Below are 57,671 nucleotides of genomic sequence, written 5' to 3'. Positions count from 1 at the left end.
AGCGGCAGCACTCCGGCCTCGTCCCGCGCCGGCACGACGACGACCACGCGTGGCCAGGGATCCCGCTCCACGCCCGCGTGGTCACGACCCGGCTGCCCGGACGCGGCCGGTGAGGGCCGTCTGTCGTGCGCGGCCGGTGGCAGCCGGTTGTGCGCGACCGGTGGCAGCCGTTGGTCCGTGCGCCAGAAGAACCCCTGGCCCAGCAGCAGCCAACCCCAGACGACGGAGGAACCGAGCGCGAACCAGGCGAGGGTGCTCATTCGCGGCAGTCTGCCCCAGATCGTGGGGGCCGCAAGGCTCATCGGCTAGGGTGACCGGGTGAAGATCGCGCTCATGGACTCAGGAATCGGCCTCCTCGCGGCAGCGGCCGCGGTGCGGCGCCTCCGGCCGGACGCGGATCTGCTCCTCTCCAACGACCCCGACGGCATGCCCTGGGGCCCGCGCACCCCGGAGAACCTCACGGAGCGCGCCCTGGCCGTCGCGCTCGCCGCCGCCGAGCACCGCCCGCAGGCCCTGATCGTGGCGTGCAACACCGCCAGCGTGCACGCCCTGCCCGCCCTGCGCGCCGCCCTCGAACCGGACATCCCCGTCATCGGCACCGTGCCCGCGATCAAGCCGGCCGCCGCGGGCGGTGGCAAGGTCGCCATCTGGGCCACGCCCGCCACCACCGGCAGCCCGTACCAGCGCGGGCTGATCCGCGACTTCGCCGACGGCGCCGACGTCACCGAGGTGCCCTGCCCCGGCCTCGCGGACGCCGTCGAGCACGCCGACCCGGAGGCCGTGGACCGGGCCGTCGCCGCGGCGGCCGCGCTCACCCCCCGGGACGTCCGCGCCGTCGTCCTCGGCTGCACCCACTACGAGCTCGTCGAGGAGCGCATCCTCGCCGCACTCGAAGCGCGGAGGGCGGGACTGCCCCCGCTCGTCTTCCACGGCTCCGCGGACGCGGTCGCCGCACAGGCGCTGCGCCGCGTCGGTGCGGAGCCCGCGCCCGACGCGGAGCCCACCGGAAGTCTCTCCGTCCTCCTCAGCGGACGCCCGGGCCCGCTCCCGGCCACGGCCCTCGGCTACGCCGCAGGCCGGATCCTCGGGGCGGCGGCGCCCGCTCGCTGAGCGGCTTCGGACGATCCTCCGCCGACGGCGCCCGCTCACCGAGCGTGCGCGGACGCCCCCGTTTCGGCGTGCCGTTGCGACCGATCCCGGGTCTTCTGCTCACTGAGCGTGCGCGGACGACTTCGCTCCGGCGCGCTGTCGCGGCCGATCCTGGGTAGTCTTTTCCTTATGAGGGACCATGCCCGGAACACGCACGCCGACGAGCGGACACCCGCCGTCTGGACCGGCCGCGCCACCAACCGGTTCCAGTGGCTGGCGGCACTCGCGGGCGCCGCCTTCATGGCCCTCGGCATCACCCTCGCCGTCGAATCGGCCTGGACCTCCGGCGTCCCCGCCCTTCTGATGGCCGTCATCGGCTGTGTCGCCGCCGGACTGCTCGTCCTCTTCGGCACGCTCGCCTTCGTCCACGTGGCCGTCAAGGTCGACGACCTCGCCATGGAGGTCCGCTGCGGCCACATCGGCGTGCCGCGCCGCCGCATCCTCCTCTCCCACATCGTCGGAGCCGACTTCGCTCCGAGCGTCACCCCGCGCCACTGGGGCGGCTGGGGCTACCGCTGGCGCCCCGAGAAGGGCACGGCCGTGGTCGTCAGGCGCGGCGAGGGCCTCGTCCTGCGCCTCGGGGACGGGCGTACGTTCACGGTCACCGTCGACGACGCCGAGTCCGCGGTCCGCGTCATCCGCGACCACCTCCGCCGCCCGGCCCCGCCGGGCCCGCCCACACCGACCGGCGCCTGAGCGCGAGGATCCGGGGAGAGCGCGGGGCCGCTTCCGAGGCGGGACTTCCGGGCAGGTCACCGGGGCACGCGGCGCGCCCCACCGGCCTCCTGGCCGACAGGAACGACCCGTAGACTCCGCAAGGTGAGCGCCACCATCACCCCCGTCGACCCGTCCGGAACCGACACCGCCCCCACGCCGGCTTCCCGGCTGCGGCGGTTCGTGCGGCCCGGGGCGGCTCTGCTGTCCGGGTTCCTGCTCTACCTGAGCTTCCCGCCGCGCCCCCTGTGGTGGCTGGCGCTGCCCGCCTTCGCGCTGCTCGGCTGGACCCTGCGGGGCCGCCGGCTCCGGGCCGGCTTCGGCCTCGGATACCTCGCCGGGCTCGGCTTCCTGCTCCCGCTCCTCGTCTGGACCGGCGAGGAGGTCGGCCCCGGCCCCTGGCTCGCCCTCGCCGCACTCGAGGCGCTCTTCGTGGCCGCCGCCGGACTCGGTATCGCGGCCGTCTCCCGGCTCCCCTGGTGGCCGGTCCTCGCCGCCGCGGTGTGGATCATCGGGGAAGGGGCACGCGCGCGCGTGCCCTTCGGCGGCTTCCCCTGGGGAAAGATCGCCTTCGGACAGGCGGACGGTGTCTTCCTGCCGCTCGCCGCCGTCGGAGGTACGCCGGTGCTCGGCTTCGCCGTCGCCCTCTGCGGCTTCGGCCTGTACGAGACGTACTGCCAGGTCCGGACGTACCGCGCCACCGGTGCCGTCCCACGAGGCCCGCTCGCCGTCGCCGTGCTCTCCCTGCTCGTCCCGGTCACCGGCGCCCTCGCGGCCCTGCCCCTCGTCGACGACTCCGCCGAGGACGGCACCGCCACCGTCGCCGCCGTCCAGGGCAACGTGCCCCGTCTCGGCCTCGACTTCAACGCCCAGCGCCGGGCCGTGCTCGACAACCACGTCGCCCGCACCCGCGAGCTCGCGGCCGACGTCCGGGCCGGCCGCGCGCCGCAGCCCGACTTCGTCCTCTGGCCGGAGAACTCCTCGGACATCGACCCCTACGCGAACGCCGACGCGGCCGAGGTCATCGACGGCGCTGTCCGGGCGATCGGCGCGCCGACCGTGATCGGCGCGGTCGTCACCCCCCAGACCGGCAAGCTCCGCAACACCCTCATCGAGTGGGACCCGGAGCGCGGTCCGGTCGCCACGTACGACAAGCGGCACGTCCAGCCGTTCGGCGAGTACATCCCGATGCGGTCCGTCGTCCGCCTCTTCAACAGCAACGTCGACCGGGTGAGCCGGGACTTCGGTGCCGGTACGAAGGTCGGCGTCTTCGATCTGGCCGGTACCAAGGTGGGTCTGGCCACCTGCTACGAGGCGGCCTTCGACTGGGCCGTGCGCGACACCGTCACCGGCGGCGCCCAGCTCATCTCCGTCCCCAGCAACAACGCCACCTTCGGCCGCAGCGAGATGACCTACCAGCAGCTCGCGATGTCCCGGGTGCGTGCCGTCGAGCACAGCCGGTCGGTGGTCGTGCCCGTCACCAGCGGGGTCAGCGCGGTCATCCGCCCCGACGGCGAGATCGTCTCGCAGACGAAGATGTTCACCCCGGACGTCCTGGTCGAGAAGGTGCCGCTGCGCTCCTCGCTGACCCCGGCGACCCGGCTGGGCACCCTGCCCGAGGCCCTGCTCGTGGCGCTCGGAACGGCCGGTCTCGGCTGGGCGGCGTTCCGCTCCGTACGGGCCCGCCGCAGCCCGGCGGAGTGATCCGCCCCACCCCGTCCGCGCAGGTCCAGGCCCCTACGGGGCGGGGTCCGACCCCTTCCGCGGATGATCTAGGGTCGGATCCATGGCTACCCCTGACTTCATCCGGTCCCTGCGCGAGAAGGCCGGCCACCAGCTCCTCTTCCTCCCCGGAGTGAGCGCCGTCGTCTTCGACGACCAGGGCCGGGTGCTGCTCGGCCGCCGCGCCGACAACGGACGGTGGGCGGTCGTCGGAGGCATCGTCGAGCCCGGTGAGCAGCCCGCCGACTGCGTCGTACGCGAGGTGTACGAGGAGACCGCGGTGCGCTGCGAGGTCGAGCGGGTCCTCCTCGTCGAGACCCTCCGCAAGCCCGTCGTCTATCCGAACGGCGACGAGTGCCAGTTCATGGACGTGTCCTTCCGCTGTCGCGCGGTGGGCGGCGAGGCGCGGGTCAACGACGACGAGTCCACCGAGGTCCGCTGGTTCGACGTCGACGACCTGCCGGAGATGAAGCGCTTCTCGTACCTGCGGATCGAGAAGGCCCTTGCCGACGAACCCACATGGTTCCGCACCACAGCATCCAGCTGAACTGTGGGCCCGGCACACATCGGTGGGGGAGGGGCCCCTCCATAGGGTGCGGAGCATGAGCGCCCCCATCACCGCCCACGGTGTCACGTCGGGTACCGGTTCCGAACCGATCACCGCCCGCGGTGCCGCGTCGGGCACCGGTTCCACCGCCACCGCCGCCCAGCCCCGTGCCGTCGTCCTCGACCTCACCGGCCGCACCGCGCTCGTCACCGGCGCGGCCGGCGGCATCGGGCGCGCCTGCGCGCTGCGGCTCGCCGCCTCAGGGGCCCGGGTCAGAGCCGTCGACCGGGCCGCCGAAGGACTGGAGACCCTGGCCGAGGAGGCCGCCGCGCTCCCCGGAACCCTCGAACCCCGGCTGCTCGACCTCACCGACCTGGACGCCGCCGAGGCCGCCGCCGCGGGCGCCGACATCCTCGTCAACAACGCAGGGCTCCAGCTCGTCCGCCCCATCGAGGAGTTCCCGCCGGACGTCTTCCACACGGTCCTCACCGTGATGCTGGAAGCGCCCTTCCGGCTCATCCGGGGCGCCCTGCCGCACATGTACGCCCAAGGCTGGGGACGTATCGTCAACCTCTCCTCCGTCCACGGGCTGCGCGCCTCCGCCTTCAAGTCGGCGTACGTGGCCGCCAAGCACGGGCTCGAAGGCCTCTCCAAGACCGCTGCCCTCGAAGGCGCCCCGCACGGGGTCACCTCCAACTGCGTCAATCCCGGCTATGTCCGCACCCCGCTGGTCGAACGGCAGATCGCGGACCAGGCCGCGGCCCACGGCATCCCCCCGGAGCGGGTCCTCTCCGAGGTGCTCCTGAAGGACTCGGCGCTCAAGCGGCTCATCGAACCGGACGAGGTCGCCGAGGCCGTCCTCTATCTCTGCACCCCCCACGCCTCCTTCATCACCGGCACGTCCCTCACCCTCGACGGCGGCTGGACGGCACACTGAACGTTCCGCCGAAGACCGTCCACAGGGGTGGTGCGACCACACCTTCGGCAGGTATCCCTGTGTCCATGTCCCACGAACACGTCTCCTACCTGGAACTCCTCGCCCGAGGAGCCGGTACGGAGGCCTACGACCGGCCCGTGCTGCTCGCCCGTGCGAGCGGCGCGGGCCCCGAGGCGCTGGCCGAGCTCGAAGAGGCCAAACAGCTCGCCCTGCGGGTCAGGGCCGAGCTGGAGGGGCGGCGTCGCCGCGAGGCGGAACTGTCCGCGCTCTTCGCCACCGCCCACGACCTCGCGGGACTCCGCGACCTCGACGCGGTGCTGCGCGCGATCGTCCAGCGCGCCCGCTCCCTCCTCGGCACCGAGGTCGCCTATCTGAGCCTCAACGACCCCGCTGCCGGAGACACGTACATGCGGGTCACCGAGGGCTCGGTCTCCGCGCGCTTCCAGCAGCTCAGGCTGGGCATGGGGGAGGGACTCGGCGGCCTCGTCGCCCAGACCGCCCGCCCGTACGTCACCGACGACTACTTCGACGACGCGCGCTTCCAGCACACCAGGACCATCGACACGGCCGTACGGGACGAGGGCCTCGTCGCCATCCTCGGCGTCCCGCTCAGCCTCGGCAGCCAGGTCATCGGCGTCCTGTTCGCCGCCGACCGCAGAGCCAGGGTCTTCGAACGCGAACAGGTCGCGCTGCTCGGCTCCTTCGCCGCGCACGCCGCCGTGGCCATCGACACCGCCAACCTCCTCGCCGAGACCCGCTCCGCCCTCGCCGAGCTGGAACGCGCCAACGACATCATCCGCGAACACAGCGGCGTCATCGAACGGGCCTCCGAGGTCCACGACCGGCTCTCCGAACTGGTCCTGCACGGCGGCGGGGTCAAGGACGTGGCCCAAGCCGTCTCCGAAGTCCTGGGCGGAACCGTCGAGTTCAGCGAGCAGGGCGCGGGAGCCGCCCCCCGCGCCGGAGGCCACGCGGTCCGCGAGGGCGACGACTGGGTGGCCGCCGTCTCCGCCGGCGGCGAGACCCTGGGCGCGCTCGTGCTCCACGGGCAGCCCGACCTCGACCCGGTCGACCAGCGCACCCTGGAGCGCGCCGCCCTGGTCACCTCCCTGCTGCTGCTCGCCCGCCGCTCCGCCGGCGAGGCCGAACAGCGGGTACGGGGCGAACTCCTCGACGACCTCCTCGACGCCCCCGACCGGGACCGCCGCCTGCTCAAGGAGCGCGCCGCCCGGCTCCGTACCGACAGCGAAGCCCCGCATGTCGTGCTCGCCGCCCGGATCGAGCGGGCCGGCGGCACGACCGACCCCGACGCCGGGGGCCGCGAGGGCGCCGACCGCCAGCGCCTCTGGTCGGCGGCCACCCACCTGGCCGCGACCCGCCACGGCCTCGCCTCGGCCCGCGACGGCGGTACGGTCCTGCTGCTGCCGCTCGGCCCCCGCGAGAGCGCCACCGACCTCGCCCGGCAGACCGCGCGGAGCCTCGGCGGCACGCTGCGCGAGCCGGTCACCGTCGGCGCCTCCGCCCCCGTACGGGCACCGCTCGACCGACCGGACCAGGTCGCCGTCGCGTACGAGGAGGCCCGCCGCTGTCTCGACGCGCTCGTCCTGCTGCACCGCACGGGCCAGGGCGCGGCCGCGGAGGACCTCGGCTTCCTCGGACTCCTGCTCGCCGACGGCCGGGACATCGACGGCTTCGTCGACCGGACGATCGGCCAGGTCGTCGCCTACGACCGGCGCCGCGGCACCGACCTGGTCCGCACTCTGGACGCCTACTTCGCGAGCGGCATGAGCCCGGCCCGGACCAAGGACGAACTCCACGTCCATGTGAACACGGTGGCCCAGCGCCTGGAACGGGTCGGCCGGCTCCTCGGTCCCGACTGGCAGTCCCCGTCCCGCGCCCTGGAGATCCAGCTGGCGCTGCGCCTGCACGCGCTCGCGGACGCGGTCAACGGGAAGTAGGCGGGCACGCGAAAGCCCTGTGCCCCGCTCTCGGAAGAACGGGGCACAGGGCTTCGGCACGGGCCCGCGGATCAGACGTCGGCGCGTACGCGGGAGTCCGAGGGGGTCCGCTCCTCGATGTCCCCGAGATCGCGGTCACGGGTCTCCCGGGCGCAGGCGAGGGCGACGACGGTGAGCAGCGCGGCCGCGATCACATACAGGGCGATCGGGGTCGAGGTGCCGTAGTCGGCGAGCAGCGCGGTCGCGATGAGCGGGGCGGGCGCGCCGGCGGCCACGGAGGAGAACTGGGCACCGATGGAGGCGCCCGAGTAGCGCATCCGGGTCGCGAACATCTCGGAGAAGAAGGCGGCCTGCGGCGCGTACATCGCCCCGTGCAGGACCAGGCCGACGGTCACCGCGAGCAGCAGGCTGCCGAAGGAACCCCGGTCGATGAGGGAGAAGAACGGGAACATCCAGGCCCCGACACCGACCGCGCCGATCAGATAGACCGGCCGGCGTCCGAGCCGGTCGGAGAGCGCGCCCCAGAGGGGGATCACCGCGAAGTGGACGGCGGAGCCGATGAGGACCGCGTTCAGGGCGGTCTGCTTGGAGAGGCCGACCTCGGTGGTCGCGTACACCAGGATGAACGCGGTGATCACGTAGTACGAGATGTTCTCCGCCATGCGGGCACCCATGGCGATCAGCACGTCACGCCAGTGGTGCTTCACCACGGCGACCAGCGGCATCTTCTCCACCTGCCCGGCGACCGCCTTGCGCTCCTCGGCGGCGGCGAGGGCCGCCTTGAAGACGGGCGACTCGTCGACCGAGAGCCGGATCCAGAGCCCGACGACGACGAGGACACCGGAGAGCAGGAAGGGAATGCGCCAGCCCCAGGACACGAAGGCGGCGTCCGAGAGCAGCGCGGTGAGCGCGGAGAGCACACCGGTGGCGAGCAACTGCCCGGCCGGCGCCCCGGTCTGCGGCCACGAGGCCCAGAACCCGCGCCGCTTGGCGTCCCCGTGCTCGGACACGAGGAGCACGGCGCCGCCCCACTCACCACCGAGCGCGAAGCCCTGCACGAGCCGCAGCACGGTCAACAGGACCGGGGCGGCGGACCCGACGGTGGCGTGCGTCGGCAACAGCCCGATGGCGAACGTCGCCCCGCCCATCAGCAGCAGGCTGAGCACCAGCAGCTTCTTCCGCCCGAGCCGGTCCCCGTAGTGCCCGAACACCAGCGCCCCGAGCGGCCGCGCGGCGAACCCGACCGCGTACGTCAGGAAGGAGAGCAGCGTTCCCACCAGCGGATCGGACTCGGGAAAGAACAGCTTGTTGAACACGAGCGCCGCGGCGGACCCATACAGGAAAAAGTCGTACCACTCGATCGTCGTGCCGATGAGACTGGCGGCGACGATCTTCTTGAGGGAGTTGGGTGGCGTCGGGGAGGGAGTTGCGGCGGCCATGAGCACCACTTCCAGGCAGGTACGGGGACGTTGTCGTGTCGCCACACCGTAGGAAGACGCAGGTCAGAGGCGTATGTGGTGGGACACCATAGTTCGACGCCCTCGCATGCGACCGGCCGCCATGGCTGGCTGTGGTGACTCTGCCGAAGGCTTCCGAAGGAGGGCTTGTTGCGTCGTGGTCGGTCGCGGCTGCGAACCTGTGGCGATGCTGGTCCGGGGGTCGGGTGGCCGTTCGCGGGGCTGGTCGAGTCGACACCTGACCGAATGGCTCGCCGCCCCCGCCTGATCAGGCCGGCGTCGCCGAGCGTGCGGTGCCCGTCTCCCTCGTCTTCCCGGGTGTCGAAGGCGTCTCGGGCGCGCTCGATGGCGGGAAGACGCTCGGCGGCTCATGCCCGACCACGCCATGCACCTCGGCCCGTTCAGGGGGCGGTCGGCCGTGATGTGCCGGTACCTGGCGCGGTGGGGGACGGTTCAGCGGTGGCGGGTGTCGCGGTGCGGCGTGGTGGTGACGGCCAGGACGGAGAGCAGGATCAGGGCACAGGCCGGGGCGAGGACGGTCCAGGGGGCGAGTTCGGCGTAGGGCTGGTTCTCGGAGAGCAGGCGTCCCCACTCGGGGGTGGGCGGTTGTTCGCCGAGACCGAGGAAGCCGAGGGAGGCCAGGACGAGGACGGTGGTGGGCAGGCGGAGGAGGGCGTTGCGCAGGAGGGGGGCGCCGAGTGCGGGGAGCAGGTGTCGGCGGAGGAGGTGGAGCCGCCCGGCGCCGAGGGAGCGGGCGGCGGTGATGTGGCCGCTGGCTCGTTCCTGTTCGAGCAGGGCGGCGGTCTGCGCCGCGTACGGGGTCCAGCCGACCACGCAGACGGCGAGCGCGGCTCCCCACAGGGAGGGGCCGGTGGCGGCTGTCACGAGGAGACCGGCGAGGACGGCGGGCATGGTCGCGACGACGTCGGTCAGGCCCGCGCCGGCGCGGGGGGCCAGGCCGAGGAGGAGGCCGGTGAGGGCGCCGGCGGCGGTGACGGCGAGGGCGACGGCCGCGGTGCGCAGGGCGCCGTGGCCCAGGCGGGCGAGGAGGTCGCGGCCGAGGGGGTCGGTGCCGAGCGGGTGGGCGGGGGAGGGCGGGAGCAGGCGGGCGGCCGTGTCGACGTGCAGGGGATCGCGCAGCAGCCCGGCGACGACGAGGGCGACCAGGACAAGCAGGCAGGCGATGGCGGTGAGGCGCCGGGCGCGTCCGGCCGGCAGTTCGGGCCGGGGGAGCGCGGGCAGGGCGCCGTCACGCAGGGCGCGGCCGAGGAGCGTACGGCGCAGGGCCTGGACGAGGAGGCCGGCGGTGGTGCCGAGCAGGACGAGGGCGAGGGTCGCGGTCTGCAGGGACGGCAGGTCCTGGGCGATCGCGGCGTCCAGGGCGAGACGGCCGAGGCCGGGGATGTTGAAGATGCGCTCCACGGCGACGGCCCCGCCGACGAGGGCGACGACGGTGGGCAGGAGTTGGGGAAGGACGCCGGGCAGGGCGCGGCGCAGGGCGTGACGGGCGGTGTGCCGGGGCGGGAATCCGACGGCATGCCAGGTCTTGGCCCAGGGTTCGTGGAGGGCGGCGGGCAGTGCCTGGTCGAGGAGACCGCCGATCATGGCCCCGGACGGGACGCCGAGCGCGAGGGCGGGCAGCACCATGGACGACGGCCCCTCCCAGCCGCCCGAGGGGAACCACCCCAGCCACACCCCGCCGGCCAGGGAGAGGAGGGAGGCGAGGAGGAACTTGGGCAGCGCGGCCAGGACCGCCGCCCCGGTTCCCGTACGCTCCCGGCGCAGCCGTCGGTGTGCTCCGAGGTGGAGCGTTCGTGCGCAGACGGCGGCGGCGGCGAGGACGGTGACGAGCAGAGCGCCCAGCATGAGTGTGACGGAGACGCCGATTGCGGCCGTCACCTGCGGCAGGACGGGCTCTCCGGACACCCATGAGGTGCCGGCGTCGCCGTGCGGCAGCCCGCCCAGCCAGTCGGCGAGGTGCGCGGACGGCCCGTCGGCGAGGCCGAGTTCCTCGCGTACGGCGGCGATCTCGGCCGGGGTGGGATCCTGGTCGGCGGAGCGGGCGCGCAGGACGGTCAGCGCGGGGTCGGTCCGGGACAGCCAGGGCAGCAGGGCCACGGCGGTCAGGAGCGCGGCTCCCGCGCCGACGCGCCCGGCGCCCGCCACCCAGCGTGCCGGGCGGACGGGCGCGGTGCCGTGAGCGCTGCTCATTCCGTCTACTCGCGGTGGGTGTCGAGGGTGATGAGGGCGCGCTCACGCGGGTCGAGGGTCACGCCCTCGACGCCGGTGGCGATGCCCTGGACGACCTTCTCGTGGACGAGCGGCACGACCGCGTCGGTGCGCAGGATGTCGGCCTCGGCCCGCATGATCTTCTGCTGCCGCTTCGCCGTGGCGCTCTCCTCGGCGGCGGCGCGGATCGCCTGGTCGACCGAGGCGTCCTTCAGGGCGGCGATGTTGTAGACGCCGGTGCCGGCGAAGTCGCTGGCGAGGTAGGCGACGGCGTCGCCGGTGTCGAGGAGCGTGACCCGGGAGAAGACGAGCGCGTCGTACTTCCCCGCGAGGAGGTCGGCCTCCATCTGGGTGTACTCGCGGACGTCCTGCTTCACCGTGAACCCGGCCTTCTCCAGCTGCTGCTGGAGGACGGTCGCGGTCTCGGGCAGTTCGGCGCGGTTGGTGTAGGTGACCAGGCGCAGGGTCTTCCCGGCAGCCTTGGTCTTGACCTGGTCGGTCGTCGCGGCGGTGGCACGGCCTGTGACCGCGATTCGCTGGGCGGCGGCCCAGGGCACGGCGGGCCCGAAGAGGCCGCGCGCCGGGTCGGCGTAGCCGCTGAAGACGGAGTCGACGAGGGCGGAGCCGTCCACGGCCTGGCGGGCCGCCGCGCGCAGGGCGGGATCGGTGAACAGGCCGCCGCCGGTGTTGAGGACCAGGCCGTCGGTGCGTACCGACGGCACCTCGTGCCGGGTGCCCTGGTCGAGGAGCTTCGCCTGGGCGGTCGGGATCCACTCGGCGATGTCGACGGTGCCGGAGCGCAGCGCGTTGGCACGGGCCGTGCCGTCGGCGATCCACGTCACGTCGATGCCGGTGGACTTCGCCTTGCCGCCCCAGTAGCCGTCGTAGCGGTCGAGGACGGCCTTGGTCTTGCCGGTGAGGCGGGTGATCCTGAACGGGCCGGTGCCGGTGCCGACCGGGCTGGCGCCCCCGTCGGCCGCGTACGCCTTCGCCGAGAGGATCGCGAGGGCGGGGCTCGCGAGCCGGAGCGGCAGGACCGGGTCGGCGTTCTTCGTGGTGAGACGGACGGTGTCGGCGTCGACGGCCAGGGCGGCGAGCTCCACGTCGCTGAGGACGCGCGGCTTGGGCGTGGCCCGGTTCGCGTGCGCGAGGGCGGTGACGACGGACTGGGCGGTGACGGGGCTGCCGTCCTGGAAGGTGGCTTTGCGCAGCTCGAACGTCCAGGTGGTGGCGGTGTCCCGCTTCCAGGAGGTGGCGAGCGCGGGGGCGGCCGCACCCTGGGCGTCGAGGGCGGTGAGGCCCTCGGCGACCGCCAGCTTGCTGAGCACGGTGGCGTCGTTGCTGTACGGCGAGAGGGCCTTGACCGGCGGCACCGCGAGCGCCACGCGCAGCCGTCCCTCCGCCTCCGCCGCCCCATCCCCGCCGGTTCCGCCGGAGCCCTGGGCGAAGCAGCCGGCCAGGAAGGGGGTGAGGGCGAGTGCCGCGAGGAGACGGCGAGGTGCGGTGCGCATGGAGACGTCCTGTCAGAGGGGCATGGGAACGGCCCGGAGCACCGGTACGGGCGGTCCAGGAGGCAGCAGCCTATAAGGGTAGGCTTACCGAACTTCACCCGGGTGGGTGAATTCTCAACCAATGCTCGATCGCCCGGGGCTCCGCACCACGGAAAGCGCACCGCATGACCCCGCTCGCCCGGCTCCTCGTGGCCAGTCAGTTCGCCTTCAACGTCGGGTTCTTCGCCGTCCTGCCCTACCTCGCCGACCACCTGGGGGGCACGCTGGGCCTCGGCGGGGCGATGGTCGGATTCGTCCTGGGCCTGCGGACCTTCAGCCAGCAGGGCCTCTTCGTCGTCGGCGGCGCGCTGACCGACCGTTACGGGCCGCGGCCCGTCGTGCTCGTGGGCTGTGCGCTGCGGGTGGCCGGGTTCGTCTGGCTCGCGTTCGCCGCGAGCGTCTGGAGCGTGATCGCGGCGGTGGTCGCGGTCGGCTTCGCCGCCGCGCTCTTCTCGCCCGCCGTCGAGTCCGAGATCACTCGCGAGGCGCTGCGCGTCGAACGGGCCGGTGGCCACCGCCGTACGCGTACCCTCGCCCGCTTCTCCGCCGGCGGCCAGGCCGGAGCCCTTCTCGGCCCGGTCCTCGGCACACTCCTGCTGTACGGGGGCGGGGCGGACCACTTCCGCATCGCCTGTCTCGCTGGGGCGGGCGTCTTCCTCCTCGTCCTGGCGGCGCACGCCCGGCTCATGCCGCGCCGCACCGCTCCACCGGAGCCCCGCGAGGAGCGGCCGGGCACCTGGCGCACGCTCCTCGGCGACCGCCGCTTCCTCCTCCTGTCCCTCGCCTACTCCACCTACCTGCTCGCCTACAACCAGCTCTATCTGGCCCTCCCGGCGGAGCTCGACCGCGCCACCGGCTCCCAGGCTGCCCTCGGCTGGCTCTTCGCCCTCTCCTCCGCCCTGGTCGTCACCGGTTCCGGACCCGTCGAGAGGCTCGCCGCCCGAGCGGACCGGCCCGTCGCGATCCGCACCGGACTGCTGCTGATCGCCGCCGCCTTCGCGGCGACCGCCGTCCTGCGTGCCCAGGACGGGATCTGGGCCGCCCTCGCCTTCACCGTCCTGCTGACCCTCGGCCAGATGCTGGTGCTGCCCGCCACCCGGGCCCTCCTCCCCGACCTCGCGGGCGACCGCCGTCTCGGCCTCGCCACCGGCGCCCTGTCCTCCCTCTCGGGCCTCGTCGTCCTCGCCTTCGGCGCCCCTGTCGGCGCCCTCCTCGAACACGACGGCCCCGCCCCCTGGCTCCTGCTCTCGATGGTTCCGCTCCTCGGCGTCGCCCTCGTCCCGGCCCTGGATCGCGGCTCCGGTGCCACCGTCACGGTGGACGGCGGGAAGCAGGCGTCACCGCGACGTACGTGAGGGTGACCTCAGCCGAGCGGGTCGAGAAGGGGAGCGGGGACCCCGTCTCCTCGGTCAGCGGGGAGCGCCGCGCTGAACGGCGCCGGTCGGCAGGAGGCCCGGCCGCCTGGTGCGGCGGCGGCGAGGGGAGGCGTTACTGGGAGAACGCGAAGTACAGGGTTCGCCCGTAGTCGCCTTTCGCCGTGGTGGGGGCGCCGCTGGGGCCGAGGGCGGCCGGTGGGTCGAACTTGGTGCCGATGGCCGGGATGGCGTCGAGGAGGGAGAGATCGCCCTTCGGGAAGGGCGGCGCGGTGTGGCGGGGGTCGGGGCCGAACCGGGGGGTGAAGAGGCGGAGGTAGAGGTTCTCGTCCTCGGAGACCATGGTGATGCGTCCGGCGGTGGTGTGCAGGGATGCCCAGCGGACGTCGGCGTGGTAGCCCTTGAACTCCGGGTACACCCAGCCGTCGGCGCCGGTCGCGGTGTCGTTGTACTGCTTCGTCCAGACGTCCGTCGCGACGCCGCGCAGCCGGTTCTTCCACACCCTGTGCGGTCCGTGGCCGAGCCAAGTCACGCCGGTCACCTGCGATTCCGGGTGGTCGAAACCGACGCCGAAGAGGTCGTGTTCGCCGGTGAGGTGGTAGCGGTAGTCCAACTGCAGCCAGCCGCTGGGGCGCAGGCTCCACCGGACGTGGCGCAGGACGCCGGAGTACTCGGCCTTCACCGTGTAGCCGTTGCCGTCGGGCCCGTGCGTCAGGCGGGTGAGGACGGCCGTTCCGGTGGTGGGCAGCGGGCCACGGGACAGCGCGAAGTCCCTCCCTCGGTGGCTGACGCCGGCCAGCATGCCCGTCGTGGCGTCGATTGTGACGGTGGTGTGGCGGGATACGAGGATGAGCCTGTCGTCCGCGAGCCGGCCGCGTACGGCTGGTCCCAGGCCCGTCCGTACCAGCCGTCGGGCCTGGTCGGTGGCGGATGTGATGGTCCAGGTCCAGCTGTGGAGTTCGTGTCCGTCGGCGTCGGTGACGGTGAGCGCGACGGCGTCGGCGCGTCGCCAGCTGTACGGCAGGGGCAGGCGCAGTACTCCTTGCGCGCCGGGCCCGATGTCCGGCGCGGTGGCCGTGCCCTGGACGCGCACCGTGTGGCCGTCCCGCCGCTGCGAGGGGGTGGGGAAGTCCAGGAGCCGCCAAGTGAACCGGCAGGTACGTGTGTTGGTGAAGGCGTAGTGATTGGTGAGGTGGATCCGCCCGTCGAAGTCGTCCGGCAGGCCGGAGGTGAACCGGTCGGGCTCGGCGAGTTGTACGGGCGACCAGATGTCCTTGATCGTGTGGAAGCTGGCCTCCTTCTCACGGAAGGGGCCGAGGATGCCGTCGGGTGCGGCGTTGCCCGCCACGTCGACGGCGCCGCCGAGGTCGTCCCGCACGATGCCCTCGTCGATCAGTGACCACAGGAAGCCGCCGGCGGAGAGCCGTTCACGGCCCATCAGCTTCCAGTACTCGTCGAGCCCCGCGCCGGCGCCGCCGTCGTAGAGGCCGTGGAGGAACTCGGTGGGCATGAAGACGTCCCCCCGTTCCCGGAGGATGCGGCGCGTACTGTCGTACGTCTCGTAGTGGTCGGTGTTGATGCCGCCGAAGTTCGCCCAGGGGTGGAGAACGGTGCGCTGCTGGGGGTCGTGGCGGGCGTAGTCGCCGTCGAGGGCGGTGTTCCAGCCGCCTTCGTTGCCGTTGCACCAGAACAGGATCGACGGGTGGTTGACGTCACGGGCGACCATCGAGGCGACGAGGGGTCTGCCTGCCGCCTCGTCGTAGGACTTCTGCCAGCCGGCCAGTTCGTCGAGCACGTACAGCCCGAGTTCGTCGGCGAGGTCGAGGAAGTGCGGGTCCGGCGGGTAGTGGGCCATCCGGACCGCGTTCATGTTCATCTCCTTCATCAGGAGGATGTCCTTGCGGCTGATGCGCGCGCTGGTCGCCCGGCCGGATGTGGGCCAGATGGTGTGCCGGTTGGCCCCCTTGAGGATGACCTTGACGCCGTTGACGTACACACCGTCGCCGGGGCGCACCTCGACGGTGCGGAAGCCGAATCTCTCGTCGACGCGGTGGACGGTGCGGTCGTCGTCGGCGCGGAGCGCGACCTCGACGCGGTAGAGGTGCGGTGTCTCCGCCGTCCACTGCCGGGGGGAGTCGACAGCGGTCCTGAGGGTCACCGTCGTGTCGCCCGGAGCGACGGCCGCGGTGAACGGGGCGCCGACCGGGCGCCCCGAGAGGTCGGTGACCTGGGCGACGAGACGGTCGGCGGAACCGGTACCCGACAGGTGGGCGTCGATCCGCAGCGTGCCGTCGGCGCGGGCGTCGACGGCGATGCGTTCGATGTGCTGGAGCGGGAGCGCCTCAAGATGGACGGGGCGGTAGATGCCGCCGAAGTTCCAGTAGTCCCCGAGGCGTTCGGCCCTGTTGACGGAGTCGTCGGCGGACTCCTTGCTGACGGTCACCTCCAGGAGGTTGCCCTGTCCCGGACGCAGCTTTCCGGTCACCTCGTGACGGAACCGGTAGAAGCCGCCGCGGTGGACGGACCCGGCCGACTCGCCGTTGATCCACGCCTCGGTGTCGGTCATCGACCCCTCGAACACGAGGAAGACGCGCCTGTCACGCCAGTGGGCGGGCGGCGTGAAGGTGTGCCGGTAGCGGCCCTTCTCCTCCGGGCGCAGGTTCCATCCGTAGTTGTACGTACCGTATCCGTGGAACTCCCAGTTGGACGGAACCGGGATGCTGCCCCAACTGCCGCTGCGCCGCCCGCTGGTGCACAGGAAGTCCCAGTCGACCGGGTGGTCGGCGTCCTCTCCGGACAGATAAAGACGCTCGGTGCGCGTCGAGGCGTCCGTTCCGTCGGCCGTCCCGGCGGCCCGGGCCGTGCCCGTGGGAAGACCTCCGGGGAGGACCGCGCCGGCTGCGCCCAGGATCAGAACACCACGGCGTGACAGTTGCATGACATCTCCAGCCTTCAGAAAGCCATTGGGAGGGAACGGAGGGGCGGCGCGCGAAGTCGACGGGTCCGGGTCGGTACGAACGGTCGTCGAAGCGCTTGCGTATGGCTTCTCGAAACCGAGGGCGGCGTCGAGAAGCCCTCAGCCCTGGGCGGTCGTGTCAGCCGAGGCGCCACTGCTGGTTGCTGCCCCCGTTGCAGTCCCACAGTTCGACCAGTGCGCCGTTGGCGGTGGAGGCACCGGTCACATCCAGGCACAGGCCTGACCGGACACTGGTGACGGTGCCGTTGGAGTTGCGGTTCCATTGCTGGCTGGTGCCGCCGTTGCAGTCCCCTATCACGACTTTGGCGCCGGCCGAGGTGCCGGTCGCGTCGAGGCACTTCGCACCGCCGTAGACGGTGAGCTGCTTGGCCGACGTGCTGGTCCAGGTCTGGTTCGTGCCGCCGTTGCAGTCCCAGATCTGCGTCTGGGTGCCGTTGCTCTGCGAAAAGCCGGGTACGTCCAGGCACTTGCCGGAACCGGTGGCGCGGACCGGACCTGTGGTGGTCCCGCCGGTCCCGCCGTCGAGTCCGAAGAAGGTGATGGCCCGGGCCGCCATGCCACTGGCGGGCAGGGAGTGCCCGACACCCTGGAAGCTGTTCGCCTCGACCGGAGCCTGCGTGCCGGCGGAGCCGTAGCGGGTGCGGGTCCAGTGGGACTGCGGGGAGTCGGTGAAGAGCGGGGTCTGGCTCACCCCGAGCACATTGGTCCATTGCTTGATCGATTCACCGAAGTTCGCGTAGTACAGCGCGTCGTCCTCGGTGCCGTGCCACAGCTGCATCCGCGGCCGGGGGCCGGCGTACCCCGGGTAGGCGTTCCGGACGAGGTCGCCCCACTCCTGCGGGGTCTTGCTGATCTTGCCGGTGGCGCAGTCGCTGTTCCAGCCGGAGCCGTTGGTGGTGGCGAAGCAGCCGAACGGCACGCCCGAGAACGCCGCACCGGCCTTGAACACGTCGGGGTAGGCGCCGAGCAGGGCATTGGTCGTCATCGCGCCGGACGAGGCGCCGGTGACGTAGACCCGGCCGGCGTCGGCGTTCATGTTCTGCAGGGTGTACCGGACCATCTGGGCGATGCTCGTGGGGTCACTGCCCCCGTCATGCTTGAGCGCCTGGGGTGAGGAGACGTCGAAGCACTGCCCGCTGACGTTCGCGTCCGGGTAGACGACGACGAACCCGTACTGGTCGGCCAGGCGGGCGAACTCCGTGTTGGCGTAGAAGGCGGGCCCCGTGCCGGTGCAGTAGTGCACTGCCACCAGCACGGCCGGGCGTGCCGGAGCGCTGTCGGGCCGGTAGACGTACATCCGCAGGTTTCCGGGGTTGCTGCCGAAGTTGGTCACCTCGGTCAGTGACGCGGCCGACGCGGTGGTGGCCGAGGCGCCGGTCAGTACGAGCGCCGCGATCAGTGGCGAGATCGCCATCAGCAGGGCCACCAGTACATCCGTGACGCTTCTCTTCGTGGACTTCCGGGACATGACGGTGCCCTTTCTGGAATCCAGTGCCGCCGGGCCGGGGGGATGGCCGGGGTGGTGGTGAAGCGCTTCGACGCTTCCATTGCCCCGGGCGTGGTGTCAATGCCTGGCGCTCCAACTCGGGCTGTCCCGGCCGAACTTTATCGACGCGACGGCTGTGCAGACCCGGGCGCGCCGCGTCCATCGGTGGTCGGCGGTGCCGCTGTCCGCCCACTGCAGGACGGTCGCGTCGTCCGCCGTGGACATGCCCTGGACGCCGAGCACCTTGCCACTGTGGGCGTTGCGGAAGCGGAACGCGGTGCCATCGGTGAGCAGCGTCGGGAGGGAACTGAGCGAGGAGTCACCGTAGTTGCCGGACAGGACGACCGGGCCGTAGGTGATCGCGGAGACGCTTCTGTTGTCGTTGGCCGCCCGCATGACGATCCGCATGGGCAGGCGGACGGTGACCGTGTCGCCGGAGGTCCAGGAGCGGCTCAGGGTGGCGTAGGTGCCGGGGCTGGTGGCGATGTTCTGCGCGACACCGTTGACGCTGATGGTGGCCCCGCTGGTCCAGCTCGGGATGCGGATGCGCATGGCCCAGGTGCCGCTGACGTTGCGGGTGACCTGCACGGTCGTGGTGTCGCTGACGGGGTATGTGCTGGAGAGCGCTTGCGAACATCCCTGGACGCTGGGTGAACCGGTGACGTATGCGCAAAGCGTCCACCCGCCCCTGCGGCCTGGAGTGGCCCCAGGAAATCAGACACTTGGCGGCTGGAAATCTCCCCATCCAGGAGAAGTGATCCAGGGGTGGAATGGTCCCCGTACCTCGAATATCCGAGATACCGAACAGGCCGACTGGTCCGACACGGTCGACGCTGAACGCAAACGGCACCCCATATCGAGGTCAACTTGTGTGCCGGCTCGAAAATTTCGTTATCCGGGCGGGGTGCAATGCGTCGGAGCGTAACTCGTCGGAAACGTTGACGGAGCCTCGGCTCGAATCTATCTTCGGCACGAAGTGTCGCACGTTGTTCGTTATTTCGAACAATCAGGTCCTCGTTCCAGTGGCCGACCAAGCGGACCGGTCGGGCCCGGAGGACGCATGTTTCACCGACAGCGGTGAGACGAGCCCCGGAAACGCGGTACGGCTTCGTCCGGCGGCGCCGGAGACCGGGAACCTCATGCCACCGCGCCCCTGAAGGGGCCCGGTTCCGGGCCGGGGCGCTCGAACCACTTACCCAAGGATGTGAGAGGGCACCATGCGCAGACGCCAAAACCGCCGCGGACATCGGTTCCTGGCGCTCCCCGCCGTGCTCGCGGCTCTGGTCTCGCTGGCGGCGATGCTCGTCGCCGGACCGGCCCACGCGGCCACCAGCGGCGCCTTGCGGGGTGTCGGTTCCGGCCGGTGTCTCGATGTGCCGGGCGCCGGCCGGACCGACGGCACGAACCTGCAGATCTGGGACTGCCACGGCGGGAGCAACCAGCGGTGGACGCTGACAGACGACAATCGGCTGACCGTGTACGGCGGCAAGTGCCTGGACGTTCCGGGCCACGCCACCACGGCCGGGACCCGGCCGGTGATATGGAGCTGTAACGGCGGTACGAACCAGCGGTGGCGGGTCGGCGCCGACGGCACGATCGTCGCCGTGGAGTCCGGCTTGTGCTTGGACGTGTCGGGCGGTGGCGCGGCCAACGGCACCGCGGTGCAGCTGTGGAACTGCCACGGCGGCGCCAACCAGAAGTGGGCCGGCCTGTCCGAGCCGGGCGGCACGTGTGCTCTTCCGTCGACGTACCGGTGGACCTCGACCGGCCCGCTGGCCCGTCCGGCGAACGGGTGGAGCGCGCTGAAGGACTTCACGACCGTGCCCTACAACGGCCAGAACCTGGTCTACGCGACTACGTCCGACGGTTCGTCGTGGGGCACGATGGCGTTCCGTCCCTTCACCGACTGGTCGGACATGGCGACGGCCACCCAGAGCGGGATGAACCAGGGCCTGGCGGTGGCGCCCAAGCTGTTCTACTTCGCGCCCAAGAACATCTGGGTACTGGCCTCGAACGGGTGGGGCACCGCCTGGCCCTTCACCTACCGCACGTCCAGCGACCCCACCGATCCCAACGGCTGGTCCGCCCCGCAGCCGCTGTTCACCGGCAGCCTCCCCGAGTCCGGCCCCATCGATCCGACCCTGATCGGCGACGACCAGAACATGCACCTGTTCTTCGCAGACGACAACGGCAAGATCTACCGGTCGACCCTGCCGATCGGAAACTTCCCGGGCAACTTCGGTTCGTCGTACACGACGGTCATGAGCGACACCGCGAAGAACCTGTTCGAGGCGCCGGAGGTCTACAAGGTCCAGGGCCGGAACCAGTACCTCATGATCGTCGAGGCCCGGGGGGCGAACGAGGACCGCTACTTCCGCTCGTTCACCGCCTCCGGCCTGAACGGTCCGTGGACCCTCCAGGCCGGCAGTGAGAGCAGCCCCTTCGCGGGCAAGGCCAACAGCGGTGCCACCTGGACCGACGACATCAGCCACGGGGACCTGATCCGCGTCAACGCCGACCAGACCATGACCATCGACCCCTGCAACCTGCAGTTCCTCTACCAGGGCTACGACCCCGCCACACCCCAGGGCACCCCCTACCAGCAACTGCCGTACCGACCGGGCCTGCTCACCCTGCAGCGCTGAACCCCGCGGGCACCCGAGCACCAGCTCATGACCCCGCCGATCCGGCCCGTACGGCGGCCCACGCCGTGCGGGCCAGGAAGGAAAAACCCCATGGTTCCCCTGTACCGACGATTACCGCGCCTCCTCGCGGCCGCCACGCTGACGCTCGCCGCCTGCGTCACCGCCACCGCCTCCGTCGGCACGACCGCCGAGGCCGCGCCGGGCAGCCCGGCGCTCACCCCGCCGATGGGCTGGAACAGCTGGAACAGCTTCGGATGCGGGATCACCGAGGCGCAGGTCCGCCAGGCCGCCGACACGATGGTGTCCTCGGGCATGAAGGACGCGGGTTACCAGTACGTCGTCGTCGACGACTGCTGGTTCGACCCGCAGCGCGACGCGGCGGGCAACCTGCGGGCCAATCCGACCACGTTCCCCAGCGGCATGAAGGCGCTCGGGGACTACATCCACGGCAAGGGCCTGAAGTTCGGCATCTACCAGGCCCCCAACGAGAAAACGTGCGCCCAGGGCGTGGGCACCTACCCCGGCTCGACGGGCAGCAAGGGCCACGAGGCCCAGGACGCCGCCGCCTTCGCCTCCTGGGGCGTCGACTACCTCAAGTACGACTGGTGTTCCGGCAACGGTACCCTCAGCGAACAGATCGCACAGTTCACCATCATGCGTGACGCCCTGCGCGCCACCGGCCGCCCGATCGTCTACAGCATCAACCCCAACAGCTTCCACGCCCCCACCGGCGCCACCTACGACTGGGGCGAGGTCGCCGACCTGTGGCGGACGACCGAGGACCTGCTCGACATCTGGCAGAACAACAACACCAACAGCTACCCGATGGGCGTCGGCAACGTCCTGGACATCACCGCACCACTGGCCGCGCAGTCGGGCCCGGGCCACTGGAACGACCCCGACATGCTGGTCGTCGGCCGCCCCGGGCTGTCCCTGACCGAGTCCCGCACCCACTTCGCCCTGTGGGCGCTGCTGGGCGCTCCGCTCATGGCCGGCAACGACATCCGCACCATGTCCGCCGACGTGAGCGCCATCCTGCGCAACCCCCGCCTGGTGGCGGTGAACCAGGACCCGCTGGGCGCGGGCGGACGCCGGGTCCGCGACGACGGCGGCACCGAGGTGTTCGCCAAGCCCCTGGCCGACGGCTCCGTCGCCGTGGGCCTGCTCAACAGGGGAGGAAGCCCCACGACCATCACCGCCACGGCCGCGCAGGTCGGCCTCGCCGGGCAGTCGTTCGCCCTCACCGACCTGTGGACCGGCGGTACGGCGAGCACCTCCGGCCAGATCTCCGCGAGCGTGCCCGCGCACGGTGTCGCCGTGTTCAAGGTGACCGGAGGCAGCCCGCTGGCCGCCACCACCGCACGTCTGCGCGGTACCGGGTCCGGCCGCTGCCTGGACGTGGACCGCGCCGCCACGGCGCCCGGGGCGAAGGCGCTGATCTGGGACTGCCACACCGCCGCCAACCAGCTCTGGACCACGTGGGCCGGTGGCGAGATCCGCGTCTACGGCGACAAGTGCCTGGACGCCTCCAACCAGGGCACCACCAACGGCACACCGGTCGTCATCTGGCCCTGCAACGGCCAGAACAACCAGAAGTGGACCAGGCAGGCCGACGGGTCGGTGCGCAACGTCCACGCCGGTCTGTGCCTCGACGCGAACGCGGCCGGCACCGCCAACGGGACCCCCGTCGCCCTGTGGACCTGCAACGGCCAGAACAACCAGAAGTGGACCACGCTCCCGTAACGCGAGAAAGGAAATTGCATGAGTAAGTCCTGGATGCGGCCGTTGATCACGCTGGTCGCCGCCGCCCTCGGGGTGACCGGGGTGACGGCGGCAGCGGCGACCCCGGCCGGTGCGGCCTCCGCCGCCTCCGACACGCCCCTACGAGTCATGCCGTTGGGCGACTCGATCACCTGGGGTGTGGGAAGCAGCACGGGCAACGGCTACCGGGGCCCGCTGTGGGACAGGCTCGCGGCGGACGGCCATCCGCTGGACTTCGTGGGCACGGGGCGGGCCGGTTCGATGTCCGACCCCGACAACGAAGGCCACTCCGGATACCTGATCGAGCAGATCGCCGCGCTCGCCGACGCCTCGCTGACCCGCTACCGGCCCAATGTCGTGACGCTGCACATCGGCACCAACGACCTGAACCGGTCCCACCAGGTCTCCACCGCCACCGCCCGGCTGAAGTCCCTGGTCGGCCGGATCACCGTCGCCGCCCCCGACGCCACCGTCCTCGTCGCCTCCCTGGTCGTGTCCACCAGCGGATCCGAGGAGCAGTACCGTGCCGCCTACAACCGGGCCATTCCCGGCATCGTGAGCGAGGCACAGGCCGCGGGCAAGCGCGTCGCGTACGTGGACATGAGCGGCCTGACCACGGCCGACCTGGCCGACGCCCTGCACCCCAACGACGCGGGCTACCGGAAGATGGCCGACGCCTTCCACCGCGGCGTCCAGGCCGCGGACAGCGCCGGGTGGCTGAGGAACCCCGCCCCCGCCCCCGCACGCGTACAGTCCGGCATCACCGGCAAGTGCCTGGACGTCAGCGGCGCCGGCACCGCCGACGGGACCGCCGTCCAGACGTGGAGCTGCGGCGGCGGCGCCAACCAGTACTGGTCCGCCTACACCGACGGCACCCTGCGCTCCCTGGGCAAGTGCCTCGACGCCGCCGGCTGGGGTACCGCCAACGGCACCAAGGTGCAGCTCTGGGCCTGCCACGGCGGCGCCAACCAGGTCTGGCAGCCCTACAACGGCGGTTACCGCAACCCCGCCTCCGGCCGCTGCCTCGACGTCCCGGGCTCTTCCCCCGACGGCACACAGCTCCAGCTGTGGGACTGCCACAGCGGCGCCAACCAGAAGTGGACGACCCTGACCGCCGGATGACCGCCGGATGACCGCCGCTCCCGGGATCCGAACCCTGACTGGGCTCGGATTCCGGGAGGGCTCCGGCGTCGGCGAGGAACCGCGCTCAGGGCGGACCCCGCCCCGACCGCCGGGTTCAGGCCGGGTACGGCAGGTCGGCCTCCGAGGTGCCGGCCGGCCGGGTGTGCAACGTCGCGTTCGGGCTGCCGATCCGCAGCTGCCACGGGTGCGGGCTGTCGGTGGTCACGTGGAGGCGGTCGCCCTGGCGGCGCAGGTGGAAGCGGGCGGTCTCGCCGGGGCCGTCGGTGCTGGGGATCACGAGGGTGCGCTCGGCGCCGTCGGTGAAGGCGTGGACCCGTAGTTCGACGCCGTCCGCCCAGGCGGAGACCGGGCGCTGGTCGTCCGCGGCGAGCGGGATGACGGAGTCGGGGCGGGCGAGCAGCGGCAGAGTGTGGAAGCCGTGCTGCTCGCGCACCCATCGGGGGCCGGTGACCTGGACGCCGGTCAGGACGTTGGTCCACGTCCCCTCGGGCACGTAGTAGTCGACCGTGCCGTCGTCGGTGAAGACCGGGGCGACGAGGAGGTCGTCGCCGAGGAGGTACTGCCGGTCGAGCGTGGCGGCGGCCGGGTCGTCGGGGAACTCCAGCACCATGGCGCGCATCACCGGGACGCCGGTGGCGTGCGCCTGCTGCGCGGCGCGCTGGAGGTAGGGGGCGAGGCGGTGCTTGAGCAGGGTGAACGCGCGGGTGACGTCGACGGCCTCCTCGCCGTAGTCCCACGGGACGCGGTAGGACTTGCTGCCGTGCAGGCGGCTGTGCGAGGAGAGCAGCCCGAACTGCACCCAGCGCTTGAACACGGTGGGGGTCGGGGTGCCCTCGAATCCGCCGATGTCGTGGCTCCAGAAGCCGAAGCCGGACAGGCCGAGGGAGAGTCCGCCGCGCAGCGACTCGGCCATGGCGTTGAAGTGGGACTCGCAGTCGCCGCCCCAGTGGACGGGAAACTGCTGACCGCCGGCGGTCGCCGAGCGGGCGAAGAGCAGCGCCTCGCCCTCGCCGTGCACCTCGCGCAGCAGCTCGAAGACGGCCTCGTTGTAGAGGTGGGTGTAGTAGTTGTGCATCCGCTCGGGGTCGGAGCCGTCGTGCCAGACCACGTCGGTGGGGATGCGCTCGCCGAAGTCGGTCTTGAAGCAGTCGACGCCCGTGTCGAGGAGGGTGCGGAGCTTGTCGGTGTACCAGTCGCGGGCGGCGGGGTTGGTGAAGTCGACCAGGGCCATGCCGGGCTGCCACAGGTCCCACTGCCACACGCTGCCGTCCGGGCGCCGCACCAGGTGGCCCTCGCGCATGCCCTCCTCGAACAGCGCCGACTTCTGCGCGATGTAGGGGTTGATCCAGGCGGAGATCCGCAGCCCCTGCTCCTTGAGGCGGGTGAGCATGCCGGCCGGGTCGGGGAAGGTGTCGGGGTCCCAGTCGAAGTCGCACCACTGGTAGCCGCGCATCCAGAAGCAGTCGAAGTGGAACACGCTGAGCGGGATGCCGCGTTCGGCCATGCCGCCCACGAAGCGGTTGACGGTGGCCTCGTCGTAGTCGGTGGTGAAGGAGGTGGTCAGCCACAGGCCGAGTGCCCAGGCCGGCGGCAGCGCGGGGCGGCCGGAGAGGGCGGTGTAACGCTCCAGGACCTGTTTCGGGGTCGGGCCGTGGACGACGAAGAACTCCAGCGACTGGTCCTCGACACTGAACTGGACCTGGCCGACCGCCTCGGAGCCGACCTCGTAACTCACCTTGCCGGGATGGTTGACGAAGACCCCGTAGCCGCGGTTGGTCAGGTGGAAGGGGACGTTCTTGTACGCCTGCTCGCTGCTGGTGCCGCCGTCCGCCTGCCAGATGTCCACGGACTGCCCGTTCTTGACGAACGGGGTGAAACGCTCACCGAGCCCGTACACCAGCTCGCCCACGCCCAGGGCGAGTTGGCCCAGCATGTGGTGACGGTCGGCGGCGTCGGTGACGAAGCCGATGCCGCGCTCGCCCACGGAGGTCAGCACCCGGCCCCCGGCGCAGAACTCCAGGCGCCACGGCTCGGACGTGTCCACCCGCAATGTCAGGTCACCGGCGCTGAGCTCGACGACCGCGCCGTCCCGGTACACCTTGCCCACATCCGGTTGTGCGCCGGGCAGTGCGAACTCCGGCCCCCGGCGCACCGAGCCGGCGTGGTGGGTGGCACGCACCCCGATCACGCCCTCGGCCGGCGACCAGCACTCGACCGTCAGCAGCGCGCTGTTGAGCATGCCGCCGCGGCCGCGCACGTGCTTCACCGGCGCGTAGAGGGTTACCCGGTGCTCGTCGGCCCGGACGTCCGCGACCTCGGTGGCGTAGTGCGCGGTCACTCCGGGACGCATCAGCCAGTAGCCGTCGGTGAACTTCATCGGGTGGTTTCCTCCGTCCGCGCGCGGTGCGCGGTGATCAGGCCCCGGTACCAGGGGTAGTGGTCCTTGGGCGTTCGGGTAAGCGTCCACCCCGGCCGCGACGGCATCCGCGGCGGCGACGAGGTGGTCGGCCGGGCACGCGATCCGGTCCGGGTCGTGGACCAGGCCGTCGGGCGCGAGGGAGTCGTCGTGGGTCGAGCCGTTCTCGGTGCACCTCACGAGCTGAGAGACACCGATTGGTGAAGCGCTTCGACGCTGCCAGCACCTAAGATGTGATGTCAATGCCTGGCAAGAAACAGGCTTCCATTGCCGTAGCCCCCCTTGCCTTGTCAGAAGCTCCTCGCTGCCTTCCCTGTAGGTGGAGCGCTTCGATCCCCTGTCGGGACGTCTCCTGCCATGAGTCGACCCCCGGAGTCGGCTGCCGAGCAGCGACACCACCGCGACTGGTTCGGGCGCCGGCCCGTCGGCGCCACCCGCCGCCACGGCGCGGGCAGCTGGGGCCGAGGGGGGGAGCTCAGACGGCGAAGTCGACGCGCGCGAGTCGCACCGGGCCACGCAGTCCGAGGCGGACGTCGTGCACACCGGCCGCAACGACGACGGGAGCGCTCACCGTGGCGTAGTCATAGGGGCCGGCCGTAACCGGGGAAAGCGTGAGCACCGCCAGCACCGGACCGTCACCCAGCGAGAGTTCGACCGTGCCCTCGCCCGCGGCCTCCACCGTGATCTCCGCGGCCCCTTCTCCGAAGTCACAGTCACGGAACACCAGCTCGCCCCTCAGCCCGCTCACGGGGGTGACGGAGTCACCCGATGTCTTCGCCCGGTCCACGATCTCCGTGTCGCTCTGATCGTCGAAGTCCACCGCGTCCAGGCCGCCCACCATGACCGGCCGGGGGACGGACGGCTCGCCGTCCAGGCCGACGGTCCGGGCCAGGCGGATGTCCTCGCTGGATGTGCCGACGAGGATCTCGTAGAGGCCCGGTGCCACCCGGTGACGTCCCTGCGCGACGTCCCAGAACGCGAAGGCCGACATCGGCACCCGGAAGGCGATCTCCGTGACCTCCCCGGGCGCGAGCGTCACACGCCGGTGCGCGGCCAGTTCCCTGCGGGGGCGTGGCACGGACGGCTCCACGGCCCGGGTGTAGAGCTGGGCGACCTCGTCCGCGATGACATCGCCGGTGTTGGCGACCGTGAAGGACGCATGCAATGTCCCGTCCTCGACGCGAGTCGTGAGGCCTTCGTAGGAGAAGGACGCGTACGACAGGCCGTGGCCGAACGAGAAGAGGGGCGTGCCCTCGAAGTAGAGGTACGTCTGGCGGCCGCCGATCACGTCGTAGTCGAGGAGACCGGGCAGGTCGGAGTCGTCTGCGTACCAGGTCTGCGGGAGGCGGCCGGCGGGGGAGACGTCGCCCGCCAGGATCCGGGCCAGGGCGCTGCCGGCGGCCTGGCCGCCGTGGGCCGTCCACAGCAGCGCCGGCACCTCCGCGTGATCGACCGCGTACGGGTACGCCGAGACCAGCGCCAGCACCGTGTTCGGGTTGGCCGTGCGGGCCGCGCGCAGGAGGCGTTCCTGGTGGGCGGGGAGGGCCAGGGTCGTACGGTCCTCGGTCTCGCGTCCGTTGATGTGCGGATCGTTGCCCGCGACCACCACCACCGCGTCAGCCTGCGAGGCGACCCTGCTCACCGCGTCCTCGCCGCTCTCGACGACGACGACCTCGAAGATCTCCCCGTTCCCGTCGGCAACCTTCAGGCCGTCGGCGGCGACAGAGAGGGGGCGACCCGTACCGATGTGCCGAAGGAGGTGGCCGTTCTCGTGCGGTTCCAGGCGGAACGTCTCCTGGACGAACCAGCCTCCGGGCTGGTCGGCGGAGGCTCGGACATATCCGTCCTCGGCGACGGAGAGATACCGGCCGTCGGGGGCGCGCAGGGTCAGCACGCCCTCGCCCCAGTCGATGAGGGAGAGCTCGGTGCCGGTCGCCTCGGCGGTGAGCGGGGGCAGGTCCGTCCGGCCCGCGAGCAGGGCCGGGTCGAGGGCGCCTTCGGCACCGCGCACCTCGTCGTCGGCGTCCGCCTCCGGGACGTGCAGGAAGGCTCCGGCCGAGGTCTTCAGCAGGATCCGGTCCACGCCCTCCGCGAACCGCACGCGCTCCGATCCGAATCGCTCGGACAGACCCGCCAGCGGAGTGCAGCGGCGCAGGAGCGTGCCGCTGTACCAGTCGAGCTTGCACTCGTCGGCGAGCAGGCCGACCACCGCCAGCCGGGTGCCGGGCGCGAGCGGCAGCAGGCCACCGCTGTTCTTGAGCAGCACGACCGCCTGCTCGGCCGCCTCTTGCGCGAGGGCCCGGTGCTCCGGGGTGTCGAAGGCCGTGGTGAGCGCGTGCGGGTCGTACTCCGGGTCGAACTCGCCGAGCCGGAAACGGACCGAGAGGTGGCGGCGGACCGCCGCGTCGACGTCCGACTCGGTCAGCAGGCCCTGCTCCAGGGCGCCGCGGACCCGTGCGGTGATCTTCGAGCTGTCGGCGCCGTGGTCGGTGAAGCTGTCGACGCCGGCCAGCAGCGCGGCGGCCGTCGCCTGCTCGTGGGTGTCGAAGTAGTGCTCGGAGTCGACCAGGTTGGAGGGCGCGCCCGCGTCCGAGCAGACAAGGAGATCCTCGTCGGTCCAGGTGCGCAGATGCTCGCGCAGATAGGGCGAGACGTGGTTCGGGCGGCCGTTGACCAGGTTGTACGCCGGCATCACCCCGGCCACGGCGCCCGCCTCGACCGTCTCGCGGAAGGCGCGCAGGTCGTATTCGTGCAGGACGCGCGGGCGGACCGAGGAGGATGTGACGTCGCGGCCCGTCTCGTTGTTGTGGGCCAGCCAGTGCTTGAGGACGGGTGCGGTGCGCCAGTACGTCGGGTGATCGCCGCGCAGGCCGTGCGTGTAGGCGGTGGCGATGGCCGAGGTGAGCTTCGGGTCCTCCGAGTAGCCCTCCTCGTTGCGGCCCCACAGAGGGTGGCGGAGCAGGTTCACGGTCGGGGACCAGACGTTCAGGCCCACGCGGTCGTCGCGGACGCGCATCGCGCGGACCTCCTTGGACACCGCCTCGCCGACCCGTCGTACGAGATCCGTGTTCCAGGTCGCGCCCAGGCCCACCGCCTGCGGGAAGACGGTGGCCGGCCCCATCCAGGCCACGCCGTGCAGGGCCTCCTGGCCGGTGCGGAACGCGGCGACGCCGAGCCGCTCCACGGCGGGCGCGAACTGGTGCAGGAAGCCGATCTTCTCGTCGAGGGTGAGCCGCGACAGGAGGTCGTCTACGCGCTTCGCGAAAGACAGCTGCTGATCGCGGAAGGGCAGTGATGTGTGCGGTGTGTGTGCGGACACGTGGGTTCCCCTTGAGGTGGAGCGGCGAGTTCGCTTGAAGCGCTTCGATGCTCATCAGGTCCCAGGGTGAGTGTCAAGAGAGCGGCACCATCGCATCAAGCAGGGTGTACAGAGAGCGGACAAGAGTCGCCTCCTGCCTCTCGGAGGAATCTTGGAAGCGACCCTTGTGTGCCTCTGGGTGTTCACTTAACCTCACTGCAACATCGAAGCGCTTCGACTTCGCGTCGCGTCGCAGTGGTCGGATGTCCGCTTTCAGCTCAGCCAGTTCCAGTCACGACACCGCAGCCGACGGCCCACCGCCGGGTGTCCAGGTGCGCCACGAAGGGTTGACGCAATGACGCCGAATGCCGCCTCCTCCGGACTGAGCCGGAGAAGCTTCCTCGCCTCCACGGCGGTCGCCACCGCAGCGGTGGCCGGGGGAATGCCGCTCCTCACCGCCTGCAGCGATTCGGGGAGCGGCGGGTCGCGCGAGGGCGCCACGTCGGGCAAGGCCGCGGACAAGCTGCTCCCGACCTATGTCGCCAGCACGGTCGCCAAGCCGGACATTCCGTCGAAGAACGGCTCGTCAGCGGGGTACACCAGCAAGGTCGACCTCGCGACCCTCGCCTCCTCGGTCCCGACGAGGCTCGGCACCGGCGCTCCCATCGAGATCATGGCCCCGCTCTGGGGCACCCCGCCCAAGCCCGGGTGCGCGTACTACACGGCGCTCGACGCCGCGGCGGGCACGAAGATCACCTGGCAGAACCAGGACGGCAACACCTACGGCGAGAAGCTCGGTGCCGTTCTCGCCTCAAGCTCCATACCCGACATGGTGGTCGTGCCGAGCTGGGAACTGGTCGGCAAGATCTCGAACGCGGTCACCGCGAAGTTCATGGATCTCGGCCCCTACCTGGCGGGCGACAAGGTCAAGAAGTACCCGAACCTGGCCGCGATCCCGTCCGACTCCTGGCGCATGAGCATCTTCGGTGGCGCGCTGCGCGGTATCCCGATGCCCGCTGCCGCCGTGCCCAACATCGTGCCCTTCTACCGCAAGGACGTCTTCGACAAGAAGGGCTACACCGTTCCCACGTCGGCCGACGAGTTCCTCAGCTGGGCCAAGGAGGCCACCAGCGCCAAGGCCAAGGTGTGGGCCTGCGGCGACATGAGGTGGTCGGCGGCAGGCATCTTCGGTGTCCGCCCTGCCGGGTCGCTCGGCTGGAACATCGGGGACGACGGCAAGCTGACGTACCGCATCGAGCACCCTGAGTACCTCGAACATCTGGAGTGGGTCCGCAAGCTGTTCGCCGCGGGCGTCGTCCATCCCGACGACAAGGCGAACACGGGCGACCCGAGCCAGCGGTTCACCTCCGGGCAGATCCTGGTCTACAACAACGACATGTCCTCCTGGTACGGCAAGACCGCCGAACAGGCCAAGTCCAACCCGGACTTCGAGATCTCCGGCATGGACTTCTTCGGCGCCGACGGGGGCAGCCCGACGCTGTACGCCGGTCAGCCCGCCGGCATCTGGTCGATGATCCGCAAGGACGCCTCGAAGGAGACGGTCGAGAACGCGCTGGCCGCCGCCAACTTCGCGGCCGCACCCTACGGCACCAAGGAGCGGATGTTCGTCGACTACGGCGTCGAGGGCACCCACTACACGGTCGAGAACGGCGCCCCGGTCAAGAACGACCTGGGTGTCCAGGAGGTGAACAACGCCTGGGTGCTGCTCGCGGCCCCGGCCCCCTACACCGCCCACCCCGACCTCCCCGACATCACCCGCATGCAGGTCGAGTGGCAGCAGCGGCAGGGCGCCTTCGTCAGGAAGACGTCCACCTACGGCATGAACATCGTCGAGCCGACCCGATTCGCCACCCTCTCCAGCCAGTTCGAGCAGCTGGAGATCGACTTCGTGCGCGGCAACAAGAAGCTCTCCGACATCCAGCAGGCCATCTCCACCTGGAAGTCCTCCGGCGGCGACAAGTTGCGCGACTGGTACAAGGAGCTCCTCGACAAGAACGGCAGCGGCAACTGATGTCCGTCACGGCCGGGAGCAGGCCCGACGGGACGCGACCCCCCGCGGCCGTCGAAGAGCCGAGGGCCGCCGTCGCCGCGGCCACCGTGAAGGAGAGCGTGCCGCGCAGGGCACCCAAAGCCGCCAAGGCCGGCAGGGCCGCCAAGGCCGCCAAGGTCCCCTTCCGAGTCCGGTGGCGCCGCGACCGCGCGCTCGTCCTGATGACGCTGCCCGTCATCGCACTGCTCCTGCTCTTCAACTACGTCCCGCTGCTCGGCAACGTGGTCGCCTTCCAGGAGTACGACCCGTACGTCTCCAGCAACGGCATCACGGCGATCTTCCACAGCCCGTGGGTGGGCATGGAGCAGTTCTCGCGGATGCTCGACGACCCGCTGTTCTGGAGCGCCACGAAGAACACCATCGTCCTGTTCGTGCTCCAACTGGTGCTGTTCTTCCCCGTCCCCATCGTCCTCGCGCTGGTCATCAACAGCGTGATCCGGCCTCGGGTCCGGGCCGTGGCGCAGGCGATCATGTATCTGCCGCACTTCTTCTCGTGGGTCCTCGTCGTCACCGTGTTCCAGCAGATCCTCGGCGGCGCGGGCATCATCGCGCAGACCCTGGAGAAGCACGGGTGGAGCGGCTTCGACCTGATGACCGACGCTGACCTCTTCAAGTATCTGGTCACCGCGCAGGCCGTGTGGAAGGACGCCGGCTGGGGGATCATCGTCTTCCTCGCGGCGCTGTCCGCCGTCAGCACCGACCTGTACGAGGCCGCCGCCATGGACGGCGCGGGGCGCTGGCGACGCATGTGGCACATCACGCTGCCCGCGCTGCGCCCGGTGATCGCCCTGCTCCTCGTCCTCAGGGTGGGCGACGCGCTGAGCGTCGGATTCGAGCAGTTCCTGCTCCAGCGGTACGCGGTCGGCGCGGGGGCCAGCGAGGTCCTCGACACATATGTATGGAACATGGGTATCCAGAACGGCGACTTCAGCTACGCGGCCGCGGTCGGCCTGGCCAAGGGACTCATCGGAGTCTGTCTCGTCCTGGGCGCGAACAAGTTCGCGCACCTGCTGGGCGAGCAGGGGGTGTACAAGAAGTGAGCCTCAACACGCAGCTCATCCGTAGCCTCAGGGCTCCCGCCCGCCCTGTGTGGGAGGAGCCGCCGAGCAAGGCGGGACTCGCCGCCAAGGGCGGTTTCCTCGTGCTCTCCTGCCTGGGGGTGCTCGGTCCGCTGTGGATCGTGATCGTCACCAGCCTCTCGCCGAAGCCCGTGATTGACCAGGCCGGCGGCCTCGTCGTGATCCCCCAGGGCATCACCTTCGTCAACTACACGGAACTGCTCAGCGGAGGCCAGGTCAGCCGGGCGATCATGGTCTCGGTCGGTGTCACGCTCTTCGGCACGCTGTTCTCGATGACGGTGTCGGTGCTGGCGGCCTACGGCCTGTCGCGGCCGGGGAGTCTGGGCCATCGGTTCTTCCTGATGGCGATCATGGCGACCATGTTCTTCGGGGCCGGCCTCATTCCGACGTACCTTCTGGTGCAGTCGCTGGGCCTCACCGACACCTATCTGTCGCTGATCCTGCCGAGTGCCGTCAGCGTCTTCAACATCCTCGTCCTGCGGGCCTTCTTCATGGCGATCTCACCCGAACTCACCGAGTCCGCCCGCATCGACGGGGCCAGTGAGACGCGCATCCTGCTGACCATCATCATGCCGCTGTCGCGCGCGGTGCTGGCCGTCATCTCGCTGTTCTACGCGGTCGGGTACTGGAGCGCCTGGTTCAACGCGTCCATCTACCTCAGCGACCAGCAGATGATGCCGCTGCAGAACGTGCTCATCCAGCTGGTCCAGAAGAACACCGAGGCGCCGACCGGCCTCCAGCAGGCGGTCCGCACCGGCCAACTCTCCTCCCTGGGACTGCAGATGGCCGTCATGGTCCTCGCGCTGATCCCGGTCGCGGTGGCCTCCCCGTTCGTCCAGCGGCACTTCAAGAAGGGCATGCTCACGGGAGCCATCAAGGGCTGACGCCCTCTGGTCGCGCCCATGCCGCGGAGCCGCACATCGACATGGCCCGCGCCCTGATCACAGCTCGAATCTCCCCTTTCGTCTCAGGACCGAGGTATGTCATGAGTACGTTCCACCTCAGCAGGCGCTCCGTTCTCGCCGGTTCCGCTGCCGCCGCCGCGGTCGTCTCCCTGCCCGCGGTTTCGGGGCAGGCGCAGGCCGCCGCCCCCTCGGCCGTCGCCGAGAGCGGCTACCGGTGGCGCGGCGCCGCCATGGGCGGCACCGGGTTCATCAGCGGGGTGCTGTTCCACCCGTCGGTACGAGGGCTCGCCTACGCCAGGACCGACATCGGGGGCGCCTACCGCTGGGACGACCGCACCGACCGCTGGATCCCGCTGACCGACCATCTCGGCTGGGACGACTGGAACCTCCTCGGCGTCGAGGCCATGGCTGTCGACCCGACCCACCGGAACCGGCTGTACCTGGCCCTCGGCACGTACACGCAGCCTTGGGCCGGCAACGGGGCCGTGCTGCGGTCCGAGGACCGGGGTGCCACCTGGCAGCGCACGGACCTCACCGTGAAGCTCGGAGCCAACGAGGACGGGCGGGGATGCGGTGAACGGCTCTTGGTCGACCCGCGGAACTGCGACACGCTGTGGCTCGGCACCCGGCACGACGGTCTGCTCAAGTCGACTGACCGAGGCGCCACTTGGCAGCCCGCGGCCTTCCCGGCCACAACGAGCGCCACCGGCCAGGGCATCACCCTCCTGGTTGCCGCGGGCCGTACCGTCTACGCCGGCTGGGGCGACTCCGACGGCACCGCCGACCGCCCCAACCTGTACCGCACGTCCGACGGAAAGACCTGGGAGCCCGTCCCCGGGCAGCCGACCGGCACCGCCGCCAGGGTGCCGATCCGCGCCGCGTACGCCCGCCTCACCCGCGAGCTGTACGTGACGTATGCCAACGCCCCCGGCCCCAACGGTCAGTCCGACGGCAGCGTGCACAAGCTGCTGACAACGAACGGGAAGTGGACCGAGGTCACCCCCGTGAAGCCCGGCGGGGTGACGAGCGACGGCGGGACCGACGCCTTCGGCTACGGCGGCGTCGCCGTCGACGCCCGTCGGCCGGGGACGCTCGTCGTGTCCACCAACAACCGCTGGTCCGAGATCGACACCGTCTTCCGTTCCACCGACGGCGGCCGCACCTGGACGTCCCTGAAGGACGAGGCCGTCCTCGACGTCTCCGAGACCCCCTACCTCAAGTGGGGTGGCGACAAGCCCAAGTTCGGCTGGTGGATCCAGGCCCTCGGCCTCGACCCGTTCGACTCCCGGCACGTCGTCTACGGCACCGGCGCGACCCTGTACGGCACGCGCGACCTCAGGCGCTGGGCGCCGCAGATCCGCGGCCTGGAGGAGACCGCGATCCTCCATCTGATCTCGCCGCCGGTCGGAGAGGCGCATCTGATCAGCGGCAACGGCGACATCGGCGTGATGTACCACGAGTCGCTCACGGCATCCCCCTCGCGCGGAATGGCGTCGAACCCCGTGTTCGGTTCCACGACGGGGCTCGCCCAGGCCGCGGCCCGACCCTCGTATGTCGTGCGCACCGGCTGGAGCGGGAGCGCCAACGGCGCCTGGTCGAACGACGGCGGACAGACCTGGTCGCCCTTCGCGTCACAGCCGGCCGCCGCCAAGGACGCGCCCGGCCCGATCGTCACCAACGCCGACGGCGGTGTGCTTCTGTGGTCCCTCGGGTCCTCGAACGGCACCGCCAACCCGGCGTACCGCTCGACGGACAACGGCGCCACCTGGTCCGAGGCCACCTCCGTCCCGAAGGGCGCCGTCCTGGTCGCCGACCCCATGGACCCGACGCTCTTCTACGCCTACGACACGACCGCCGGCACGGTCCACGCCAGCACCGACAGCGGCCTGACCTTCACCGCCACCGCCACCGGCCTGCCCTCGGGCGACGAGCAGTTCCAGCTGACCGCGGCACCGGGGCGCTCCGGTGATCTGTGGCTCAGCGCGAAGGAGGCCGGGCTGTACCGCTCCACCGACAGCGGCGCCACCTTCACCAAGGTCGGCAGCTGCCGGTCCTCGCACACCCTGGGCTTCGGCAAGGCCGCCCCGGGCGTTACCTACCCGGCGATCTACATGGTCGGCGCGACCGAGGGCTTCAACGCCGTGCACCGCTCCGACGACGAGGCGAGGAGCTGGGTGCGGATCAACGACGACCAGCACCAGTGGGGCTGGATCGGCCGGGCCGTCACCGGAGATCCGCGCGTGTACGGCCGGGTCTACCTCGGCACCAACGGGCGCGGCGTGCAGTACGGGGATCCCGTCTGATGCCCGGCCTGAGCGACGCGACCCGCGGCCGCCTTCTCTTCGGCGGCGACTACAACCCGGAGCAGTGGCCCGAGGAGACCTGGCACGAGGACGTCCGGCTGATGAAGGCGGCCGGGGTCAACTCGGTCACCCTCGGCGTCTTCTCCTGGTCGGTGCTGGAACCGGAGCCCGGCGCACGGGAGTTCGGCTGGCTGGACACGCTGATGGATCTGATGCAGGCCAACGGCATCGGCGTCGTCCTCGCCACCCCGACCGCCTCGCCCCCGCCCTGGATGGGCCGACTGCACCCGGACACCCTGCCCGTCACCGAGGACGGCCGCACCGAGTGGTGGGGCGGCCGGCAGCACTTCTCGCACTCCAGCGCCACCTATCGGCGCTACGCCGCCGCCATCACCGAGGACCTCGCCGCCCGCTACGCCGGCCATCCGGCGCTGACGATGTGGCACATCAACAACGAGTACTGCACCTTCGACTACGGCGACGAGGCCGCGACGGCGTTCCGTCGCTGGCTGCGAGAGAGGTACGGCACCCTCGACGCCCTCAACGAGGCCTGGGGCACCGCCTTCTGGAGCCAAGGTTACGACACCTGGGACGGCATCCTGCCGCCCCGCCTGCCCCACTACATGCGCAACCCCACCCAGGTGCTCGACTTCAGGCGCTTCACCTCCGACATGCTCCTGGAGTGCTACGTCGCCGAGCGGGACATCGTCCGCCGCCACACCCCGGACATCCCGGTCACCAGCAACTTCATGCCGCTGTGGATGGGGCAGGACGCCTGGCGCTGGGCCGAGGAGGAGGACGTGGTCTCCGTCGACATCTACCCGGATCCGCGCGACCCGCTGGGCGCCCAGAGCGGCGCCCTCGTCCAGGACATGACCCGCTCCCAGGCGCGCGGGTCGTGGATGCTCATGGAGCAGGCCGCCGGGCCAGTCAACTGGCGGGGCGTGAACCACCCCAAGCCCCGGGGCCTCAACCGGCTCTGGTCCCTGCAGGCCGTGGCCCGGGGTGCCGACGCCGTCTGCTACTTCCAGTGGCGGCAGTCCCGGCAGGGCGCGGAGAAGTTCCACTCCGGCATGGTCAGTCATGCCGGGGAGGAGGGCCGGACGTACCAGGAGGTCAAGCAGCTCGGCGCGGAGCTGGAGCGGATCGCCGCCGAGGCGGTCGGCCGGACCATCACCGCGGACATCGCGATCCTGCACGACTGGCACGCCTGGTGGGCCGGCGCCCAGGACGGCCGCCTGTCCGGCCGGGTGGAGTACCCGGACGTCCTGCGCGCCTGGCACCGAGCCCTCTGGCAGGCGCACCTCACCACCGACTTCGCCCACCCCGAGCACGACCTGACGCCGTACTCCGTGGTCGTCGTGCCGCAGCTCTATGCCCTCACCGACGCGGCGATCGACCAGCTCCTGGCCCATGTCCGCCGGGGCGGCACCCTCGTCTGCGGCTTCCAGACCGGCGTCGCCGACGAGGACGACAGGGTCCGCGCCGGTGGCATGGACCACCGGCTGCGCGAGCTGTTCGGCATCCGCACCCTGCACGAGTGGTGGCCGCTGGACGTGGGGGAGACCGTCACCTGCGAGGGCTTCACGGCGTCCCTGTGGTCGGAGGAGCTGGAGGCCGACGGCTCCGCCGAAGAGACCGTGCCGTACAAGGGCGGTGAACTCGACGGCCTGCCCGCTGTCCTGCGCAAGGGCCGGGCCTGGTACGTCTCCACGCTCCCGGAGCCGGAGGCGCTGCGCGACCTGCTGGCCCGGATCGCCTCCGCCGCAGGGGTCCGGCCGGTGCTCGACGGCCTCCCCGAGCAGGTCGAGGCCGTCCGCCGGGGCGGAGCGCTGTTCGTGCTCAACCACGGCCGCGAGCCGGTGACCGTCGAGGTACCCGGCACTCACCACGATCTCCTCACGGGGAACGTCGTCACCAACCGGGTCACCCTCGGCCGCTACGGCGTGGCGGTGCTCCGGCCATGACCGCTGTCGAGGCCCATCCACGGCACCGGGGAGCCACACCAGGCAGCCCGTCCCGCCGAACTCCCCGCGCTCCAGGCCCGCCTCCTGGCATACCCGGCGTCGACCGTGAGCGTCTTCACCGCGCCGTCGAGGATCTCGCCCACGCCCAGGGGGCGCAGCGGGATCACGCCGCACGGTCGCACCGCCCCCGTACGTCTCACCGGCCCACGCGTCAGGGCGCCGACCCGGTACTCGCCCGCACCGTCAACACGGGTGCGATCAGCGAGACTTCGTCGGCGCCGCGACCGTCGATCTTGGCGACCAGGCACTCCACCGCCTGCCGGCCCATCTCCTGCGCGGGGATGGAGACCGACGTCAGTCGCACCGAGGCCTGGACGGCCACCTGTTCCGGGCAGATCGCGACCACCGACACGTCCTCGGGGACGGCGCGGCCCTGCCGGCGCAGCAGGGCGAGCAAGGGCTCGACCGCCTGCTCGTTCTGCACGACGAACCCGGAGGTGCCCGGGCGCTCATCGAGGATGCGGGTGAGGACGGCGGCCATCGCGTCGTAGCCGCCACCGCACGGCCGGTGCAACACCCTGATGTCCAACTCCCGTGCCCTGGAGCGGAGTCCGTCGAGGGTGCGCTCGGCGAAGCCGGTGTGGCGTTCGTAGACCGCGGGGGCCTCGCCGATGACGGCGATGTCGCGATGGTCGAGCGTCGCCAGATGCTCGACGCACAACGCGCCGGTCGCCCTGAAGTCGAGGTCGACGCAGGTCAGTCCTGAGGTGTCGGCGGGCAGTCCGATCAGCACGGACGGCTGGTCGGTGCTGCGCAGCAACGGCAACCGCTCGTCGTCGAGTTCGACATCCATGAGGATCATCGCGTCGGCCAGCCCACTGCCGGTGACGCGGCGGACGGCTTCGGGACCCTCCTCGCCGGTCAGCAGCAGTACGTCATACCCGTGCGTCCGGGCCGTCGTGGTGACCGCGATGGCGATCTCCATCATCACCGGCACATACATGTCGGTGCGCAGGGGAACCATCAGCGCGATGATGTTCGACCTGCTGCTGGCCAGCGCCCGCGCGCCCGCGTTCGGGTGGTATCCCAGCTCGCGGATGCTCTGCTCGACCTGCAGCCGGGTGGCCGCGGAGATGGGCCGCTTGCCGCTGAGGACATAGCTCACCGTGCTCGCCGACACTCCGGCGTGCCGGGCGACCTCGGCGAGGGTTACCATCCAGATCTCCCAGCCTTATGAAGCGCTTCGATCAGATGAGCGTATCGCTCCTGCGTACAATGTGCGCCGACCCTATCTCCGGCATGGCGCGTTGTCCATCCTTCGGTGAAGCGCTTCGATGATCAGAGGGGGCCTCCGTTCAGCCGTCGAGGGGCTCGTAGTCGAACCAGTCGAAGTGGACGGTGCCGGCCGCGGCGTACATGCCGATGACCCGGCCCGTGAAGCCGCCGGCGACCTCGGTCGACAGGTAGCGGCCGTCGAGGGTCGCGAGAAGGGTGTACGTGCCGTCGGGCTGCTCGATGCCGAGGGAGACGACGTCGGGTCCGGTGCACGGTCCGTGCGGAGCCGGTGATTCCGTGATCGTGACGGCGAGGACCACCGGCCCGGCGGGCACGGACCGCGCTGCCACGACCGTGCGCAGGTCGCCGACGTGCGCGATGATCCGCACCTTCGTACCGGACGCCTCGATCGCGTAGTGATGCCGCTCGTCGAGCCGGACGGCGAGGCCGCCGCGTCCCTCGGAGGGATCGACCAGAGCGCGCGCCCGGCACGCGAGGTGCTGCTGGCGCCGGCCGGTGAACACCACATCGGGTTGGTCCAGGGAGCCGGCCCGCGCGCGGAGGGTCAGCCAGCCGGGGCGCTCCTTGGTGGTGCAGTGTTCGGCGGGCCGGTCGCGCAGGGAGATCCAGGACGGTCGCAGTTCGGCGAGGTCGAAGTCGTCCCGCCGCTCCTCGACGGGGCCGGGGGAGAGCGGCCACGGGAGCTCGGACAGGTCCAGGGCCACCTCGCCGACGACCGGCCATTCGTCCACCCAGGTCACGGGTGCCAGGAAGGTCTCCCGGCCGAGCACGTGCCAGCCCGGCGTGCCGCCGCCGGGTCGGACGCCGAGCAGCACCATCCACCAGGAGCCGTCGGGGCCTTGGACCAGGTCGGCGTGCCCGGTGTTCTGGACGGGGTGGTCGGTGCCGCGGTGGGTGAGGATCGGGTTGGCAGGGCACGGCTCGAACGGGCCGGCGGGCGTACGGCCGCGGGCGATCGAGACGCCGTGGCCGCGCTCGGTGCCGCCCTCGGCGATGAGGAGGTACCAGTAGTCCCCGATCCGGTACAGGTGCGGTGCCTCCGGGGCCTTGGCGCCGGGCCCGCCGGACCAGAGCCGGTGCGGTGTCCCGTATGTCCGGCCGGTGGACGGGTCGAGACGGACCTGCGAGACGCCGGCGACCGTGCACCAGCAGGTGCCGTCCTCCTCCCACACCAGGTCGGGATCGATGCCGGGGACGCCTGGCGCCCAGATGGGGTCCGACCACGGTCCGGCGGGGTCGGTGGCCGTGACGATCAGGTTGCCGCCGCCCTCGCTGCAGTTGGTGACGATCAACCAGAAGCGGCCGTCGTGGTGGCGCAGGGTGGGGGCGTAGATCCCGCCGGAGGACGGCATGGAGGTGGGCAGACGCAGCTGGTCCGGGCGGTCCAGGGCGTTGCCGATCTGCGTCCAGTGCACCAGGTCGCGGCTGTGGAAGAGGGGGACGCCGGGGAAGTACTCGAAGCTGGAGCAGGCCAGGTAGTAGTCGTCGCCGACGCGGCAGACGCTGGGGTCGGGGTGGAAGCCGGGGATCACGGGGTTGCTGAGGCGTGGGTCCGGCCGGCGCAGTGGTGGCACCTGAGAGGTCCTCTCGTCGATGGGTGAGGGAGTCGTGGCGTGGTCGGGGCGGTTCAGGTGGCGCCGGGGTCCGTGGGGGTGATGCGGAGCAGGACGGCGGACGGTGCGGTGGGCAGGGTCAGGCTCAGCTCGGCCGTGTCGGGCAGCCAGGTGGAATCGGACCGGCCGGCCGAGGGATAGAGCAGGTCGACACGGGCGGGGGTGTCCCGCAGGTGGGGCAGGCGAAGCGTCGCCGTGGCGTCGGTTCCCGGGCGGCGCCAGGCCGTGAGGTAGGTGGTGGCGGGCGTACGCATGGCCAGGGCGATCCAGGGGTCGTCCCAGGCGGGAAGGCCCAGTGGCCAGGACGGTACGGCTTGCGGCAGGTCGGCGCGGATGGCCTTGTACACCGCTACCGCCTCGTGGACCAGGGCGCGGGCCTCCCGCCCGAGTTCGGGAATGCGGCCGGAGAGATGGATCCGGCCGAGCAGCGCGTTGGCCATGGCGAAGGCCACCTCGTCGAGGGAGTCCTCCGGCCGCGGGTATGCCCAGACGGCACCCTGCTCGGGGGTGACGGCGGTGGGCGCGGAGGCCGCGATCGGCGCGTAGAGGTGGAGGTTCTGCTGGTCACTGGTGGACTGCAGCTGCAGCCGGGAGAGCATGGCGTCGTCCCAGCGCATGCCGCCGGAGGCGCAGTTCTCCACCACCAGGTGCGGGTGCCGGTCGAGGATGCCGTCGAGCCAGTCGAGGTGCGCCCGGTTGTGGCCGAGCAGGCCGTCGCCCGGGGTCTCGCCGGGGTGGGCGCTGGTGCCGGAGCCGGGGTCGATGTTGTGGTCGAGCTTGAGGTAGCCGACGCCCCACTCGCCGACCAGGCGGTCCACGACCTGGTCCAGGTGGGCACGGGCGGCCGGGTGGCGCAGATCCAGGTGGTGCCGGCCGGTCTCCGTGACGCGGGCGCCGTCGCGGCGGAAGAACGCCTCGTCGGGCAGGGACTTGGCCATGGGGCTGTGGACGCCGATGACTTCCGGCTCCAGCCACAGGCCGGGAACCATGCCGCGTCGGCGGATGTGGTCCAGTACCTCGTGGATTCCCCTGTCGCCGGGGAAGCGAGAGGCGGCCGGCTCCCAGGCGCCGACGCTGGTCCACCAGCCGCCGTCACCGTCGTCGTACCAGCCCGCGTCGATGACGAAGTGCTCGGCGCCGGCCTCGGCCGCGGCGTCGATCAGCGGCAGCAGCTTGTCGGTGGTGGGGTCGCCCATCAGGCAGTTCATGTAGTCGTTGAAGATGACGGGCAAGCGCTGGTGGTCGGCATGAGGGCGGCGCTGGGCGCGGCGGTAGCGGGTCAGCGCGGCGAACGCGGAGTCGGGGCCGCCGTCGGCGCTGAAGGCCAGCGCGGCGGGTACGGTACGGAAGACGGCGCCGGGCTCCAGGGAGTGCCGCCAGCCGTGGTGGGCGTCGGTGGGCCCGAACAGCGCGGCGTAGGCCGCCTCGTCGTGCTCCTGGCACTCCCAGCGCCAGCCCCCGCCGTTGTGCTCGATCTGCCACACCCAACTGCGTCCGGTGCGCCGGTCCGTCAGGCCTCCCATGGGCAGGTGTCCGCAACTGGACCAGGTGCCCTGTCCGTTCAGGGCGAAGCCCGCCTTGCCGTGCCCGTACGTCACGCGTCCGCTGACGCCGGGTGTGGTCCGGCGCATCGGCTGTCGCTGCCAGCGGCACTCGGCGAGCCAGTCGTTGTCCGCCCACAGCAGGTCGGCGGCGTCGACGGCCGCCGGGTCGCGTGGGGTGAGGCAGCCCACCGCGAGCGAGCTGACCGACTCCAGGTGCAAGGTGGTCTGCCCTTCGTTGCGCAGCGTCACTTCACTGCGGAGCACGGGGATGCCGTCCGGTGACCGGTACGTCACCTCCGCGACCAGCCCGGTCTCCGGGTCGTGGAGATGCACGGTCAGCGTGTGCCAGTCGCCGTCGCGGGCCGCTCGGTGGGCCCGGTGGCGCAGTCGCCCGCCGAGAGAGGTTCCGATCAGGCGGCTGCCCGACCAGTCGCGGCCGTGACCCGCGGCCGTCACCTCCACCAGGGGCAGTGACGTACCGGGGGCTGTCCGCGCTTCGTCGGGCAGTCCGAGGTGCGTGAGGCCCGGCCTGCCGTCCTCATCGAGGACGAGGTCGAGGTGAAGGGCCTCGTGCCCCCAGTGGAAGGTCCCTTGTTCCTTGGTCATGGCGGCCCTTTCGAGGTCAGTGCCGGGCGGTTCCTCGGGTACGCGACCCCCGCGGGCGGGCTGGACAGCCCGACGGCTGTCGAAGCGCTTCACCCCCAGGCGTAAGGTAACGGACGGGTTTCCTGAGAGACAAGGGCCCCAAGCGCCGGAAGCGCTTCGACGGCACGCTTCACGGTCATGCGCCGTGGGCTCGGGCCGTCGCCGGGTGGGTCAGAGGCCGCGTCCGTGCCGGAACCGTGCCGGGGTGGTTCCGCACGCGTCCGTGAAGACCCGGTAGAAGCGGCTGACCGAGCCGAAGCCGGCGGCCGCGGCCACCTGGCTCGTGGGAAGGTCGGTGGTCACCAGCAACCGGCGGGCTTCAGCGAGCCGGTACAGCTTCACGTAGTCGCCGATCGTGGTACGCACGACCTTGCGGAACCGGGTCATGGCGTAGGTCGGGTGGACCTGCGCCGCCGCGGCGACGTCCGCGACGGTGATCGGCTCGCGGAAGTGACGGGCGATGTACCGCGCCATGGACACCGCCTGGCGCAGGGCCGGATCGTCACCGGCGTGTCGACGCGCCGGATCGCCGACCGTGGCAAGCGCCAGGCGTCGGACGCGCGCTTGTATCTCCAGCATCGCGATGCGGTGCAGTTCGTCGCCGCCCGCGGCCAGATCCGCGGCCCACTGGGTGAACTTCGCCGGATCGCTCGCGTCGGCACGGTCTGCGGGAGAGATCACCGGCACGCCCGAGAGCACACGGGCGAGGAGCGGTTGCGGCAGCCCCCAGGCGAGAAGCTGATCGAAGGGCACGTGCAGCCAGTGGACGCGCGTCGCCTGGCTCGCCACCAACTGGTGGGGGATCGCGGCCCAGAACACGGCGAGGCCGCCCACCGCGACTTCGAGGAGTTCGCCGCCGTAGAGATAGAGCATCGACCCGCCGCCGGCCACGAAGTTGATCTCCAGGTCGTCGTGCCGGTGCGCTGCCGCCATCAGCGTCGGGCGTCCGGACCAGCCGCGCAGATACGAGGGTTCGTCGACCAGGGCACCCTGAGGATCCAAGAAGTTCTCGCTTCGAAACGGTGCAGACATCGCGTGTGATCGGACCCTACCGTCATGGAGCAGTGCCGAATCCCGCACCGTCATGCGACCGGCACCAGCTCGTACCCACTCCTACGTTCTGATGGAGATTTCGCGTGTTCTCACTCGGCATCGTCGGAGCCGGCCAGTTCGCCGGTTCGTTCGCCAAACTCTGGCGCCTGCACCCGAACGTCGGTGACATCAAGGTCACCGACCTGCTCCCGGAGCGCGCCGAGCGGCTCGTCGCCGAGCATGACCTCGCCGGCACGCTCCCCTCGTTCGAGGACATGCTCGACTCCGATCTCGACGCCATCGCGCTCTTCACCCAGCGCTGGACGCACGGCCCCCTCGCCGTGGAGGCGTTGCGTGCGGGCAAGGACGTCTACAGTGCGGTCCCGATGGCCGTGACCGAGGCGGAGATCGCGGACATCATCGCGGCGGTCGAGGAGACCGGCCGGATCTACATGATGGGCGAGACGAGCCACTACCACCCGGCGACCGTCTACGCGCGCGCCCGGATCGCCGCGGGAGAGTTCGGCCGGATCTTCTACGCGGAAGGCGACTACGTCCACGACATGGACTGGGGCTTCTACGACGCGTACAAGTACAGCGGCGGTGAGAACTGGAAGTCCACCGCCAGCTACCCGCCGCTGCTCTACCCCACGCACTCGATCGGCGGAGTCCTCGGTGCTTGGCAGACGCACGCCGTGAGCGTCTCGGCGATCGGCGTTCCGGACGAGCGCGGCGACGGCGTGTTCGACCGCGAGATCAGCCAGTTCGACAACGACTTCTCCAACGCGACCGCACTGTTCGAAGTCGCAGGTGGCGGCAGCTTCCGCACGAACGAGTTCCGCAGGGTCGGGTACATCGGCAAGGAGTCGCGCTTCCGCTACTTCGGCACGGAAGCGGTCCTCGAACAACTCGGCTCGGTCAGCCTGTGGCAGGACAAGAAGGGCGAGCGCGACGTCACCGCGCACCTGCACCCCACATCCAGCCTCTCACCGGACGACCCGGCGCTCTCCCACGTCGCCCCGGAACTGCGCGACGCCTTCGCCTCCGGTACCGCACCCGTCCACGACCGCTCTCGACTCCCGCGTGAGTTCGCGCACGCGCCCAACGGCCACGAGGGCAGTCACCACTTCCTCGCCGACGACTTCGCCACCGCGGTCACGACACGGACGCCTCCACCGCTGCACGCGTGGACCGCCGCCCGCTACACCCTCCCCGGCATCATCGCCCACCAGTCCGCCCTCCGGGCCGGCGTGCGCCTCTCCATCCCCGACCACGGAGACGGACCCCGCATCACGTCGTAGCACCACTCGACCACGGGGGCGCTGCGGAGGCATCCGCACGGGGCCGTCGAGGTCGGGCGGCCGCTCGGGATTCGGCGCGTCACCCACGTTCGATCGCGACATCACACAGCCGTGCTGTCGCGCGGGGTGGGACCGGCGCCACGGATGCCGCGGGGTGACGCCCCGAGTTCCCGGCGGCACGCCTTGTTGAACGCCTGCAGGTCGGGGATGCCGACCGAGGCGGCGACTGCCGGGATGGAGAGCGTGGTGGCCCGCAGGAAGTGGCGTGCGCGTTCCATCCGGCGGGCCCGGATGTAGCCGACGACGGTGTCCCCGGTGGCGGCGCGGAAGAGCCGGGTCAGATGGTTGTGGGAGACGCCGGCCGCTTTCGCGATCTCCGGCACCGTCAGGGTCTCCGTCAGCCGTGCCTCGATCAGGGCCGTCGCGGCCATGACAGCCGGGTGAACGGCCCGCGCGCCGTGCTCCTGCGCGGGGGTGAGCCGGGCGATCCGCCACAGGGCGGCCCACACCTCGGCGGTGGCCCGTGCCGGGGAGTTCGGCCAGGCGGCCAGTGCCTGCTCCAACTGCCCGCCCAGCAGGTCGCGTTCCGGACCGGTGTGCTGGATGACGGGGACGCTCTGGGGCGTGCCGGCCGAGCCGAGGCGGAGGTGGACGTAGAGGTGTTCGGAGCGGCCCCGGTAGCGGTAGCGGACCTCGGTTCCGGGCGGTACGAGGCTGACCCGGCCGGGGCGGATCGCGTGCTCGGTGCCGTCGACCGTCAAGTCTGCTTCGTAGTCGTACAGATGGAGCTGCCACAGGTCCGGCAGGCAGAACACGTCCACCTGTCCGGCCGGCCCGTGCACGCCGATGCCGACGGCGGCGAGAGCGGGAGGCTCGTCGAGAGGGGCGAGGACCGTCTGCATGGTCACGTGTTCTACCACGGCGTACGCGGCCCGCGGAGGCGCGATTCCCGATGGGCGTGCTCGGGCCCGATGTGGTGAGAATCGACCAGTGGAGGGTGAACGCGGCCCACGCGGTGAGCGGGCCGCCGGACCTAGCGTGGCCGTCATGGAGAACAGGCAAGAACTTCTCGACTCGGTGCGGATGGCGCGCTTCGTGGCGCGCGGGTCGCTGCGGCTGGACGCGGTGGTTCCGGCGGAGATGAACGCCGAGGGCTTGGCGGTACTGGCGGGCGGAGTGCCGCCGGTCCCGTACGGGACGCCGCTGTCCGACGCCTACGAGGCGGGCTCATTCGTCCGCAGGCTGCTGGAACTGCCGCGGGTGGCCGGGGCCCTGCGCAGTCTGGTGGGCCCGGAGCCGTGGGTGGACCACCACTTCGTGCACACTCGCGAGCCCCGTGGCGGCGACGCGCAGGCGCTGCACGGGGACGCCATCATCGACGTCCGACCGGACGCCTTCGACGTGCAGTTGATGTACTACCCGCAGGCCGTGACCCTGGAGATGGGCGGGACGCTCAGCGTGCCGGGCAGCCATCTGCGGCGGATCAACGAATCGGACACCGGTCGCTACCAGAACCTGCGCGGACAGGACCGGTTGGTGTGCCCGGCCGGGACGGTGGTGTTTCTCCACCATGGCCTCTGGCACGGTGGCCGGCGCAACGACAGCGACACTCCCCGTCACATGCTCAAGATCCGCTTCAACCCCAGGGTGCGCCAACAGCGGCTGTGGGACACCTCGGATCTCGACGACCCGCGGGTGACCGCGGAGTTGGACGCGATGTTCCCGTGGTACGAGGGGGCGACCGGCCGACTGGAGCGCTACAACCGCATCCTGCTGTGGCGGGAGCTGACGGGTGACGACGGATTCGACCTGGACCACTGGGTGACCAGGGTCTCCAACCGCCCGAAGGAGACGGTGACATGACGACCGAAGCGATGACGCATGCGGCGGCGGATACCGGAGACGTCACCGCCGCCCCGGTGCGGCGGCAGCAGGTGCTCGTGCTGTATCTGGCGAGCTCGGCGCTGGACTCCCACGTCGTCGGCTGGTCGCGATACGACGGCACCGGCCGCACCTCGCCCACCACGGGCGACAGCGACGAGCCGCCGTACGACTCGGGCGTGGCCGCACTCCACGACGGCTGGCGGCTGTTCCAGGCCGCCCAGCTCATCCCGCCGTACCCGGGGCACGAGTACGACGTCTCCTTCCTCAAGCACGAGTTCTTCTTCGAACGGATTTCCACGTGAGTTCCGCGCCCGTGTCCCCGTCCAAGCCGCCCGATTTCCGTGATCCCGCGCTGCCGCTGCAGAAGCGCGTCGACGACCTGCTCTCCCGGCTCACGCCCGAAGAGCGGATCGCGATGCTGCACCAGTACGTGCCGGCCGTCCCACGGCTCGGCCTCGCTGCCTTCCGTACGGGCAGCGAGGCCCTGCACGGGGTCTCCTGGATGGGGGTGGCGACGGTCTTCCCGCAGGCCGTCGGTCTCGGTGCCACCTGGGACGAGGACCTGGTGCGGCGGGTCGCCGAGGCCGTCTCGGTCGAACTGCGGGCCTTCCACCACCACCGTCGACCCGCCACCGACGACGGCCCCTACAGCCTCCAGGCCTGGGCGCCCGTCCTGAACCTGCTGCGCGACCCGCGCTGGGGGCGCAACGAGGAGGGCTACTCCGAGGACCCGGTGCACACCGCCCGGCTCGGCGAGGCATACTGCCGGGGCCTGGCCGGCGACCATCCGACCTACCTGCGGGCGGCTCCCGTTCTCAAGCACTTCCTCGCCTACAACAACGAGGACGACCGCTGCACCACCTCCTCCGTACTGCGCCCGCGCGTCCTCCACGAGTACGACCTGGCCGCCTTCCGGCCCGTCGTCGCCTCCGGTGCCGCGACCGGAGCCATGGCCGCGTACAACCTGGTCAACGGGCGCCCCTGCCATGTCAGTCCGCTGATCGAGACCGAGCTGCGCCGCTGGGCGCGGCCCACCGGACACGAGCTGTTCGTGGTCAGCGACGCCGAGGCCCCCTCCAACCTGGTCGACCCGGAGCGCTACTTCGACGACCACGCCGAGTCCCACGCCGCCGCACTCAAGGCCGGCATCGACAGCTTCACCGACCACGACGACGACAGCGCCACGCCGGTCGGCCGACTGCGCGAGGCGCTGGAGCGCGGCCTGATGGCACAGGTCGATGTGGACCGCGCGGTGCGTCGCCAGCTCGAACTCCGCTTCCGCCTGGGCGAGTTCGACCCGGACCTCGACCCGTATGCCGGGATCGGTCCGGAAGCGATCGACTGCCCCGAGCATCGCGCCCTGGCACGGCACGCGGCGACCGAGTCGGTGGTGCTGCTCAAGAACGGCGGCCTGCTGCCCCTGGACCCGGCCCGTACGTCACGGATCGCCGTCATCGGCCCCCTCGCCGACACGCTGTGCGAGGACTGGTACAGCGGCACCATGCCCTACCAGGTGACCATCGCCGATGGCCTCGCCGCCGCACTCGGCGCCCACGGCGGCGAGGTGGTCCGGGTGGAGGGCGCCGACCGTATCGCGCTGCGCTCCCGCACCACCGGCGAACTCCTCGGCAAGAGCGCCTTCGACGTGACCGACTGGGGCCGCGGCATGCTGACCCTCCGCGCCGCCGACGCCGGCCACTACCTGAGCCTCAAGGACGACGCCACCGTGGCGGCCGACCAGAAGGTGCTCAAGAACTGGTTCGTCAAGGAGACCTTCCGGCTGGAACCGGCCGGGGAGGACACGGTGCTGCGCTCCGTGCTCACCGGCCGCTACGCCGCCGTGGATCCGACCGACGGCCGCGTCACCGTGACCGCCGATGCCCCGGACTCCGCCGAACGCTGGGCGCGAGAGCTGCTGCGCGACGGCGCGGCCGAGGCCCGGGCAGCCGCAGAGGCGGCCGACGCGGCGGTCGTCGTCCTCGGCAACCACCCCATGATCAATGGCCGTGAGACCGAGGACCGCGCGGACATCGACCTGCCCGCGACGCAGGAGGAACTGCTCCGCACGGTCGCGGCCGTGCGCCCGGAGACGGCGCTCGTGGTGATGAGCAGCTACCCCTACGCCGTCGACTGGGCCGACGAGCACCTGCCCGCCGTGGCGTGGACCTCCCACGGAGGGCAGGAGACGGGCCACGCGCTGGCCGCTGTACTGCTGGGCGAGGCCGAGCCCTCCGGACGCCTGCCGCAGACCTGGTACCGGGGCGACGATCCGCTGCCGGCCCCGCTCGACTACGACATCATCAAGGCCGGCTGGACGTACCAGTACCACCGGCCGACGCCTCTCTACGCCTTCGGCCACGGCCTGTCGTACACCGACTTCTCCTACCGCGACCTGCGGTTGTCGCGGTCGTCGACCGGCCAGGACGGGGCGGTCGACATCACGGTGACCCTGGTCAACAGCGGTGCCCGGGCCGGCAGCGAGGTGGTGCAGCTCTACGTCCGCGCGCTGGACGCCCGTCACGAGGCGCCCAAGCTGCGCCTGGCCGACTTCCGCAAGGTGCGCCTGGAACCAGGGGGAAGCAGCGAGGTAACGTTCCGGCTGCCCGCCGAACGGCTCGCCCACTGGGATGTCGCCACCTCCGCCTTCACCGTCGATCCCGGCGGCTACGAGATCATCGTCGCCCGCTCCGCCGATCACCCGGTCCTCACCGCACCGCTGACGGTGACCGGGGCGCCCTCGGCGCCCCGGAGCGTCGTGGAACGGCGGACCTTGGCGGTCGACTTCGACGACTACGCGGACGTCACCCTCGTCGACGCCACCCGGACCGACGGTGATGCGGTCACGCCCACCGACCTCGCTCGGCCCGGGACGCTTCTCTTCCGCGACGTCGACCTCTCCGGGGCCGTCCGGATCGAGGCCGAGACCGCCCGCGAGGACGCCGGACCCAGCGATGCGCGGCTGGTCGTCCGGGTGGGCGACCAGGTGCTGGCCGAGCTCGACGTCCCCCTCACCGGCGACCGCTACGCGTGGCAGACCATCGCAGGCGAACTGGACGACCCGCCCGAGGGCGTCCGCGACCTGCGCCTGACCCTGCACGGTGACTTCCGCCTCTCCGCCTTCCGGTTTTGCAGCCCCGGCAGAGCCGAGTGATCGGTTGCGCCCGCCCGTGAACCGGCGGCCCGTCCGACAGGGGGGGACGGGCCGCCACTCCCGTGCCCAGCGGTGCCTCGGACCCGCGAGGCGCGGGGCCCCGATGCCACTCGCCACCTCGTCCGCACTCCGACCGGAGGAAGCCCCATGCCGCTCACCGACCTCGGGACTGACGACCTCGTCGGCCATCAGCCGCAGCTGACCGCTTCGAACGACTTCGACGCGTTCTGGTGTCGCACCCTCGCCGAAGCCCGGTTCTACGACGGGACGATCAAGGCCGAACGGGTCACTTCCGCGCACCTGCTGCACACCGTCGAAGTCGACGACATATGTTTCCCCGGCTGGACGGCGAGCCGGTGACCGCCTGGCTCCTGCGCCCGCGCGGCACGGGAGTCGTCCCGGGGCGGGCGGCGAGCGTCTTCAGGACATTCACGGTCGCATCCCGCAGACTGGAGGTCAGGCTTCCGATCGGCCGCGTCTGAGGGGTCGGGCCCGTGCACGATGTGCCGCTGTGGTTGTGGGTGGTGTTCGCCGTCACCGTTCTGGTGTCGTTGGCGGTGGATCTGCTTGCGCACCGGGAGGCTCACGTCATCGGGTTCCGGGAGGCCGCCGCCTGGAGCGGAGTGTGGGTGGGACTGGCGATCGTCTTCGGGACGGTCGTCTTCCTCGTGGTCGGTACGAGTGCCGGAGTGGAGTACACGACCGCGTGGCTGCTGGAGAAGAGTCTGTCGGTCGACAACCTGTTCGTCTTCGCGCTGATCTTCGGCTACTTCAGGGTGCCGCGTGCCTACCAGCACCGCGTGCTCTTCCTCGGTGTCCTCGGCGCCCTGGTCTTCCGCGGTATTTTCCTGGCCGCCGGGGTGGCGGTGGTCAGCCGCTTCACCGCCGTCCTGTTCGTCTTCGCCGCGATCCTCTTCTACAGCACCTACAAGATCCTCAAAGAGGAGGATGACAGCTTCGACCCCGGCAAGAGCATCGCCGTACGCCTGCTCCGCAAGATCGTTCCCGTGCGCGACGACTATGCGGGGACCCGCTTCTTCGTCAAGGAAGCAGGCCGACGCGTCGCCACCCCGCTGCTGGCCGTCGTCGCCGCCATCGAAGCCGCCGACCTCGTCTTCGCCGTCGACAGCGTCCCCGCCGTCCTGGCCGTCAGCAACGACGCCTTCATCGTCTACACCAGCAACGCCTTCGCCATCCTCGGCCTGCGCGCCCTGTACTTCATGCTCGCCGGACTGCTCGACCGCTTCCACTACCTCAGCGTGGGCCTGGCATTCATCCTCTCCTTCATTGGCGTCAAACTCATCCTCCAGGCGTCTCACAAGACGATCAGCACCGCCGTCCCCGAGATCCCCTCCCCGCTCAGCCTCGCCGTCATCGTCGCCGTCCTGGCCGTCTCCATCGGACTCAGCGTGCTGCGCCCACCGCCCGGCCACACCGACGACCGATCTTCCCCGGACACGGCGGGGCCCGTCGGCTCCGTTCCGGCCGAGAACGCTGCCGACGACCCCCCGGAATCGCCGTCCGACCCACACGACGCAGGCGAACCACCGGACGTCAGATGACTCCGTTCGGTGAAACGCCGGTCCTCGCACGCGCAGGCCGCAACGACGGAGCGTTTCGGAAAAATGCTCCAGATCATCCCCAAAACTGCCTAAAGTGGACGTAAAATATCGGTCATGAAAGCCGAGCCGAAGTCCAGGACGACCCCGTCGTCCCAGCGCGTCTGCCGCTCGTGCAAGCAGCCGGTGGACGCCGTTGTGGAACGGCACAAGACCATGGGCGTCTACGTCCCCGTCTGGGTCGCGGGGCCTTGTCACGATCCGAATTGCGACCAGTACGTACCGGAGCAGGTGCCGATCACCTCGGTACGCAGTGCCACCTGGGAGACCCTGACCGGCTGGAGGCGCCACTGAGCGACCCCGGGACGGTGGGTGCCGTCGGACACGTCGTATCAGTGTGCTGAAGTGTGCGGTCAGCGCCCTGTGCAGCAGCCCGGTCCGTCTCGTTCCGTCGGTACGTAGAAGCGCGCTCAGGCCAGAGGGCCGAGGCCGCCGACGATGCCGATGCGCTTCCAGGTGTCTGTCACGGTGTCCGTTCGTCGTTCGTGCGTGGATCGTCGGCGTCGCCGACGCCGGGGGTCAGAGGGCCGGACGGTGGCGTGCGCTCGCGTCCTCCAGGACGGCTCCGGCTGCCAGGACGAGGTCCTCCCGGAGGTGAGGGCCGACCAGTTGGACGCCGCAGGGGAGTCCGTCGTCGCTCAGTCCGGCCGGGACGGTGAGCGCGGGGTGGCCGGTGTCGTTGAAGACGGACGTGAAGGCGATGGGGCTGGTCCGCTCTCGATCGTGAGGGAGCGGCTCCGGTCCAGGGCTTCGGCGTACCACGGCTCGAAGTCGTGTCGCCTCGCGGTGAAGGTGTCCAGGACGCTGGTGAGCCGGGCCTGGGCGAGGACCTTCTGCCTCAGCTGGATGGACAGGGGGAAGGACTCGGCATCGGGCAGCGGCGTGTCGTCGTCCACGACGAGGTGTCCGTCGGCGCGGAGCACGTCCGCGGCCTGCTCGACCGCGCGCAGCAGCGGCGCGTGGGGGGCGGCCACGCCGAAGGTGCGCATCACGCGGATCCGCAGGCGCTGCGGCCGCCGTTCGAGGCCTTGGAGGTACGACGTCCCGGGGGCGGGCAGGGAGAACGGGTCGGTCGGATGGTGCCCTGCGGTGATGTCCAGGTGGAGGGCTGTGTCCCGGATCGTACGGGTCGCGGCGCCGAGGACGGTGTGCCGCGGCCGGCTGGTGGTGCGGGACGGGCCTTGGGGGATGCGGCCCCGGCTCGGCTTGAGGCCGACGGTTCCGCACAGGGCGGCGGGGATGCGGGTGGAGCCGCCACCGTCGCCTGCGGTGGCGAGCGCGACGAATCCCGCGGCGACCGCGGCGGCGGATCCGCCGCTGGAGCCGCCCGGGGATGTGGCGGTGTTCCAGGGGTTGCGGGAGGTGCCGAAGGCGTCGTTCGTGGTGTGGATGCCCGCGCCCATGGGAGGCATGTTGGTCTTGCCGATGACGAGGGCGCCGGCCGCGCGGAGTCGGCTGATGTGGGTCGTGTCGCGGGTGGCGGGCGGGTTGTCGCGGAAGGCGCGGGTGCCGTGGCTGGTGGGAAAGCCGGTGGCGTCCTCGTTGTCCTTGACCAGGATCGGGAGCCCGGCGAGCGGGCCGAGCCCGTGTCGGCGCGGGCGATGCGCTCGGTGGTGGTGGCGGCTTCGGTCAGGGCTCGCTCGGCGTCGAGGCGGACCACGGAGTTGAGGGAGCCGTCGTGCTTGGCGATGCGGTCGAGCGTGTGCCGCATCAGCTCGGTGGGCGAGAGCGCACGACGACGCATCAGGGCGAGCAGTTCCTGCGCGACGTCAAGGCAGCCGCCCTCGACAGCTCCCTGACGGAACGCCAGATCGCGGTCTACGCCGAGATCCTCACCCTCGGCCGGGCCCAGGGGCACTTCGTCCTCCAGGACCCGCCGCGGCTGATCGCCGCCAACTTCGTGGCCATGGAGGACGGCTACCAGATGGAGGTCCTGGCCGGGCGGCGCACCCGCGCAGAGGTGATCGCCGCCCTGTCCTCGTACGCCCGCGCCGTCACAGGCCACGACCCCGGCGCCACGCCGGGCTCCGCCACGGGGCACGAGGCGAGCTAGGGCCTGTCTTTTGGATCATGCCGGGCTCGCCCTGCCCAGAGCGGTGTCAGCGGTCGGTGGCCTCCAGCCGGACGAAGGGGATCCGCTCGCCTGCCGCGCGATAGCTGGCCTCCGAGCCGTCGGCCGTGAAGCCCATGAAACGGCACAGCGCCCGGGCGGCCCGAGGGTGCCGGCGGGCGTACTCGACCATGATCAGGCCTCCCTCCTCCGGGGGCAGGAATTCCGCGACGACCGCGTGATAGCGGCGGCCGAACTGGATCGTCGCTGCGGGGGTGCGGCGGAGGTTCCGGTACCACTGGGCGTCCGGTCCGAAACCGGAGGCCACGGTCCATCCGCCTGGCCCGTGGCGGACCACCTCCAGGACCACCTCGCGTGACCGGCCGGATTTCCGGCCCGTGTGGATGAGGAGCAGGAGCCGTCCTCCGAAGAGAGGGCCGAGCCCGCCGCGGTAGAGGTGGATCGGCAGCCGGGCCAGGTGGCGTCTCCATCCGGACGGGCGGCGCGGACGGCGAGGTGCGGGACGCATGGAGGGATCTCCCTGGCGCGACGATGGTTGCCTGGCGGCTTCGGTTCGGTAACAGGTGGGCGGGCGGTGTTACTGAGCGTCAATGAAACATTGCATAGTCTAAATGTGAAGGCGAGACACCTGCTGGCGGACAGACTCCTGGGCGCGGCCTCGTACCGGGGCCGCCCGCCGCTCTGGCTCGTGGGCGAAGGGCTCGTCGTCGCCTGTGTGGGCGTGGTTCTGCCGCTCGCGGCAGGCACCGGAGCTGCCCTCGGCGGCATGTCACCGCGTCAATCCGTGGCCGCCGTCGCGGTATCGGTGGCCGCCGTCGTGCTCTATCTCCTGGTCGTCCGCGCGGGCCACGCACTGATCGCGGGCGTGGTGGCGCTCGGGCTCCTCCTTGCTCCGGAGGTCCCGCGGCTGGTCGCGGAAGCGTTGCTCACCGGGGTGGGGCGCACGCAGGAGGTGGTCGTGGCGGCGGTGGCGCGCGAACCGACGGGGAGCCCCGCGTATTACTGCACCGTCCGACGGCGGGACGGTGCTCCCATGGACGCGAGACTGTGGAGAGGGTGCGGGTCGAGGGTTGCGCCCGGAGATCTGATCGGGATGGTCTACGACCCGGCGGGCAGGGTGGCGCCCCGCGGGGTCGCCGGGCCCGGCGCTCTGGTGCGCGCCTGCGCCGAGGCCCTCACCGTTCTTCTCGCCTTCGCGACGCTGTGCTTTCTCGCGGTCGTACGGTCCTACCGCATTCCCTCGACGGGATCGCTCCAGCCCAGAGGATGAGGATGCGCGATGCCTTCATCGATGGCCGGCTCCCTTCCCGCCGAGTTGAACGCGTCGAGCGCGTCCACCAGGGCGCTCCGCCGGCCGGGTTCGAGGCGCCGCAGAATGGACGTGATCTCCTCCCGTCGCCGGGAGGTCACGTCCTGGACCACGCGGCTGCCTTCCTCGGTGAGGCTCAACTCCGTCTCCCGACGGTTGCTCGGATTCGTCCGACGGCTCATCAGACCCGAGGCGATCAGCCGATCCACCATCCGCATGGCGGTGGACGGCTGTACGCCGAGATGGTCCGCCAGTGCCACCAGCTTGGAGGGGCCATGGGTGGACAGCACGACCAGCATCCGGAACTGGGGCAGTGTGATGCTCTCCTCGACCGTCGCGAGCGACCGTGCCGAGACCGCGACCAGCAGCCGCGATGCCGTCAGCACGGCACGCGTCACGGCCTCGATGTCGTCCTGGTCCGGTTCGGCCTCGTCGTTCTCTCGCATACGAACCTTTGTACCGCGTCAGGGCGCGGGCGTGAGGCGGCCCCTCAGCTCGGTTCGGCGTGAGCGTGGTAGCGCAGCAGCAGCATGGCGGCGTCGTCCCCGAGCGGGCCGCCGGTGTGCGCGACGACATCCCCATGGAGGGCGTCCAGGGCCAGCTCGGGACTGCCGGCCTTCAGCAGGTGCAGCCGGGAAGTGAGGGGATAGAACGTCCCCTGGCTGTCCCGGGCTTCGGTGACGCCGTCCGTGTACAGCAAGAGCTGGTCGCCTGGATGGAACTCCGCCCTGAGGGGCTCGGGGCTCTTCGTTCCATGGAGGCCCAGCCCGAGGGGCAGAGCTCGCTTTCCGGGGTCGAGGAACCGGGCCGTGCCATCGGCATGGACGAGCAGGGGAGACGGGTGGCCGTAGTTGAGCAGGGACATGGTCCGGTCCTCCCGTATCTCGGCGATCACCGCGGTGACGAACCGTTCACCACCAAGGGCCCGGTCCATCGCTCTCTCCAGCCGGAGGCTGACGCCCGTGAGGTCCGGCTCGTCGTGGGCGGCTTCCCGGAAGGCCCCGAGGACGTCGGCCGCCGTCTCGACCGCGTCGAGCCCCTTGCCCTGGACGTCGCCGACGATGACGCGCACTCCACCGGGCGACGTGACCACCTCGTACAGGTCCCCGCCGATCCTGGCTTCGGCGACGGCGGCGGTGTACGAGACCGCGGCGCTCAGCTCCCCTGCCGTACGGGGGACGGGGCGCAGCAGAACCCGCTGAGCCACTTCCGCGATCGAGCGGACACTGGCCAGTTCCGCCTCGCGCCGTCGGCGCATGACCGCGGCGAGAAGGCCGGCGGCGGTGACGCCGGCCACCGAGACGAGAGCCGTCGTTCCGCGCCGCCCGGGAAACAGGCCGTCGTACCAGCCGAGAGCGAGACAGAGGGCAAGGGCGAGCGCGCCGATCACCGCGGTACGGCGCGGTCCGCCGGTGAGTCCGGCGAACGCGGGCCCCACCGCCACCAACGGCAGAAGCCCCACGGCCGGTCCTGCGATGACGTCGGCCACGGCGGTGACCGCCATGACGACATACGGAAGGAGCGTCAGCGCGCGCGCTTCGGCCGGCTGCTGGTTGGACAAGGCACTCCCGACGGATTCCTGTGGTGGCGGCGTTCCTCGCCGCCCGCCGGACCACCATCCCGCGCGTCGGACCTGGCGAGGCCGCCCGTCAACATTTAGCCCATGCAATGATACGGCGATCCCCTGTGACTCCGTGGCCAGACTCTTCCGGATCGCAGCGGCTGTGCATGCCGGGCACCGGCAATCCGGCGGCGCCTCGACTGCCCGTCAAGAACCTGTCATTGCCGAGTATGCAAGCTGTGAGGTCCGTTGCTGACCTCCTACCACCACACCGCCGCTCCCTGGCACCGGAGCACAGCAGCCGGCGGGGTTCTGTTCCCCACCTGGGAAGCGGACCGCCGCCGCCCCCCGGCAGCAGGCGGCTCCAGCGACGGTCTGCGCGCCATCGCCCGCAGCAGGGCTTCAGAAAGATCACCGCCGTCAGCGGCAGGAACCCTCGCTGAAGGTCGCCCGGGACACGTAGAAGGCGAGCATGTCCGGGCCGGGGGCCGGCCGGTCGGCGGCCCCCGGGAAGACCACGGGGGGCTGGTCGTCCAGGGTCAGCGTGACGTGGACGCAGTACTCCGCCTCGGTGTCCTCGGTGCTGACGGTGTAGCCTCCACCCTCCTCCTCACGCGTGTCGACGCCAAGACCCGGCCCGATGCCGCTCTCCCGGATCGCCTCCGCGATCAGGGAGCCGTGGTTGCCCTCCAGGCTCGTGTAGTGCTGCTTGCCATCCAGGTCCTGGACGCCCTTGCCGACGGCGTCGCGGAGCTCGCCCTCGCTCCACGTCGACTCGGCCCGCATGCCGAACAGCACGCCGAGCGCGATGAGCGGCGTGAGGACGATGAGTGCGAGACCAACGGGGTTGCGGTGGTTGTAGACGTACCGGCTGGTCCCCCACGTGCTCCGGATGAGGACGGGTTCCTCGCTCAACGTGCCGCCTGTACGACGCCGATGTGCGCGGCCCGGACATCTG

General features: G+C 71.2%; 43 protein-coding genes and 2 pseudogenes (2 of these 45 running past the window's edge). 24 read left to right on the top strand and 21 right to left on the bottom strand.

Going from position 1 to position 57,671, the window contains the following annotated elements; all coding sequences use genetic code 11:
* Positions 1–260: the 5' end (the start) of a glycosyltransferase gene (locus tag ACFVYX_RS23970; protein WP_389683487.1), read on the bottom strand. 997 nt of this gene lie to the left of the window's left edge; only the first 260 of its 1,257 coding nucleotides appear in the window; its start codon is at positions 258–260; its stop codon lies off the left edge, out of view.
* 58 nt (positions 261–318) lie between these two features.
* On the opposite strand from ACFVYX_RS23970, the gene ACFVYX_RS23965 reads away from it, so the two are divergent.
* The 6 genes from ACFVYX_RS23965 to ACFVYX_RS23940 all read left to right on the top strand — a co-directional run bounded on the left by ACFVYX_RS23965 (position 319) and on the right by ACFVYX_RS23940 (position 7,027).
* Entirely contained in the window at positions 319–1,110 is a 792-nt protein-coding gene (locus ACFVYX_RS23965; RefSeq protein WP_389683486.1) for a glutamate racemase, read from the top strand.
* A 168-nt stretch (positions 1,111–1,278) separates the two neighbouring features.
* On the top strand, positions 1,279–1,845 hold the full coding sequence (locus ACFVYX_RS23960) for a hypothetical protein (RefSeq protein WP_389683485.1): 567 nt from the start codon (positions 1,279–1,281) through the stop codon (positions 1,843–1,845).
* 123 nt (positions 1,846–1,968) lie between these two features.
* Positions 1,969–3,567 (top strand): apolipoprotein N-acyltransferase, encoded by a 1,599-nt coding sequence (gene lnt, locus ACFVYX_RS23955; protein ID WP_389683484.1) that lies wholly within the window; start codon positions 1,969–1,971, stop codon positions 3,565–3,567.
* A gap of 82 nt (positions 3,568–3,649) precedes the next feature.
* Positions 3,650–4,132, top strand: coding sequence for an NUDIX domain-containing protein (locus ACFVYX_RS23950; protein WP_389683483.1), 483 nt, complete (start codon positions 3,650–3,652; stop codon positions 4,130–4,132).
* Positions 4,133–4,187: 55 nt separating this feature from the next.
* Positions 4,188–5,069 carry a 3-hydroxybutyrate dehydrogenase gene (locus tag ACFVYX_RS23945; protein ID WP_389683482.1) on the top strand — a complete coding sequence of 294 codons (882 nt, stop codon included), beginning with the start codon at positions 4,188–4,190 and terminating at the stop codon, positions 5,067–5,069.
* A 65-nt stretch (positions 5,070–5,134) separates the two neighbouring features.
* A complete protein-coding gene (locus ACFVYX_RS23940) occupies positions 5,135–7,027 on the top strand; it encodes a helix-turn-helix domain-containing protein (protein ID WP_389683481.1) in 1,893 nt (630 codons plus the stop codon).
* 71 nt (positions 7,028–7,098) lie between these two features.
* Here the strand turns inward: ACFVYX_RS23940 and ACFVYX_RS23935 are convergent, their stop codons facing one another.
* The 3 genes from ACFVYX_RS23935 to ACFVYX_RS23925 all read right to left on the bottom strand — a co-directional run bounded on the left by ACFVYX_RS23935 (position 7,099) and on the right by ACFVYX_RS23925 (position 12,224).
* A complete protein-coding gene (locus ACFVYX_RS23935) occupies positions 7,099–8,466 on the bottom strand; it encodes an MFS transporter (protein WP_389683480.1) in 1,368 nt (455 codons plus the stop codon).
* 471 nt (positions 8,467–8,937) lie between these two features.
* Positions 8,938–10,695: an ABC transporter permease subunit gene (locus ACFVYX_RS23930; protein WP_389683479.1), complete on the bottom strand. Its 1,758-nt coding sequence runs from the start codon at positions 10,693–10,695 to the stop codon at positions 8,938–8,940.
* A gap of 5 nt (positions 10,696–10,700) precedes the next feature.
* Entirely contained in the window at positions 10,701–12,224 is a 1,524-nt protein-coding gene (locus ACFVYX_RS23925) for an ABC transporter substrate-binding protein (protein ID WP_389683478.1), read from the bottom strand.
* 164 nt (positions 12,225–12,388) lie between these two features.
* On the opposite strand from ACFVYX_RS23925, the gene ACFVYX_RS23920 reads away from it, so the two are divergent.
* Positions 12,389–13,618, top strand: a complete 1,230-nt coding sequence (locus tag ACFVYX_RS23920; RefSeq protein ID WP_389683477.1) for an MFS transporter — start codon at positions 12,389–12,391, stop codon at positions 13,616–13,618.
* Positions 13,619–13,751: 133 nt separating this feature from the next.
* Here the strand turns inward: ACFVYX_RS23920 and ACFVYX_RS23915 are convergent, their stop codons facing one another.
* From ACFVYX_RS23915 to ACFVYX_RS23905, 3 genes and pseudogenes are all read right to left on the bottom strand, one after another.
* Positions 13,752–16,574: a glycoside hydrolase family 2 TIM barrel-domain containing protein gene (locus tag ACFVYX_RS23915; protein ID WP_389683476.1), complete on the bottom strand. Its 2,823-nt coding sequence runs from the start codon at positions 16,572–16,574 to the stop codon at positions 13,752–13,754.
* Positions 16,575–16,731: 157 nt separating this feature from the next.
* On the bottom strand, positions 16,732–18,081 hold the full coding sequence (locus ACFVYX_RS23910) for a PHB depolymerase family esterase (RefSeq protein WP_389683475.1): 1,350 nt from the start codon (positions 18,079–18,081) through the stop codon (positions 16,732–16,734).
* A gap of 174 nt (positions 18,082–18,255) precedes the next feature.
* Positions 18,256–18,741, bottom strand: a pseudogene (locus ACFVYX_RS23905) (RICIN domain-containing protein); the annotation flags it as partial.
* Positions 18,742–19,316: 575 nt separating this feature from the next.
* Here ACFVYX_RS23905 and ACFVYX_RS23900 point away from each other — a divergent pair.
* The 3 genes from ACFVYX_RS23900 to ACFVYX_RS23890 all read left to right on the top strand — a co-directional run bounded on the left by ACFVYX_RS23900 (position 19,317) and on the right by ACFVYX_RS23890 (position 23,627).
* Positions 19,317–20,744 (top strand): non-reducing end alpha-L-arabinofuranosidase family hydrolase, encoded by a 1,428-nt coding sequence (locus ACFVYX_RS23900; RefSeq protein WP_389683474.1) that lies wholly within the window; start codon positions 19,317–19,319, stop codon positions 20,742–20,744.
* Positions 20,745–20,834: 90 nt separating this feature from the next.
* Positions 20,835–22,487, top strand: a complete 1,653-nt coding sequence (locus ACFVYX_RS23895) for a glycoside hydrolase family 27 protein (protein ID WP_389683473.1) — start codon at positions 20,835–20,837, stop codon at positions 22,485–22,487.
* Between the two features lie 18 nt (positions 22,488–22,505).
* On the top strand, positions 22,506–23,627 hold the full coding sequence (locus ACFVYX_RS23890) for a ricin-type beta-trefoil lectin domain protein (RefSeq protein ID WP_389683472.1): 1,122 nt from the start codon (positions 22,506–22,508) through the stop codon (positions 23,625–23,627).
* A 115-nt stretch (positions 23,628–23,742) separates the two neighbouring features.
* Here ACFVYX_RS23890 and yicI read toward each other — a convergent pair whose 3' ends face one another.
* Positions 23,743–26,025: an alpha-xylosidase gene (gene yicI / locus ACFVYX_RS23885; RefSeq protein ID WP_389683521.1), complete on the bottom strand. Its 2,283-nt coding sequence runs from the start codon at positions 26,023–26,025 to the stop codon at positions 23,743–23,745.
* A 514-nt stretch (positions 26,026–26,539) separates the two neighbouring features.
* Complete coding sequence (locus tag ACFVYX_RS23880) at positions 26,540–29,383, bottom strand: glycoside hydrolase family 3 C-terminal domain-containing protein (RefSeq protein ID WP_389683471.1); 2,844 nt, start codon at positions 29,381–29,383, stop codon at positions 26,540–26,542.
* A 334-nt stretch (positions 29,384–29,717) separates the two neighbouring features.
* Between ACFVYX_RS23880 and ACFVYX_RS23875 the strand changes: the two genes are divergently transcribed.
* The 5 genes from ACFVYX_RS23875 (at position 29,718) to ACFVYX_RS23855 (ending at position 37,687) form a co-directional block, all read left to right on the top strand.
* On the top strand, positions 29,718–31,394 hold the full coding sequence (locus ACFVYX_RS23875; protein WP_389683469.1) for an extracellular solute-binding protein: 1,677 nt from the start codon (positions 29,718–29,720) through the stop codon (positions 31,392–31,394).
* Entirely contained in the window at positions 31,394–32,473 is a 1,080-nt protein-coding gene (locus ACFVYX_RS23870; protein WP_389683468.1) for an ABC transporter permease, read from the top strand. Before ACFVYX_RS23875 ends, ACFVYX_RS23870 begins: the two co-directional genes overlap by 1 nt.
* Positions 32,470–33,396: a carbohydrate ABC transporter permease gene (locus ACFVYX_RS23865; protein ID WP_389683467.1), complete on the top strand. Its 927-nt coding sequence runs from the start codon at positions 32,470–32,472 to the stop codon at positions 33,394–33,396. The genes ACFVYX_RS23870 and ACFVYX_RS23865 overlap by 4 nt, the downstream gene beginning before the upstream one ends.
* Before the next feature lie 101 nt (positions 33,397–33,497).
* Positions 33,498–35,720 carry a 1,4-beta-glucanase gene (locus tag ACFVYX_RS23860; RefSeq protein ID WP_389683466.1) on the top strand — a complete coding sequence of 741 codons (2,223 nt, stop codon included), beginning with the start codon at positions 33,498–33,500 and terminating at the stop codon, positions 35,718–35,720.
* Positions 35,720–37,687 carry a beta-galactosidase gene (locus ACFVYX_RS23855; protein WP_389683465.1) on the top strand — a complete coding sequence of 656 codons (1,968 nt, stop codon included), beginning with the start codon at positions 35,720–35,722 and terminating at the stop codon, positions 37,685–37,687. The genes ACFVYX_RS23860 and ACFVYX_RS23855 overlap by 1 nt, the downstream gene beginning before the upstream one ends.
* Before the next feature lie 211 nt (positions 37,688–37,898).
* Here ACFVYX_RS23855 and ACFVYX_RS23850 read toward each other — a convergent pair whose 3' ends face one another.
* From ACFVYX_RS23850 to ACFVYX_RS23835, 4 genes are all read right to left on the bottom strand, one after another.
* A complete protein-coding gene (locus ACFVYX_RS23850) occupies positions 37,899–38,903 on the bottom strand; it encodes a LacI family DNA-binding transcriptional regulator (RefSeq protein ID WP_389683464.1) in 1,005 nt (334 codons plus the stop codon).
* A 139-nt stretch (positions 38,904–39,042) separates the two neighbouring features.
* The gene (locus tag ACFVYX_RS23845; protein ID WP_389683463.1) at positions 39,043–40,557 is read right to left on the bottom strand and encodes a glycoside hydrolase family 43 protein; all 1,515 of its coding nucleotides are present in this window, start codon (positions 40,555–40,557) and stop codon (positions 39,043–39,045) included.
* Positions 40,558–40,610: 53 nt separating this feature from the next.
* Positions 40,611–42,746: an alpha-galactosidase gene (locus ACFVYX_RS23840; RefSeq protein ID WP_389683462.1), complete on the bottom strand. Its 2,136-nt coding sequence runs from the start codon at positions 42,744–42,746 to the stop codon at positions 40,611–40,613.
* Positions 42,747–42,956: 210 nt separating this feature from the next.
* The gene (locus ACFVYX_RS23835) at positions 42,957–43,787 is read right to left on the bottom strand and encodes a helix-turn-helix domain-containing protein (RefSeq protein WP_389683461.1); all 831 of its coding nucleotides are present in this window, start codon (positions 43,785–43,787) and stop codon (positions 42,957–42,959) included.
* A 134-nt stretch (positions 43,788–43,921) separates the two neighbouring features.
* Between ACFVYX_RS23835 and ACFVYX_RS23830 the strand changes: the two genes are divergently transcribed.
* Positions 43,922–45,118 carry a Gfo/Idh/MocA family protein gene (locus ACFVYX_RS23830; RefSeq protein ID WP_389683460.1) on the top strand — a complete coding sequence of 399 codons (1,197 nt, stop codon included), beginning with the start codon at positions 43,922–43,924 and terminating at the stop codon, positions 45,116–45,118.
* Positions 45,119–45,219: 101 nt separating this feature from the next.
* Here the strand turns inward: ACFVYX_RS23830 and ACFVYX_RS23825 are convergent, their stop codons facing one another.
* The gene (locus ACFVYX_RS23825; protein WP_389683520.1) at positions 45,220–46,020 is read right to left on the bottom strand and encodes a helix-turn-helix domain-containing protein; all 801 of its coding nucleotides are present in this window, start codon (positions 46,018–46,020) and stop codon (positions 45,220–45,222) included.
* Positions 46,021–46,165: 145 nt separating this feature from the next.
* On the opposite strand from ACFVYX_RS23825, the gene ACFVYX_RS23820 reads away from it, so the two are divergent.
* From ACFVYX_RS23820 to ACFVYX_RS23795, 6 genes are all read left to right on the top strand, one after another.
* Positions 46,166–46,981: a phytanoyl-CoA dioxygenase family protein gene (locus ACFVYX_RS23820; RefSeq protein WP_389683459.1), complete on the top strand. Its 816-nt coding sequence runs from the start codon at positions 46,166–46,168 to the stop codon at positions 46,979–46,981.
* Between the two features lie 11 nt (positions 46,982–46,992).
* The gene (locus ACFVYX_RS23815) at positions 46,993–47,304 is read left to right on the top strand and encodes a hypothetical protein (RefSeq protein WP_389683519.1); all 312 of its coding nucleotides are present in this window, start codon (positions 46,993–46,995) and stop codon (positions 47,302–47,304) included.
* Positions 47,301–50,153, top strand: a complete 2,853-nt coding sequence (locus ACFVYX_RS23810) for a glycoside hydrolase family 3 C-terminal domain-containing protein (RefSeq protein WP_389683458.1) — start codon at positions 47,301–47,303, stop codon at positions 50,151–50,153. The genes ACFVYX_RS23815 and ACFVYX_RS23810 overlap by 4 nt, the downstream gene beginning before the upstream one ends.
* A gap of 147 nt (positions 50,154–50,300) precedes the next feature.
* A complete protein-coding gene (locus ACFVYX_RS23805; protein WP_389683457.1) occupies positions 50,301–50,513 on the top strand; it encodes an acetylxylan esterase in 213 nt (70 codons plus the stop codon).
* Positions 50,514–50,647: 134 nt separating this feature from the next.
* Positions 50,648–51,715 carry a TerC family protein gene (locus tag ACFVYX_RS23800; RefSeq protein ID WP_389683456.1) on the top strand — a complete coding sequence of 356 codons (1,068 nt, stop codon included), beginning with the start codon at positions 50,648–50,650 and terminating at the stop codon, positions 51,713–51,715.
* A gap of 114 nt (positions 51,716–51,829) precedes the next feature.
* Positions 51,830–52,066: a hypothetical protein gene (locus ACFVYX_RS23795; protein ID WP_389683455.1), complete on the top strand. Its 237-nt coding sequence runs from the start codon at positions 51,830–51,832 to the stop codon at positions 52,064–52,066.
* Between the two features lie 225 nt (positions 52,067–52,291).
* Here ACFVYX_RS23795 and ACFVYX_RS23790 read toward each other — a convergent pair whose 3' ends face one another.
* A complete protein-coding gene (locus ACFVYX_RS23790; RefSeq protein WP_389683518.1) occupies positions 52,292–52,414 on the bottom strand; it encodes a hypothetical protein in 123 nt (40 codons plus the stop codon).
* Positions 52,411–53,358, bottom strand: a pseudogene (locus tag ACFVYX_RS23785) (amidase); the annotation flags it as partial. The pseudogene ACFVYX_RS23785 and the gene ACFVYX_RS23790, both read right to left, overlap by 4 nt.
* Positions 53,359–53,450: 92 nt before the next feature.
* Between ACFVYX_RS23785 and ACFVYX_RS23780 the strand changes: the two are divergent.
* Complete coding sequence (locus ACFVYX_RS23780; RefSeq protein WP_389683454.1) at positions 53,451–53,825, top strand: hypothetical protein; 375 nt, start codon at positions 53,451–53,453, stop codon at positions 53,823–53,825.
* A 46-nt stretch (positions 53,826–53,871) separates the two neighbouring features.
* Here the strand turns inward: ACFVYX_RS23780 and ACFVYX_RS23775 are convergent, their stop codons facing one another.
* Positions 53,872–54,351 carry a nitroreductase family deazaflavin-dependent oxidoreductase gene (locus ACFVYX_RS23775; protein WP_389683453.1) on the bottom strand — a complete coding sequence of 160 codons (480 nt, stop codon included), beginning with the start codon at positions 54,349–54,351 and terminating at the stop codon, positions 53,872–53,874.
* 105 nt (positions 54,352–54,456) lie between these two features.
* Here ACFVYX_RS23775 and ACFVYX_RS23770 point away from each other — a divergent pair, with 105 nt between their 5' ends.
* Positions 54,457–55,113 (top strand): hypothetical protein, encoded by a 657-nt coding sequence (locus ACFVYX_RS23770; protein WP_389683451.1) that lies wholly within the window; start codon positions 54,457–54,459, stop codon positions 55,111–55,113.
* On the opposite strand, the gene ACFVYX_RS23765 is transcribed toward ACFVYX_RS23770, so the two are convergent.
* From ACFVYX_RS23765 to ACFVYX_RS23750, 4 genes are all read right to left on the bottom strand, one after another.
* Complete coding sequence (locus tag ACFVYX_RS23765; RefSeq protein WP_389683450.1) at positions 55,071–55,598, bottom strand: MarR family winged helix-turn-helix transcriptional regulator; 528 nt, start codon at positions 55,596–55,598, stop codon at positions 55,071–55,073. The two genes, ACFVYX_RS23770 and ACFVYX_RS23765, sit on opposite strands and share 43 nt — an antisense overlap.
* Before the next feature lie 44 nt (positions 55,599–55,642).
* Complete coding sequence (locus ACFVYX_RS23760; protein WP_389683517.1) at positions 55,643–56,656, bottom strand: PP2C family protein-serine/threonine phosphatase; 1,014 nt, start codon at positions 56,654–56,656, stop codon at positions 55,643–55,645.
* Between the two features lie 477 nt (positions 56,657–57,133).
* Complete coding sequence (locus tag ACFVYX_RS23755) at positions 57,134–57,628, bottom strand: hypothetical protein (RefSeq protein ID WP_389683449.1); 495 nt, start codon at positions 57,626–57,628, stop codon at positions 57,134–57,136.
* Positions 57,625–57,671 carry the final stretch of a hypothetical protein gene (locus tag ACFVYX_RS23750; RefSeq protein WP_389683448.1) on the bottom strand. It continues 121 nt past the right edge of the window, so 47 of the gene's 168 nt are visible here — the last part of the coding sequence; its start codon lies beyond the right edge, outside the window — the gene reads right to left on this strand; its stop codon occupies positions 57,625–57,627. Before ACFVYX_RS23750 ends, ACFVYX_RS23755 begins: the two co-directional genes overlap by 4 nt.

This window comes from Streptomyces sp. NPDC058326 (genome assembly GCF_042879855.1).
Classification (GTDB): domain Bacteria; phylum Actinomycetota; class Actinomycetes; order Streptomycetales; family Streptomycetaceae; genus Streptomyces.
Note: the sequence above shows the minus strand (reverse complement) of the source record. Positions and strands in the feature narration are given on the sequence as shown.

What these genes read in the sequence shown, in the direction of transcription:
- ACFVYX_RS23945 (WP_389683482.1), top strand. Translation starts at nt 4,188, where the DNA reads ATGAGCGCCCCCATCACCGCCCACGGTGTCACGTCGGGTACCGGTTCC.
- ACFVYX_RS23870 (WP_389683468.1), top strand. Translation starts at nt 31,394, where the DNA reads ATGTCCGTCACGGCCGGGAGCAGGCCCGACGGGACGCGACCCCCCGCG.
- ACFVYX_RS23765 (WP_389683450.1), bottom strand. Translation starts at nt 55,598, where the DNA reads ATGCGAGAGAACGACGAGGCCGAACCGGACCAGGACGACATCGAGGCC.
- ACFVYX_RS23895 (WP_389683473.1), top strand. Translation starts at nt 20,835, where the DNA reads ATGGTTCCCCTGTACCGACGATTACCGCGCCTCCTCGCGGCCGCCACG.
- yicI (WP_389683521.1), bottom strand. Translation starts at nt 26,025, where the DNA reads ATGAAGTTCACCGACGGCTACTGGCTGATGCGTCCCGGAGTGACCGCG.
- ACFVYX_RS23825 (WP_389683520.1), bottom strand. Translation starts at nt 46,020, where the DNA reads ATGCAGACGGTCCTCGCCCCTCTCGACGAGCCTCCCGCTCTCGCCGCC.
- ACFVYX_RS23795 (WP_389683455.1), top strand. Translation starts at nt 51,830, where the DNA reads ATGAAAGCCGAGCCGAAGTCCAGGACGACCCCGTCGTCCCAGCGCGTC.
- ACFVYX_RS23940 (WP_389683481.1), top strand. Translation starts at nt 5,135, where the DNA reads ATGTCCCACGAACACGTCTCCTACCTGGAACTCCTCGCCCGAGGAGCC.
- ACFVYX_RS23850 (WP_389683464.1), bottom strand. Translation starts at nt 38,903, where the DNA reads ATGGTAACCCTCGCCGAGGTCGCCCGGCACGCCGGAGTGTCGGCGAGC.
- ACFVYX_RS23840 (WP_389683462.1), bottom strand. Translation starts at nt 42,746, where the DNA reads ATGACCAAGGAACAAGGGACCTTCCACTGGGGGCACGAGGCCCTTCAC.
- ACFVYX_RS23960 (WP_389683485.1), top strand. Translation starts at nt 1,279, where the DNA reads ATGAGGGACCATGCCCGGAACACGCACGCCGACGAGCGGACACCCGCC.
- ACFVYX_RS23925 (WP_389683478.1), bottom strand. Translation starts at nt 12,224, where the DNA reads ATGCGCACCGCACCTCGCCGTCTCCTCGCGGCACTCGCCCTCACCCCC.
- ACFVYX_RS23860 (WP_389683466.1), top strand. Translation starts at nt 33,498, where the DNA reads ATGAGTACGTTCCACCTCAGCAGGCGCTCCGTTCTCGCCGGTTCCGCT.
- ACFVYX_RS23775 (WP_389683453.1), bottom strand. Translation starts at nt 54,351, where the DNA reads ATGCGTCCCGCACCTCGCCGTCCGCGCCGCCCGTCCGGATGGAGACGC.
- ACFVYX_RS23760 (WP_389683517.1), bottom strand. Translation starts at nt 56,656, where the DNA reads ATGGCGGTCACCGCCGTGGCCGACGTCATCGCAGGACCGGCCGTGGGG.
- ACFVYX_RS23910 (WP_389683475.1), bottom strand. Translation starts at nt 18,081, where the DNA reads ATGTCCCGGAAGTCCACGAAGAGAAGCGTCACGGATGTACTGGTGGCC.
- ACFVYX_RS23920 (WP_389683477.1), top strand. Translation starts at nt 12,389, where the DNA reads ATGACCCCGCTCGCCCGGCTCCTCGTGGCCAGTCAGTTCGCCTTCAAC.
- ACFVYX_RS23915 (WP_389683476.1), bottom strand. Translation starts at nt 16,574, where the DNA reads ATGCAACTGTCACGCCGTGGTGTTCTGATCCTGGGCGCAGCCGGCGCG.
- ACFVYX_RS23935 (WP_389683480.1), bottom strand. Translation starts at nt 8,466, where the DNA reads ATGGCCGCCGCAACTCCCTCCCCGACGCCACCCAACTCCCTCAAGAAG.
- ACFVYX_RS23900 (WP_389683474.1), top strand. Translation starts at nt 19,317, where the DNA reads ATGCGCAGACGCCAAAACCGCCGCGGACATCGGTTCCTGGCGCTCCCC.
- ACFVYX_RS23805 (WP_389683457.1), top strand. Translation starts at nt 50,301, where the DNA reads ATGCCGCTCACCGACCTCGGGACTGACGACCTCGTCGGCCATCAGCCG.
- ACFVYX_RS23890 (WP_389683472.1), top strand. Translation starts at nt 22,506, where the DNA reads ATGAGTAAGTCCTGGATGCGGCCGTTGATCACGCTGGTCGCCGCCGCC.
- ACFVYX_RS23820 (WP_389683459.1), top strand. Translation starts at nt 46,166, where the DNA reads ATGGAGAACAGGCAAGAACTTCTCGACTCGGTGCGGATGGCGCGCTTC.
- ACFVYX_RS23930 (WP_389683479.1), bottom strand. Translation starts at nt 10,695, where the DNA reads ATGAGCAGCGCTCACGGCACCGCGCCCGTCCGCCCGGCACGCTGGGTG.
- ACFVYX_RS23815 (WP_389683519.1), top strand. Translation starts at nt 46,993, where the DNA reads ATGACGCATGCGGCGGCGGATACCGGAGACGTCACCGCCGCCCCGGTG.
- ACFVYX_RS23950 (WP_389683483.1), top strand. Translation starts at nt 3,650, where the DNA reads ATGGCTACCCCTGACTTCATCCGGTCCCTGCGCGAGAAGGCCGGCCAC.
- ACFVYX_RS23855 (WP_389683465.1), top strand. Translation starts at nt 35,720, where the DNA reads ATGCCCGGCCTGAGCGACGCGACCCGCGGCCGCCTTCTCTTCGGCGGC.
- ACFVYX_RS23875 (WP_389683469.1), top strand. Translation starts at nt 29,718, where the DNA reads ATGACGCCGAATGCCGCCTCCTCCGGACTGAGCCGGAGAAGCTTCCTC.